The organism is Pedococcus cremeus (genome assembly GCF_900111375.1).
GTDB lineage: Bacteria > Actinomycetota > Actinomycetes > Actinomycetales > Dermatophilaceae > Pedococcus_A > Pedococcus_A cremeus.
The window spans coordinates 57,546-114,777 of sequence record NZ_FOHB01000011.1 but is presented as its reverse complement, the minus strand read 5'-3'; the positions used below and the strand labels follow the sequence as shown (position 1 = coordinate 114,777).

The following is a 57,232-nucleotide window of genomic DNA, read 5'->3' as shown; positions in this document are numbered from 1 at the left end:
GGCTGCTCGCCACCGACCTCAGCGGACCGGAGCTGGCCCGGCACCTGGTCGTGTCCCTGAACACGGTGCGAACTCACACCAGGAACGTGTACGGCAAGCTCGGTGTCAGCGGCCGGCGAGCCGCGGTCAGCCGCGCCCGAGAGCTCAACCTGTTGAGCCGCCAGGACGAATGACCCCGCACAGCACACAGGATGACGGCTGCCCCCGGGTTTGGACCGTTAGCGCAGCGCCTTCACCGGGAGGACAGCGAACGCCCCTGCAGCAGCGCAAGCCGCCGCCACCGCGAACAGGACGCTGTAGCTGCCCGCCCCCAGCGACAGGATTCCCGGCGCCAGCGCGGGGGCGAGCGTGAACGGGACCGCCCCGGCGTAGTTGAAGACCCCCAGGTCCTTGGCGGCGTTGTCCGGGTCGGGCAGCACCTCCGTGACCAAGGCGAGGTCGACGGCGAAATACAGCCCGAACCCAAGACCGCTGACCGCCACGGCCACGAGATACATCGGGAACGTCGTGGCGATGCTGAGCAGCACCATGGCCACGGCGTACACCAGCGCGGCAGCGCACACGAACACCTTCCTGCGCCCGACCCGGTCGGAAATGCGCCCACCCACCAAGGACGCCAGCACGACCGCTGACGACTGCGCCACAGTCCCGAGAAACACCAAGTCCGGAATCTCTGCCTCGGCCGCATGCAGGCGGTCGAGGAGGAAGTACACCTGGTAGGTGGTGAGAAACGCGTACGCCATCACCAGCAGGAACCGGCTGAGGAACGCCCAGGCGAAGTCCGGGTGGCGGCGCGGGTTGACGACGAAGGTTGTCACCACCTCCCGCGGCGTCCACGCCGGCTTCACCTCGGCCGCGAGCCTGCGGTCCTTCAGATTCAGCGCGAACACAACGATGAACACGCCCCCGACGGCGCACGGCAGCAAGAACATGGCCAGTTGATGCCCGGAGAACAGCTTCACGACGAAGGTCGCACCGATCGACGCCACCGGCAGGCACACCCCGAGGACGCCGGAGACCTGGCCGCGCTGCGTGGTCGGGACCTGGTCGGGCAGGACGGCCACGTGCACCGCGAGGACGGCGTTGAAGAACAGCTGGGCCAGACACCACCCGAGGACGACCGTGGCGATGTTCGTCGCCGTGGCCACGCCCAGGATTCCGGCCGTGCCCCCGAGCAGTCCGCCGACCATCCACGGGCGGCGCATGCCCCACCGCGAGGAGGTCCGGTCGCTCAACCGGCCGAACATCGGGTTGCCGACCAGACTCACCGCTGAACCGGCGCCGGCGACCAGGGCCAGGCTCGCGGGGGCGGCGGGCGGGCCGACCAGGTCGTTCACCTTCAGCGCCAGAGTGACCGCGAGCGGTGCGATGAACAGCAGGCACGTGCCCAGATACGACAGCGTGTAGAGGGTCACGAAACCCCACCCGACGTGGGCCTGGGGCGTTGGCGCTCGAACGGTTGCGGTGGACATGTCCTGCATGCGCGGCCTCCCGGGGCGACCGCGGCCCAGCCGAAGCCAAGTCGCCCGTCCACGGTAAGCAGCGGCCGCGTCCCTCACCAGAGGTGTTCACCGTAGAACCGCCGGTCGCAAGCCTTGGTGTGGGCGCATTCGTCCGGGTTCGGGCCCTGAGGGCCAGCGGTGTGACTCCGAGATTCACCGTGCCGTTCACCAAATGCGGTGATGGCTGCTCACCACATGCGCTCCTAGCTTGCGACGCACCGAGCCAGTTCACCTCCAACCGTCCTCCAGGAGAGGCCATGACGCACCAGCCAGCCCCCACCGGGCGCGACCGAGCCTGGTACGAGATCCGCTTCCAAGGACAGCTCGGCGCCCACTGGGCCGCCCGCTTCGACGGCATGACCCTGACCCCGCTCGACGACGGCACCAGCGTCTTGCACGGCTACGTCACCGACCAAGCCGCCCTGCACGGACTCCTCCGCCAGCTCGGCGACCTCGGCATCACCCTGCTCTCCCTTCACCAACAGGAGTCCGAAATCCCAACCCCAACCACCGAACCAGGAGACTGACATGGCCACCATCGCCTCAGCACGCCCCAACTCCACCGCCCGCCCCGCCACCGACTGGACCCGCAACCACGCGCGAGCCTCCGGCATCTTCTACCTGCTCACCTTCGCCTCATCCATCGCCGCGGTCGTGTACTTCCTCAAGCCAGTCCTGGACAACCCGAACTACATCGTCGGCCCTGGGCAGGACACCCGCGTCATCATCGGCTGCCTCCTCGACGTCGTGAACGCCCTCACCTGCATCGGCACCGCCGTCGCCGTCTACCCGGTGGTCAAGCGCCAGAACCGCTCCATGGCGCTGGGGTTCGTCACCTCCCGCATGTACGAGGCCGCCGTCATCATGGTCGGCGTCATCTGCCTCCTCGCCGTCGTCGCGCTGCGCGACGCCACCGCGTCAGGAACCAACGCCAACACCCTGGTGACCATCGGCCACGAACTCGTCGCGATGCGCGACTACACCTTCCTCCTCGGCCCCAACCTCGCCGCGTGCGTCAACGCCCTGCTGTTCGCCACCCTGCTGTTGAAGTCCCGGCTCGTGCCCCGATTCATCCCCGCCATGGGCCTGGCCGCCGCACCGCTGCTGCTCGCCCCGACCATCGCGACCATCCTCGGCGCCACCGAGCACGGGTCCATCTGGTGGGCCCCCGGTGGCGCACTCATCTTCGTCTGGGAGCTCACCGTCGGCCTGTACATGACCTTCAAGGGCTTCAAGCCCACCGCCCTGACCGCCACCCCGCCCCAGTCGTAGCACCGCTGGCTCTGGCTTCGAGAGGACCCGCTCATGCTCACCGTGGAACGACTCACCAAACGCTACGGCTCCGCTGTCGCCGTCGACGACATCACCTTCACCGCCCGGCCGGGACGCGTCACCGGATTCCTCGGCCCCAACGGCGCCGGGAAGTCCACGACCATGCGGATGATGGTCGGCCTCACCTGGCCGACCGCCGGCGCCGCCACCGTCCTCGGACGCCGGTTCACCGACCTGCCCAACCCCGGACGCGAGGTCGGGGTCCTGCTCGACGCCTCCGCCCAGCACGCCGGCCGGACCGGACGCGAAATCCTCACCCTCGCCGCGCAGACCATGGGCCTGCCGGCGAGCCGGGTCCAGGAGATGCTCGCCAAGGTCAGCCTCACCGACATCGAAGCCCAGCGGCGCGTGCGTGACTACTCCCTGGGCATGCGCCAACGCCTCGGCATCGCCACCGCCCTCATCGGCGACCCGCAGGTCCTCATCCTCGACGAACCCGCCAACGGCCTCGACCCCGCCGGCATCCGCTGGATGCGCGACCTCCTGCGCAGCTACGCCGACCGCGGCGGCACCGTCCTGCTGTCCTCGCACCTGCTGCACGAGATCGAGGTCATCGCGGACGACCTCGTCGTCATCGGCCACGGCCGCATCGTCGCCCAAGGCACCAAGGCCGACCTGCTCGCCAGCACCGGCACCCTCGTCCAGACCCGCGACGGCGCCACCCTCACCACCGCCCTAGACAGCGCTGGCACGACCTACACCGGGCACGGCGTCCGTGGCGCCACCGGCATCACCACCCTGCGCGTCGACGCCGACCCCGAGCACGTCGGCCAGCACGCTGCCCGCGCCGGCGTCGCCCTGCTCGAGCTGCGCCCCGCGGAAGGCGCGGGCCTGGAGGAGATGTTCCTCGAGCTCACCGCCCAAACCCAGCGAGAAGGAGCAGTCGCATGAGCACCACCGCCCTGTCCGACGTCACCACGCCGACCACCACACCCACCGCCACGTCGCCCACAGCCGGCGCGCACGCCCGCATCCCGGTGCGGCGCCTCGTCACTGTCGAGCTCCGCAAGTGCTTCGACACTCGCTCCGGGTTCTGGCTGCTGGTCGGCACCGGGCTGGCCGCCGTTGCGGCCACCGTCCTCGTCATCGCGTTCGCACCAGCCGACCAGCTCAGCTACGGCACCTTCACCTTGGCCATCGGGAAACCCATGAGCGTCCTGCTGCCGCTCATTGCACTGCTGTCCGTCACGGCCGAGTGGACCCAACGCAGCGGACTGACCACGTTCTCCCTCGTCCCGCACCGTGGCCGCGTCATCCTCGCCAAAGGCATCGCCATGCTCACGGTCGGCGTCGTCGCCATGGTGTTGGCGTTCCCCCTCGGAGCCCTGGGCAACATCGCCGGCACGACCATCCACGGTCTGGAGCCGGTCTGGGACCAGACCGTCACCGACCTGGCCTACTACGCCCTTGCGAACACGCTCCTGATGGCGGTCGGGTTCATGCTCGGCGTCCTCATCCGCGCGTCGGCCGGCGCCATCGTCACGTACTTCATCTACGCGTTCGTCGCGCCCACCCTCCTGACGTTCCTTGCCATGGGGCAGGAGTGGTTCCGCAATGCCCAGCCCTGGGTCGACCCCAACTACAGCCAGGACGCCCTCTTCCACGGCGGGTTCAGCGCCGAGCAGTGGGCCCAGCTCGGTGTGACGTCCGCGGCGTGGCTGGTCGCGCCGCTGACCATCGGCCTGGTCACCCTGCTGCGCTCGGAGGTGAAGTGACCATGGCCTTCACACCCACCACCGGGGCCTCGGCGACAGCTGCCCCACGCCCACAGCCGACCAACAACTCACCTGAGCCCACTCAGGCGACGCCCACGACGATGCGCGCCCTCGCACAGGACGCGTACGGGCCACCGGACGTGCTGCGCCTGGTGACCGCCCCCGTCCCCGAACCCGGACCCGGCCAGGTCCTGGTGCGCGTGCACGCCAGCTCGGTCAACGCCCGCGACTGGCACATCATGCGCGGCGAACCACGCCTGGCCCGCGTGCTCGACCGCACCGTCTTCGGCCGCCAAGCACCACAGGTGCCGATTCGCGGAACCGACTTCGCCGGCACCATCCAAACCGTCGGCGAGCACGTCACCGGTTGGCGGCCTGGAGACCTCGTCTTCGGAGAAGCCGATGCCGCCTGGGCCGAGTACACCGTCGCCTCCCAAGACGCCATCACACAGGTCCCGGCGTCCGTGACACCGCAGGAGGCGGCCACCCTGCCCCTGGCCGGCACCACCGCGCTCACCTGCCTGGACGCCGCACGCCTGCGGTCCGGCGACTACATCCTCATCAACGGCGCCTCCGGCGGGGTCGGCACGTTCACCATTCAGATGGCTCACGCCCGAGGCATGTACGTCACCGCCGTCTGCAGCGCCCGCAACGCAGCCCAGGCCAAGGCGCTCGGCGCTAACAAAGTCATCGATTACGCGACCACTGACTTCTGCGCCACCGGTGAACGCTACGACGCCGTACTCGACCTCGTCGGAAACCGGTCAGTGCGTGAGCTGCGCAAGCTCGTGCGCAACACCGGCGCGCTGGTGCTGTCCGGAGGCGGCGTACCCGGCACCGGACACCTCGTCGGCCCCCTCGGGTTGCTGGTCCGCGCCCAGTTCCTGTCGCGCACCCCCGGCCCGCGAATCGTCATCCCGCAGGCACTGCCCACCACCACCCAGCTGCGCAAGCTGGGCATACTCGCCGGCACACGAGCCGCGGCCCCGGTCGTGGACCGGGTCTTCGACCTGGCCGACGGTGCGGACGCCGTCCGCTACGTCGAGACCGAACACGCCCGCGGCAAAGTCCTCCTCACCATCACGCCTTGGGACGTCGCCCGCGACCTCAGCCCGGCAGCGAACTCACCGGCTGGACGGTAGCCGGCTAGGGAAGCGCTCCCAGCCGTCGTGAGCCAGCCCACGCAAACGCTGCACCTCCGAGTCCAGTCCAGCGATGAGTTCGCTCGGGGACTCACTGGGTGTGTCCCTATTGACGGCTACACGCCGGGCAGGCGTTTACCGGATCTGCCGATGAGCGGACGTTGTTGGTCCCGAGCAGGACCAAACAGGGCGGGGAGGTTCATCGTCCGCGATGACCGCCATGAGCCGCTCAAATGTGCGAAGTGTTGACGACGGCTGAAGACTGAACGTCCTGCGCTGCAAAAGCAAAGGGCCAACGTTCCCAGCAAACGAACGACGATCCGCCTCGCTCGTAGAGTCTCCAAGTCGCGGACGGTACCTTGTCGTGCGGTCAGCCCTGCGCCGCCTTCGTGCATGCCTCCTGCACGGTTCGGTACTGGCCTGTCAGCCGGTTGTGTTCGTCGACTGTCGCCGACAGGGCATCGCGGGCCGCGTTGTACTGACTTATAGCGGCATTCGTTGCGGGGGTGACGCGTGCTCCAGCCGCGTTCCACGTCGCAACCATCTTCGTTGCGGCCCGAAGCGCTGTCGCGCTCGCCTTCGCCTCACGGGCCTCCTGCTTGAGACTCAGCCTGAAGTGGTCCCACTCGGCGAGGCAACCCTTGGGGAGAGTCCCGGTGTCGCAACGCGCGATCGCAGCTCTGAACAGCGCGCCCTTCTGCTGAGACGCGGTTATCGCGGTGGTTGCCGCCCGCTTGTCCGCCTGCATCTTCTTCATGGTCGCCTGGTACTGAGGGCTCCCGGAGGGGACGCGTCCGCTCGTCACGCCGTTGAACGCGTCGCTGTAGTGGTTGAGTGCATCGATCGTTGCTCGCGTTCCCTCGATTGACTTGTTCTCCATCTCGACGAAGCCGCTTCGGACGGTTTGGCATGCCGAGGAGAGACGATCCGCCTGCTGTGACGTCTGCAAGTTCGAACAGCCCGGCAATGCGATGACGAGCAGGAACCCGGCGAACGTGACGAGCAACAGTCTCGGCTCTCTGCGCATCGCTATGCCCCGCTTCCTCAACTTCCACTCTGCCTAGAGGGCATCTTGAACTCTGCCTGCCGGGGCGTCGCGACGAGCAGGGTCCAACGTCACGACCGGCTGGTTTCCTCGCCGTCTGGCAACTCGGCACCGGGGGTCACAGAGAGACCGGCCAGTCGCCCCCACCGCGTTCTGGTCCGATGTGCGGAGCAATCCCCGCAACTTCCTGTTCGTCTTCATCGGGGGACTGATCGCGATTGGGTGGGGGCTGACATCGGCTACCGACCCCGCGCTCTCGGCAGGCACGTGTAGCCGGTGCGGCGGCTACTGTCGGCGCAGCGCTGATGTGGCTGTCGTATGCCCTGTACTTGCGACCCGGACCGTTGTCCCAGGCGACGTGGCAAGAGCAGCCGGCGCGATGACGACTCGTCTTCCTCATCCGCCACCTGTGGCTCGTCGCCACACCGACAGCACGCAAGACAAGTTCGGCAGCCAACGCTGGGAGTTCAGTCGCTGCGAAACCCCAACCTCTGCTCTGGACGTGAACTGCTTCCGCGGCATGAGCGGACGTTGGCTGGCGCTAGCGGCTCGGAGGGGCCGTGTCTGTCCGGCCACCTGTCTGCCTATTCGGTGTGCGGGCCGCGGTTCGGTGCGGTGGGGTGCGCGAAGGGCGCGAAGCGCCCGGAGCGCGGGTGACGCAGTGCACCGAAGGCTGGCACCTGACGGAGGAGCCCGCTCGCAGCGAAGGACCTGCTCGGCTCACGGCGTCGACCCGGCCGGGGCGACCTCCGGGGCGACCTCCGAGGCAACCCGCTCGTGCGGCGCCACCGGCCTGATGCTGGCAGAGCGCAGGGCTGCTGCCTCGGCGGACCGGCTCTCGGCAGTGTCCACGTCGCCGGCCGCGCGGGCCAGGCGGGCCAGCCCCTCGAGGCCCGTGGCAGTCAACCCCGGCTCCCCGGTCGAGCGCCCGAGGGCCACCGCCTGCTCGTAGCCGTCGAGAGCGAGCGTTGCTGCGCCGACGGCCTCGTCACAACGGGCGAGCTGGGCAAGGGCCAGCCCTCGCATGACGGGCGTTCGCAGCTCGGTGAACCCGGCGACTGCGGCTCCGAAGTGGGTCCGCGCCTGCTGCCAGTCTCCCGAGAGCTGCGCCAACAGCCCCGTTCCGTAGTCGGCGAGGACGGAACCCGCGCCGTCACCGACGTGCCGGGAAGCATCCGCCGCGCGCTGGAACAGGCTGCGGGCCTCCTCGGGGTGCCCCAGATCGAGCTGCGTGACGCCCAGGTCGGCCAGGGCCCACTGCACCGTGTTCCACAGGCTGGCGGAGGCTGCCACGTCGATGGCTTCCTCCAACACCCGTGCCGCGTCCTCGTGGCGGCCGTACTGCCGCAGCCCCCAGCCGAGGTGGTAGAGCGTGGCCGAGAGCCCCCATGGGTCGTTGAGCTGGCGGAACGCCGCTGCCGTCGCGCGCCCCAGACGCACGGCCTCCTCGTCACCCCTCTTGAGGGCGATCTCCATGCGGACGAAGCCGATGACCGCCGCACCCCAGGCGTCCCGGTCGGCGGCGAACTGTGCAGCGGCCTCGTCGAGCAACGCCTCGTGGCGCCCTCCGTCCGCGCCGGCCACGGCTTCGACGGCGAGCAGCACCTTCGACAACGCTGCGCGCGAGGCATCACCGGCCTCTTCGAAGACCGCAAGGCTCTCGGCGGCAGCAGCGGCGCACTCCGGGCTGGGGTGGACAAGGCAGGCTCGGGGCCGCTCCACGAGCGAGAGCGCCTGCAGGGCACGCGCCCTCGCCGCCGGCGAGCCGGTCGGTGTGGCCAGCAGTCGCCGCAGCACCTCACGTCCCTCGAGGTGCCGGCCCAGGTGCCAGAACAGCCCCAGCGAGCCCGCCAGCTCCAGCGCTGCGTCGTGGTCACCGGCCTTCGCACCCCACCACGCCAGCGCGGCGCGGATGTTCGGCTGCTCCTCCCGCAGCACCCGTAGCGCCTCACGCTGCCCACCACGGCGCAGCAACAGCTCGCACTCGGCGGCCACCTGCTGGTAGTACCGGGCGTGCCGGCGCGCAAGCGCGGCGGCGTCGCCAGCAGCGTCCAGCCGCTCGGCGGCATACTCGCGCAGGGTCTCGAGCATCCGGTAGCGCGTGGCCACCCCACGCTCGACCACGATCATCGACCGCTGCACCAGCCGACCGACGACGTCGAGCACCTCACCCACCCGCAGCGCCTCGCCACCCAGCACGGCCTCTGCGGCCTCCAGCGTCCAACCACCGTGGAAGACGGCGAGCCGGTCGAAGACTTGGCGTTCCTGCAGGGTGAGCAGGTCGTAGCTCCAGTCCACGGCAGCCCGCAGCGTCCGTTGCCGCGCCTCCGCGGTCCGGTTGCCCGACGTGAGCAGCGCGAACCGGTGGACGAGCCGGGCGGCGATCTCCGAGGGTGACAGCGTGGTGACGCGTGCGGCGGCCAGCTCCAGTGCCAGGGGCATGCCGTCCAGGGCCCGAGCGATCGTCGCCACGGCGGCGAGGTCACCGTCGGACGACACCGCCGTCGGCGCCAGCGCGCGCGCCCGCTCGGCGAAGAGCTGGGCCGCCGGGTAGGTCAGGACCTCTGCTGGGGACACGTCGACCGGTGGCGTCTCGAGCGGCCCGACGGTGACCTGGACCTCCTCGGGCACTGCGAGGGCCTCGCGGCTCGTCGCGAGCACGGTCACGTGGGGGCAGCGGCCCAGGACCTCATCGACCACGGCGGCGGCAGCGTCGACGACGTGCTCGCAGTTGTCGAGGAGCAGCAGAGACCGCCGCCCAGCGAGGAAGGCGGACAGCCGGCTCCGGACGTCGTGGTCGGCGGCCGCGCCGTCCAACGGCACCCCCACGGCCTCGGCCACCGCCCACGGCACCTGGTCGGCGGAGCCCACCGAGGCCAGCCGCACCCCGTACACCCCGTCGGGGAACCGGTCCGACGCGCGCGCTGCCACGGAGAGCGCGAGAGAGGTCTTCCCCGCTCCACCGGGACCGACCAGCGTCAACAGGCGGGTCTCGCCGACGAGCTCGGTGAGGACATCGAGCTGCTCGTCGCGTCCGACGAGGGGGCGGGCCACCGTGGGCAGGCTGCTCGCCGACAGCCAGGCCTCCTCGGGCGGTCGCAGCCTGGCGGCGGCGACCGAGGGCGCAGCGAGGTCGGCCGGCTCCCCCAGCGACGGGTCCTGGCGCAGGACCCGCTCGTGCAGCGACCGCAGGGTCACGGACGGCTCCAGCCCGAGCGAGTCGTCCAGTACCTTGCGCGTCCGCCGGTAGACCTCGAGGGCGTCGGCCTGTCGATCGGCGCGGTACAGCGCCACCATCAGCAGGCCGGCCAGCGACTCCAGCGTGGGGTCTGTGGCCACGAGCGGCTCGAGGTCGGCGACGGCCTCCAGAGGCCGGCCGAGGCCCAGGGCGACCTGCGCCCGCTCGGTGAGGGCCGCCAGGTGCAGCTCCCTCAGCCGGCCCGCCTCCACGGTCGCCCACGGCTCGTTCGCGAAGTCGCTCAACGGCTGTCCTCGCCACAGCGCCAGTGCCTCGTCGTAGCGCGCCAGGTGCTCTTCGCCGGGATGAAGCACCCCGGCGGCGCCGGCGCGGGCGCTGCCGACCCTGGCCGCGAAGGCGACCGCGTCGACGCTCTCGGGGTCCACGTCTACCCGGTACCCGGTGCCGTGTCGCACGACCAGGTCCCGCAGCCCGCTCACCGCGAGCGCCCGCCGCAGCTTGGACACCCGGATCTGCAGGGCGTTGACGGGGTCCACCGGCAGTGACGAGCCCGACCACAGGCGGTCGACCAGCGCCGTGGCCGGCACGGTGCGCCCGGGCACGAGCAGCAGCTGGGCCAGGAGCGCCCGTTCGGCGGGGCCGGGGAGCCGGGCCGGCTCGCCGTCGACGAGGACCTCCATGGGCCCCAGCAGCAGGTAGCGCACGTCGTCCACCGCGGTACCACCCTTCGACAGGGTCATGGTGCCGGACGGTGCGCGGGCCGGCAACGACCCGCTCGTCGCCTGCAGGCGCACCGAGCCGCCGACGCGGGCAGCACCCTCACCGACCGACGGTGGCGCCGGGTGCGGCACCGGGACGGGGGGTGTATGCCGTGCCGGTGAAGACGTCGAGGACGTCACCCAGGCGCATGGTGCCCGTCAGCCGGACCCGAGAGGTGTGCGCGTCGGCCTCGACAGTCGTCACGCCGGGGACGTCACGCAACCAGCGCGACACCTCTCGCACGCACCTGCGACAGCCCATGCCGTCGACCAGCAGCGTGATCTCGTGGCCCATCGGCCTCCTCCTCCGCTCACCTGTTGCTCGCGCTCGACCCATCCTCCTCTGCCGCCCTGTCGGATCACTGTCCGCCGACATCCAGCTGACGGGAGAGACCGAGCCGGTCGAGCTGGACCCAGTACTCCACGATGCGTCCGGCGGCGACGCGGTAGACCGCCGAGCCCACCTCGACCAGCGGCGCCCCGGTCGGGGCACGGCCGTCGAACTCACCGACGTGGTGGCCCTCCTGGCGCCAGCGCACGTAGACGTGGTCAGCCTCCCCGAGGAGCTCGGTGACGGTGTAGCGGAACGGGCCGAAGGTGCGGAGCATGTCGCGCACGTGCGCGGCATACTCCTCCGGCGTGCGCACCACCTGGTGCGCGCCCTCGGCGACGACCTGGTGCGCCACGACGGTCGGCGCCATCAGCTCGCGCGCTGCGTCCGGGTCGCCGGTCACCCGGACACGGCCCAGGAAGGCCGCCACGACCTGCGCCGCCCCGGTGGGGCCGGTCACGGCCGGCACCTCACCGGGGCGAACCTCGAACGTCCTCACCGGTCCGCCACGCTGGAGCGTAAGCCACGCAGCCGCAGGCTGTTGGAGACCACGAAGACCGACGAGAAGGCCATGGCGGCCCCCGCGATCATGGGGTTCAGCAGCCCGGCCGCCGCCAGGGGCAGCGCGGCCACGTTGTAGGCGAACGCCCAGAACAGGTTGCCGCGGATGGTGCCCAGCGTCCGCCGCGCAAGGCGGATGGCGTCGCCCGCGGCCCTCAGGTCGCCGGTGACCAGGGTGAGGTCGCTGGCCTCGATGGCGACATCGGTACCGGTGCCCATCGACAGGCCGAGGTCGGCCTGGGCGAGGGCAGCGGCGTCGTTGACCCCGTCGCCGACCATGGCCACGACCTTGCCCTGGGCCTGCAGGTCCTTGACGACGGCGACCTTGTCGGCGGGCAGCACCTCGGCGACCACCTGCTCGATGCCGACCTCCCTGGCGACCGCACGGGCCACCGTGTGGTTGTCACCGGTGAGGAGCACGGGAGTGAGGCCGAGCGCCTTCAGCTGGTCGATGGCTGCCTTGGAGGTGGGCTTGACGGCGTCAGCGACGGCGAGCACACCGCGCGCCCTGCCGTCCCAGCCCACCGCGACCGCAGTCTGGCCGGCCGACTCGGCCGCTGCCATGGCGGCCTCGAGGTCCGGTGGCAGGTGCTGGGCCCACTGGTCGAGCAGCCGCGCACGGCCGACCAGCAGGGCGTGCCCGTCGACGATGCCCTGCACCCCGAGGCCCTCGACGTTGGCGAAGTCCTCCGGTGACGGCAGCGTGCCGACCCTCTCCGTGGCGCCCTTGGCGACCGCCTGGGCGATGGGGTGCTCCGAGTGGTCCTCCAGCGCCCCGGCGAGCCGCAGCACCTCGTCGACGTCCTCGCCTTCGGTGACGTGCACGTCGACCAGCGTCATCCGCCCGGTAGTGACGGTGCCGGTCTTGTCGAGAACCACGGTGTCGACGCGGCGGGTCGACTCCAGGACCTCGGGACCCTTGATGAGGATGCCGAGCTGGGCGCCGCGACCCGTGCCGACCATGAGGGCCGTCGGCGTGGCCAGCCCGAGGGCGCACGGGCAGGCGATGATGAGCACTGCCACCGCGGCGGTGAAGGCCGCGGACGGCCCGCTGCCGGCGCCGATCCAGAACCCCAACGTGGCGAGAGACAGGGCGATCACGACCGGGACGAAGACTCCGGAGATGCGGTCAGCGAGCCGCTGGGCGGCGGCCTTGCCGTTCTGGGCGTCCTCCACCATTCGCGCCATCTGGGCCAGCTGGGTGTCGGTGCCGACCCGGGTCGCTGCGACCAGCAGCCGGCCGCCGGCATTGACCGTGGCACCGACCACGGGGTCGCCCGGGCCGACCTCGGCCGGGACGGACTCGCCGGTCAGCATGGAGTTGTCGACCGCGGACGCGCCCTCCACGACCGTGCCGTCGGTGGCGACCTTCTCACCGGGACGGACCACGAAGGTGTCGCCCACCTCCAGCTGGTCGACCGGGATCCGCGTCTCGACCCCGCCGCGGACCACCGCGACGTCCTTGGCACCGAGCTCGAGCAGCGCCCGCAGGGTCGCCCCGGCACGCCGCTTGGAGCGGGCCTCGAAGTACCTCCCGGCCAGGATGAAGCTGGTCACGCCCGCGGCGGCCTCCAGGTAGATGTTGGCCGAGCCGTCGGTGCGGCGGATCGCCAGCTCGAACGGGTGCGTCATCCCGGGGGTTCCGGCGTCGCCGAGGAACAGGGCGTACAGCGACCAGCCGAACGCCGCGAGGGTTCCCACCGAGACGAGGGTGTCCATGGTGGCGGCACCGTGCCGCAGGTTCACCCACGCCGCCCGGTGGAACGGCCACGCGCCCCACACCACGACCGGCCCGGCGAGGGCCAATGAGAGCCACTGCCAGTGGGTGAACTGCAAGGCGGGCACCATCGCCAGCACGACCACCGGCAGCGACAGCAGGACGGACACCACCAAGCGCTGCCGCAGCGGGCGCACCGGGTCGTCGTCCTCTCGCGGCCCCACGGTGCCGTCCTCACGCGGCCGCTCGGGCAGCTGCGCGGTGTAGCCCGCCTGTTCGACCGCACCGATCAGGTCCTCGGTGCTCACGCCCGGACCCGCTATGACGCGCGCCTTCTCGGTGGCGTAGTTGACGGTCGCGCTGACGCCCTCGAGCTTGTTCAGCCGGCGCTCCACCCGCGAGGCGCACGAGGCACAGGTCATACCTCCGATCACCAGCTCGACCGGAGGGCCACCGGTGCTGACGTCGGCCGTTTCCTGGTTGGTGCTCATGGCGTGTTCCTTTCTCGACGAGGCGGTTCAGTGGGTGTGCGGCGCGGCGTCGTGGCCGGTCGCGGCAGAGGGGCTGCTGGGGGCGGGCGACACCCCCGTGCTGGGGGTCCTCGTGGCGCCGGGACGGTCGGTGCCGCCGGCCGTGGCCGACTCGCCGGCCGCGTCGGCGCGCACGGTGAACTCCGCTGTGCGGACGACGCCCTCGTGCTTGAAGTCGAAGTAGAGGCGGTACGCGCCGCCGCTCGGCACGGCGGCGGTGAAGTCGACGCGCGGGCCCGGCATGGTCGCACCGTTGCCGGGGTGGCCGCCGGGGTGCACATGGAGGTAGGCGAGGTCACCGGCCCGCAGCGCCACCAGGTGCCCATAGGCGCCCAGGTAGGGCTCGAGGTCCTTCACCGGCCTGCCACCTTGGAGCACCGCGAGCACCACCGGCGACTCCTGGCCCGGCGTCAGCCGGCCGCTCAGCTGCACGGTGTAGTCGCCCACGGTCGCCGTGTCCGTCACCGGGGGGAGCGCGCTCGGCTGGTAGTCCCCGGGCACTGCGAGGTCGGCTCCCAGCGTCACCGGGTCACCCGCGGCCGGCACGAAGTCGGCGAAGACGCGGTAGGTACCGGGCACTGCAAGGTTCACCGGGCTGGTCCACCGCCCGGCCCGGTCACGCACCGGGTGCAGGTGCTGGTATCCACTCAGGTCACGGCGCACCACGATGAGGTGCAGGTCTTTGCCGTGGGCCGGGGTGTAGTCGCGCAGCGGCGACCCGTCCGGGCGCAGCACCGTGAACGACAGCCTCGCCGTGGGTGAGGCGGTCACCCGGTCGGCGTCCAGCTGCAGGGTGTAGCCGGCCGCGGACACCATGAGGCCCCCCGGCAGGCGGTCCGAGGGGCTGGTCGCACCGGGCTGGGCATGGCCGGTGCCGCCGGATGCAGCGTGGTCGGAGCCACCGTGGCTGGCACCAGGGCCGCCGGAGTGGTCACTGACCGGTTCGCCGATCGGTCCGACGGCCTTGCCGGCGGCGGCTCCGCCGGTGAAGACGGCCGACAGCGCGACCGCGAAGAGGCCGATGGTGGTCACGGGCTTCATGGCTTTCCTCCTGGGTTGGGGGTGGGGGCCGGTGCCCTGTCAGGGGCGGCTCAGGCGACGTTCTCAACCAGATACCCCCGTACCGTATGCCGCCGTTTTGCCGTCAACAAGGCATCGCGAGACCTCCACGGCGCCAAAACACCGCTGTGCAAGGGGATGGACAGCGCTTGGACAGCGGTCGACAACTCTTGGGTTCCAGACTTGGAGACGGCTACCCCGGTGGGGTATCAGAGAACCGCAACCGCTCGAGGAGAACCATGAGCACCCAGGAGACCGCCTCCGAGGCCGCAGGACCGGCCACCCCCGCCGCGACTCGCATCACCGTCGTGGAGAACGGGCCGCTCCAGGTCAAGGGCGACGTCGAGCTCGTCGACCACGACGGCAACGCGTACCAGACCCGGCGGACGGTCTTCCTCTGCCGCTGCGGGCAGTCAGCCAGCAAGCCGTTCTGCGACGGCTCCCACGTCCGCACGCAGTTCAGCGCCTCCGAGCGGGCCGGCTCGACGAGCTGATCCGACCACCACCATCCACCCAGATCCGACACCCGGCACCCATGCCGACAAGGAGAGAGAAATGAGCACCACCATCGCGTCGCGGCGCTGGAAGGGCCTAGCCCTCATCGCCGCGGCTCAGTTCATGGTCATCATGGACACCTCGATCATCGGGGTCGCCCTGCCCAAGATGCAGGCCGACCTCGGCTTCAGCCAGGAAGACCTCTCCTGGGTCTTCAACGTCTACGTCGTGGCCTTCGGCGGGCTGCTGCTCCTCGGCGGCCGCCTGTCCGACCTGTTCGGCGCGCGCAGGATCTTCACCACGGGCTGGCTCGTCCTGCTGGCGGGCTCCGTGGTGGCCGCAGTCGCCAGCACTCCTGCGGTCGAGCTCGCCGGCCGAGCGGTCCAGGGCGCCGGCGCAGCGCTGATCGCGCCCTCCGCGCTGACCCTGCTGATGATGACGTTCGGCGCAAACCCCAAGGAGCTCACCAAGGCGCTCGCGCTCTACGGCGCCGCGGCGCCGGCGGGCGGCACGGCGGGCGTCTTCCTCGGTGGCGTCATCACCGAGTACCTGTCCTGGCCCTGGGTGTTCTACCTCAACGTGCCGATCGCCGTGCTCGTGCTGCTCGCAACGCCCGCCCTGCTGCCGGCCGGTGGTGCCCGCTCCGGGTCGATCGACCTGCTCGGCGCCCTCACCGTGACCGGCGGCCTCGGCACCGCGGTGTATGCCGTGGTCCGGGCTCCCGAGGTCGGCTGGGCCTCGACGTCGACCTGGGTCGCACTGGCGCTCGCCGCGGTGCTGCTGGTCGGCTTCTTCGTCATCCAGCTCTCGCGTCGTGAGCCGCTCGTGCGGCTCGGCATCTTCCGCACCCCGAACCTGGGCGCGGCCAACCTCGCCCAGCTGCTCCTCGGCGGCGCCTGGATCCCGATGTGGTTCTTCCTGAACCTCTACCTGCAGCAGGTGCTCGGCTACAGCGCGTTCCCTTCCGGCGCCGCGCTGCTGCCGATGACGGCCCTCATCATGCTCGGAATGGTCGCGCTGGCCCCGAAGGCCATCGCCGCGTTCGGGCCCAAGGCCATGGTGGTCGCCGGCATGCTGCTGCTGGCCGCCGGCCTCGGCTGGCTGTCCTTCGTCCGACCCGACGGGTCCTTCTGGGTCGATGTGCTGCCCGCATCGCTCGTGGCGGCCCTCGGCATGAGCCTGGCCTTCATCCCCTCGCTCGGCACGGCGATCAGCTCGGCGCGGCCCGAGGAGGGCGGCCTGGCCTCCGGCATCGTGAACGTCAGCTACCAGGTGGGCTCCGCCCTGGGCCTGGCCGCCATGACCGCGATCGCGGCTGGGGCGGGCGCCGGACAGCTCGGCGACGCCCGGGCGCTCACCGACGGCTTCTCCGCGGCGTTCGTCGGCGCGGCCGTCATCGCCCTGGTCGGGGCCCTGGCCGCCGCCGCGACGCTGCGCACCCCTGCCCCTGAGCCGGTCGCCGAGCCGGTCCACGGCTGACGCCGCCAGACCCTCCCCCACCGGCACCACCGGAACCCACGACCGTGCCACGTCCGTGGCCGCGGCGGATCCAACCGGGGCCGCCGACACCCCCCGTCCCGAAGGAGGACACCATGAGCCAGACCACCTACACCGTCGCCGGCATGACCTGCGGCCACTGCGTCGCCTCGGTCACCGAGGAGATCGAGCAGGTCCCAGGCGTCACCGACGTCGACGTCGACCTCGCCAGCGGAGCGGTCACCGTCACGAGCGACACCCCGGTCGACGAGAGCGCCGTGCGAGCCGCCGTCACCGAGGCCGGCTACTCCCTGGCCGACGCCTGAGCCACCCGGGTCCGGCGGCCCATCGCCGCCGGGCCTGCGGCTCGACCCACCCCTTGGAAGGACAACCATGACCGACATCCAGCAGATCCAACACGTCACCGACGCCGACTTCGAGGCTGAGGTGCTGCAGTCCGAGATTCCCGTCCTCGTGGACTTCTGGGCACCGTGGTGCGGCCCGTGCCTGCAGGTCGCACCGGTGCTCGCCGCCATTGCCGCCGACAACCCCGAGACACTGCGCGTCGTCAAGCTCAACGTCGACGAGAACCCCGTCACCGCAGCGCGCTACGGCATCACCGGGATGCCCACGATGAACGTCTACCGCGACGGCCAGGTGGTCATGACCATCACCGGCGCCAAGCCGCGGTACGCGCTCGAGGCCGACCTGGCCGGGTTCCTGGCCAGCCGTTCGGCGAGGGGGTCGGCACGGTGAGTGTCCGCGTGCTCGCCATAGGGGCGAGCGGCTACCTCGGTCGCGCCGTCACCCAGCACCTCCTCGAGGAGGATCACGGGGTCCTCGCCATGGTCCGTCAAGTGGAGGCACCCCCGGGCCCGCACGGGTCTCTGGCTTGATGAGTGCCGCCTGAAACGGCGGCTGATGCTGCGAGAACGTCTTTGGAGGTCTGGCATCGTCAGCCGCCATTTCGGCTGGGCGTTCGTACCGGCATGGGACGAGACCGGGTCCTCTTGGACTCACCTTCCTGGAGTGCGGTCTACCTTGGGGATCGTGACGAAAACCGTTCTGGTCACGGGGGGAGGTCGGGGTCTGGGTCGGGCCACTGCCGAGAAGCTGGCAGTTGTGGGACACCGGGTCATCCTGGTGGGCCGCAACCCAGCAGCCGCCGAGGCCGCCGTCGAGGAGATTCGCGGCAGCCACCCGCACGTCCAGGTCGAGGCGCGTTGGGTCGACCTGTCGTCGCTCGCGCAGGTCCGCGCTTTCACGACCACGGAGGCCGACCGTGGTGAGCCGGTCGACGTGCTGTTCCACATCGCTGGCGTCATGCAGACCAGCAAGACCCGTCGGCTCACGGTCGACGGCTATGAGGAGACGTTGGCAGTCAACGTGCTCGCGCCGTTCCTGCTCACCGCCCTGTTGCTGCCTGCCCTCGAACGGTCCGTGTCGGCGCGTGTCGTGACGGTCAGCTCCCGCTTGCACCTTCCGGGGTCACGTGGCGCCCCGGTCGACTTCGACTTCGACGACCCCCAGCTCGAGCGCGGCTACCACCCGGATCGCGCGTACAAGAACTCCAAGCTCGCCGTGTTGTGGTTCACCTATGAGCTGCAGCGCCGGCTCGGACCCCGGCGCATCACCGCCAACTCGGTCTGTCCCGGCTTCGTACCGACCACCGCGGCGGCGAGCACCACTGGTGTCATGCGGTTGCTGATGTCCTCCGTGATGCCACACATGCCGTTCGCCACCTCCGTTGACGAGGCGACGGACTCCCTCGTCTTCATGGCTGTCGACCCCTCGCTCGAAGGTGTCGGCGGGAAGTTCTTCGGAGAGCGGCATCCCATGGAGTCGAGCCCGCAGTCACGTGACACGGAGCAGAGCCGGCGCTTCTGGGAACTCGCCGAACGTCTCACCGGCTCCGCAAACGAACACTGATCACGCAGATACACCACGTGTGAAGACGGTGCGATCCGCCCCCACGCAGGCGCCCGTCTGCCAGGCAGGACGGCCCGGCCGAGTGGCCGGGCCGCCTGGGTGGGACAGACCGTCTACGGGGTCGGGTCGGCGTAGCTCCCGCCGTAGATGTCACTGTTGCCGAACGTGGCCGGGCATGACGCGAGGACGTCCGGCGCCGGCAACGGCGTCGAGGTGTAGAGCGAGGCGCGGTAGGCGTCGATCGCCGGGCAGTCCGCCGCGTTGCGCGTGTCGTTCCACACTCCGACGACGCCACTGTTGGTGGCGGCGGCATACACGTAGTCGCCGAGGAACTCGGCGGTCAGCGCGTTGGCGCTGCTGCCGCGCGGGTCACCGAGGGCGCCTCGGTGCAAGGCGGTCCAGCCAGTGGGCGCTCCCGCGACGATGTCCGCGTGCAGCACTCCTCCCACCAGCCCCCGAGGATCGGTGGTGTTGGTGCGGTAGGGCGTGGTGAACGAGTTGTGCACGACGTAGAGGTCCGTGCCGTCCGGCGAGACCGCCGGAGCCGTGTAGACGGGCCGGTCACCGGCCACGCCCGTCGGCACCGTCGCCGGCGCGCTCCACGTGGCGCCACCGTCCCGCGACCGCGTCAGCAGGATCTGCTCGTTGTTGAGCCCCGCCCGCGCGTCCGACCACGTCATGAAGATCTCGTTCGTGGCGTTGGTGCCGTTCGGCGCACCGTTCGCGATATCGACGCTGGGTCCGACCGCGAGGTCGACCCGGGCCCCCGCGACCCCGTCCATGACCGGACGACCCTGCACGGGGTCGAACACGCCCGGCGCCACTGCGGTGGACACGATGGTCGGTCCGGTCCAGTGGGCGCCGCCGTCGGTGGAGCGGTACATCATCTGGACGGTCTGGCCGCCTCGGGTGCCGACGCCGAAGACATAGGCGTTGCCGGTGCTGTCGGTCCGCACGGTGCACCCGTCGGCCTGCGCGTTGTTGCGGTTGTCACTGGCCGGGCCGACCTGCTTGGTCGTCCACGTCACGCCCCCGTCGCTCGAGCGGGCGACGGTCAGCGGGGTCGGGAACGCCTGCCCACGCGAGTTGCTGCGGAAGGACGCCCAGCACACGTAGACGTTCCCGAAGAACTTGCTCGACGCGGCGTTGTCGGCCCAGATCTGCTCCTTGTCGGAGAACGTCGTCGACGACTGCTTCGAGATGAGGACCGGTGAGCTCCATGCGTTCTTGTCACCTGACGCTGCGGCGGCCACGTCGTCCACCCGCGACACGGCGATCGCCTCGAACCCCTTGAAGGCAGCCTGCTTGCCGCTGTTGAAGCTCGCGGTCAGGTTGGCGTAGTAGAGGCGTGACCCGTTGGACCAGGAGAAGCTCCCGTCGACGCCGGGACGCGGGCCGAAGGCCAGGGCCGGGTCACCGTCGGACACGAGGCCTGCCTCGTAGTACTTCGGAAGCGTGCCGATCGGTCCCACGCCCGGGGTGCAGGGCGCCGGGCCGAGGCAGTTGCGGGCTGTCCAGCCGGTGTAGGTGGGCTGGGTCCACGACGAGCCGCCAGTGGAGGAGAAGTAGATCCCCGAGACGCCGACGCCCGGGGTGAAGGGGCAGGTGTTCGGCGCGCCGGCCGCGCAGGACTCCATGTCGATCTCGTCGTTGGATCCGGCCGCGACCACGGACGGGTTGTGCGCGTCGATCGCCACAGCCGGTTCGTTCTGCTTGTTCTGCGAGAAGGGTGTTGGCGGACTACCGACCGAGACCAGGGTGTCGCCCGTGGCGGCGGTGGCCACGGCCGTTCCGGTCAGAACTGCCGCGAGGGCGGCGACCACACTGGTGGCGATGCGCTTCGTTCTCATGGTTCCTCCACAACGGAAAGGCGGTGCTTCGGAACGTACGACCGCGCAAGCAGCCATGGCATGACGTATCCGGACTAGTACGGATACGGGAGGGGCTTCGCGACGGCGCTCGACGGAACCGTTGGGTGCGCTGCGGGGTCCAAGGGGCGTGAGGAACTCGACCCGGACCATGTTGACGCTCGCAGTGCTCGGCGCAGGTGCTTCTGCGCTCTTCCAGGGCGCGATCCCCGACGCAGCGCCGGCCAGCGCGGTGACCCCGGCGCCGCCCGGATCCGTCACCGCGGCGCTGGCCAGCCCTGTCACCCCGGTGCCGCCCGGCTCTGTCAGAGCCATCATCACGCTGCCCAGCACGACCGTGCGAGGCGGCTCGTCGCTGCCGGCGACGATCACGGTCGAGAACGACAGCGGCAAGCCGTTCCACATCCTGGGCTGTGGGTCGGTCTTCAGCGTTCTCCTGGTCGGCGAGGGTCACCGCCCGAGCCCGTCCTGGCCCCTCTGCGCCCAGGACATCATCATTCCGGCCGGAGTGAGCACCTACCCCGTCACCGTTGCGGCGGCATACCAGGAGTGCTCGATGGACGGTGGAAACGGGATGCCGGCCTGCGAGCGGGACGGTTCGATGGCGCCTCTACCTGCCGGGCGGTACCAAGCGACCACGGTCAGCGTGAGTCCCGACCTGCCCGTGCCGGCGCGCGTCCCGGTCACCGTGACGCCACGGTGACTAGGTTCGGTGCCATGTCATCCCTCGAGGACGTGGTGGACGAGGCGGCGGGCCGCACCGGCTTCTCCGGGGTGGTCCGCGTCGACCGTTCGGGCGTGACGGAGCTGGCAGCGGCATACGGGCTCGCCGACCGTGGCCACGGCATCCCGAACACGGTCGAGACCCAGTTCGCCACTGCGAGCGCGACGAAGAGCCTGACGGCACTGACGGTGATGGGTCTGGTCGAGCGTGGGGCCCTCGCCCTCGACACGACCGCCCGGTCGCTGCTCGGAGACGACCTGCCCCTGGTCGCCGACGACGTGACGGTCGAGCACCTGCTGGCACACCGGTCCGGGATCGGCGACTACCTCGACGAGGACGTCGTCGATGACATCACCGACTACGTGATGTCGGTGCCCGTGCACGAGCTCGCGACGACGGAGCAGTACCTGCCGGTGCTGGACGGCCACCAGACCGTCTTCCCCGCCGGCAGGCAGTTCGCGTACAACAACGCCGGCTACGTCGTGCTGGCGCTGCTGGCGGAACGGGCGAGCGGCGTGCAGTTCCACGAGCTGGTTCGCACCCTGGTCTGCGAGCCGGCAGGCATGGTGGACACCGCGTTCCTGCGTTCTGACGAGCTTCCCGGACGAGCCGCACGGGGCTACCTCCGTGTCGACGGCCTGGGGACCAACGTGCTCCACCTTCCCGTGGTCGGCAGCGGAGACGGAGGGATCTACTCGACGGCCGCCGACATCAGCTCCTTCTGGGACTCCCTCTTTGCCGGACGGATCGTCCCGCTCGAGCGGGTGGCCGAGATGGTGAGACCGCGCAGTGACTGGCCCGAGGAACACCGGCGCTACGGCCTCGGCTTCCACCTCCACGCGACGAACGACGGAGCCTTCATGGAGGGGTACGACGCGGGCGTGTCCTTCGCCAGCGTGCACCGACCTTCCTTCTCGGTCACCTACACCGTCATGTCGAACTGGTCTGACGGCGCCTGGCCGATCGTCCGGCTGCTCAGCGACCGGCTCGCCACCTGAAGCAGCACACCGGCGTCCGCGTCTCCCACGCGAACCGACGGCCGGCTCACCCGTCGACGAGCAGCCCCCGGACCGGTCCCTGCAAGCGGTCGGTACGGCGAGATGCATTGGGCAGCAGCGCAAGTCGGTGCGTGCGCGGCATACCCTCGCGTTGTCGCCGGCTCTGCTCCTCCGCGATCGGTCGCCACACCTCGTCCACGACGGTGTGCGGCTCCCCCTCGATGGCCTCGGCCGGGCGTTCGGTGTGCTCGGACCACAACCTCAGCCTCGTCTGCCGGGCCAGCGTCGGGTCGCACACCAGCACGTTCAGCTCGGTGTCGTTGAAGAGGGAGTGCTCGTTCAGGTTGGCCGAGCCGATGGTGAGCCAGCGGTCGTCGATGATGCCGACCTTGGCGTGCACGTACACCGGAGCGGACCTGTCACCCTCATGGGCGCTGATCGTGGTGGCGAGGAGCCGTCCCGCGCCCCCGTCTGCCTGCAGCAGCCGCCCGAGCTGACCGCGCGTGGTGTCCGCCCCGTTGTTGGGTTTCGCCGGCAGCAGGAGGACGACCCTGAAGTCGTCGTGCGGGGGTCGCGTGAGCTTCGCGGCGAGGACGTCGACCACTTCGGGGGACCACAGGAACTGGTTCTCGAGGTAGACCAGGCGCTCGGCTGAGCGCAGCGCCCGCAGGTAGGCCTCGAGGATCGTGAACTCGCCCTTCGGCGCGAAGCCGTAGGTGGTCTCCGGGACGGTGCGCAGCACCTGGGCCTCGATGTCCCCCACCGGCTCGGGCTCGACCGGCCATGGCAGCGGTTCACCGGCGACCTCACCCCATCGCTGGGTGAAGTGCCTGGCGACATCGGCAACGACCGGCCCGCGCAGGCGGGTGGCGGCGTCGTGCCACCCGAGGGGTGTGTGGGGCGGGTGCTGGGGGTCGTCGTGCCGGTCGCCCTGCAGGGCCGTGAGATCGATGCCACCCACGAAGGCGACCTCGTCGTCGATGATGATGATCTTCTCGTGGTGGCAGTGCATGGTGCGCTCGCGCTTGTCGAGCACGCACCGGACCCGGCTGTCCCTGACGAACTCGTCTCGAGCCCTCTCCACCATCGTGCGGGTGGGCTGGAACAGTGGCAGTGGCGGTCCCGCCCACAGCAGCAGGCGCACCGGCACACGCTCGGCCACCTCGGCCAGCAGGTCGCGCAGCGGGAGTGCACCGGGCCGACGCGTGAGCCTGAAGTCGGGCGACGCGTGCCACCCGGAGATGTGCACCGTGTGCCGCGCTGCCCGGATGGCGGCCTCCATCTCGGCCAGTGCCGACGTGCCGTCGATGAGCACCTCGACCGTGTTTCCGCCGCGCACCACCGCGCGCGTCGACCACCACCCCTCCTCACGGGAGGGGTTCAGGGCGTCGGACCAGCCCAGCCGCCGCAGCCGCGTCCGGTGGTGGTTGCGCAGGAGCGCCTCGAGAGCGTCGCCGGCCTTCGCGTCCGCCTGACCCAGCCAGGGCGTGTGCACCATGCAGCACATCGTGGCGTAGATCGGCCGTGCCCGCCGCAGGGGCGCAGCTGGTACCGCCGGCCGCCCCCCGCCAGGGGAGGCAGAACCGCCCGTCGAGCCTGACCCTCACCGGATGTAGATGGCGTCCCCGACCGGGCGCTCCCCCGTCGCGTCGGACGGGTGGCTGATGAGCCGGCCGTCGCTGGCCATGGCCGTCGAGCCGCCACCGTCGAGGTTGATCGCGTCCTGCATGCCGAGGGCCTTCGAGACCTGCGCGGTCTCGGGGATCGACAGGCCCAGCTGGTCGGGCTGTCGGCCGTCCACGGTCACGAGGAGCGTGCGGCCCTGGCCGTCGACGCCCGCGAAGGTACGCGGGTTGCGCTGCAGCACCCACCCGTAGGCGAAGGACGGGTCACCCGGGTGCACCATGCCGTCCTGCGCCTGGGTGATGTGCAGCGCGCCGCTGCGCAGCAGCTGCGGTCCCCCGTTGATGACATTGACCCCGGGCCGCACCAGCTGCCCACCCTGCGGCGTGGTGAGCGTGAGTCGGAGCTGCGCCTGCTCCCCTTGCCGCAGGCGTGCGATCGCCTCGGCGAGGGAGCCGGTGCCCTGGACCGACCGCTCACCCCGCCCGAGCACGGTGCCGCGTTCGTCCATGACCCGTACGACCCGGTCCTGACGGTCGAGGACCACCTCGGCGCCCGGCCCGCTCGGCGTGGAGGCACCGAAGACGGGGGTGAAGGCGACCAGCTCATCCGGGTCGGTGCAGGTCACGTCGTGCAGCGGGCGGAAGGTCGGCTGGTCGGAGGGGTCGCCACCGCAGTTGCGGATCAGGCCGGGAACCCGGTTGAGGCCGTCGAGGCGCAGGGTCTTCCCACCCGTGCGCAGGGTGCCGCGCCACTCGGGACGGACGACCGCGGTGTGCCGCGCGGTCTCGTGGAGGACCAGGGCGGGTCGGCCGGCGACCATCTCCGACTCGAGTGCTCCGTCGTAGACGCCCACTCCAGCGGGGTCGCCAGGCGCCCCTGCGTTGGGGTCGAGCACGAAGAAGCCCGCATTGACCGCTGCCTTGGCGTGCGCGTAGGCGCTCAAGGCGGTCGTCGTCTCGCGGTTCTCGAGGTCCGGGCCGAAGGTCCCGCCCAGGTCGCCGCGGAAGGTCCTCGGGTCCACCGTCAGCACGTTGACGGCCCAGTGCCCCTTGTCGAGGCTTCCGCCGTCCCAGCCGGAGTACCACGAGCGACCGGAGAACCCGGCAGCCTTCAGGCGGGCGACGTCCTGGTCGGCCGCGGACTTGCTCGCGAACTGGTCGGTCAGGCGGACGCGGTAGCCGATCACTCCTGCTGGGACGTCCGCGACCGCCGGTTGACGCACAGGCTGTGCCTCCGCGTCGAACCCCGCCTCGTCCAGCCGTCGCACCAGGTCCTGCGCACTCGCCTCGTCCTGCACCGACCGCGGTGGTGCGTCCGGGTCCGGGCTCGATGCAGACGACGGGATGCTGAGCTCGACCACCCAGGGCGTTGCGACGTCGAAGGCGCCCCTCTCGATGCGGGTCAGGGTCACGCCCGGTTGGAGCACGGTGGTGGACCGAGTCTCCGGCAGGCCCGGCAGCCCCAGTGGCAGCCCCTCCCCCTCGGTCACCATGTCACCGGTCGACGGGACCGACCGTGCCGAGCTCGCCGACTGTGCCGAGCTCGCCCCCAGGGCCACCCCTCCCAGTGCGAGGACGGTTGCTGCGGACGTGACCATGACTCGAGACACCATGTGGTCACCGTGCCCACGACGGCCGACGCCAACCGAGGGGCCGGGCAAACATTCGGCAAAGACTTGCCCAGCACCCCGAATCCGTGCGGTTGTGGACACGAACCGTCCGGTTCCCGTCCTACGGTGCCGCCATGGCCATCGCCCGCTTCCCCAGCATCGTCATCGACTGTCCCGACGCCAAGGCTCTCGCGTCCTTCTACGGCGCACTGCTCGACTGGGAGGTCAAGACCTCCGACGGCTGGGCGGAGGTCCGCGCCGACTACGGCCAGTGCATCTGCTTCCAGCAGGTGGCGGACTACTCGCCGCCCCGCTGGCCGGGCCAGGAGCTGCCCCAGCAGATGCACCTCGACGTGATGGTCGAGGACCTCGACCGGGCCGAGGCCGAGGTGCGCGCTCTCAGAGCCACCCGCCACGAGCACCAGCCGGGCACCTCGTTCCGGGTCTTCCTCGACCCAGCGGGACACCCGTTCTGCCTCTGCGTCGACTGAGCGGCAGACGAGAGGTATGCCGCGTGGCCGGGGCCCGCGGCATACCTCCCCTTCCATGGTCGGCGGCCGCCTGACGGCGGCATCCGGTGCACGCTCAGGTCAGGAACGGCTCCGACGGGTCTGGCGGTCGTTGGCCTTCTGGATCGCCTCGACGAGCTCGTCCTTGCTCATCCTCGAACGTCCCTGCACCCCGAGACGCTTGGCGATGTCGTAGAGGTGCGACTTGGAGGCGTTGGCGTCGACGCCACCCGCGGTCTTCCCACCGCTGCGCGCGCTGGCGCCACCCTTGGCCGCCTGGTGGTCCGAGGGACCCTTCTCGCCCTTCTCCTCCCAGTGGTCTCCCACCTTCTCGAAGCTGTGCTTGAGGGAGGCGAAGGCGGTGCGGTGCGCCCGCTCCCCCTCGCCGTACTCCTCGACGGCCGAGTCATGCGTCTTGGACCAGGTCTCCTGAGCCTTGCGTGACGAGCGACGCAGGGTCGAAGGCAGCTCCTCCTTGGCCGGCATGGCGGTCCTCCTCGTTCGGTGCTGAGGTTCTGTCGTGGTGCGCACCGCGCGTCGACCGACAAGCGGTGCCACCGCCATGCTCACGCGTCTCCCGCCGGTCCGCACCTCCACCGCCGTCGAGCGCAGCACCACGCGCTGGCCAGCGAGGAACCTCACATTTCGGTCAGATGGCTCACGAATTCCCAATCGCGCGGCCCGGCTTCGGGCCCGGTGTTACGGTCGGGCAACGGACCGCCGCTGGACGGGAGGGCAGACGGTGCCGACTCCAGCCGTCCCCGGGCCGGAAGCCCTGCATGGCGACGCCAGACGTGCAGAGGCAGCCGAAGAGCGATACCGCAGGCTCTTCGAGACGATGCTCCACGGGGTGGTCTACCAGGACACCACGGGCACGATCATCGCGGTCAATCCAGCTGCCGCCGAGATCCTGGGTGCGCCCTCGGAGGCACTGGTCGGTCTGCGCTCCGACGACCCCTCGTGGGCCGCCACGCACCAGGATGGCTCGCCCTTCCCCGGCTCCGAGCACCCCGCGATGGAGGCGCTGCGCACCGGCGAGGTGGTGCCCGACGTCGTCATGGGTGTGGCCCACGGTCGGACCGGTGAGCGCCGCTGGCTGCTGGTCACCGCCGTCCCCGACGCGTTCGACGAGCGCGGTGTGCCGCAGCGCGTCTACACGATGTTCACCGACATGACCGAGCAGCGCCGCGCCGCAGGGGCGTTGCGCGAGTGGGACCGCTTCCTCCGCCGCCTGCGCGACACCAACGTCCTGGGGTTCGTGTTCGCCGACGAACGGCGGATCATCGAGGCCAACGAGGCGTTCCTCAGCATGGTCGGATACGACCGGTCGGACCTGACCGCGGGCCGGGTCGACTGGCGCACCATGACCCCGCCGGAGTGGGCCCCGATGGATGACGCGGCCATCGCGCAGATGCGGGCCAACGGGTCCTGCCGGCCGTTCGAGAAGGAGTTGCTCGACGCGCAGGGCCGTCGGGTGCCCGTGCTGATCGGTGCCGCCGTCACCGGCCTCGAGCCGCTGGCCTGGGTCACCTTCGTGGTCGACCTCAGCGACCGCAAGCGGGCCGAGGAGGAGCGAGCCTCCCTCATCGCGAGCGCCCTGGAGGCCCGCTCCGAGGCCGAGCGGGCGGACGACCGGCTCCAGTTCCTGCTCCGGGCCGGCGCGCTGGTCGCAGCCGCTCGCGACAGCGACGACCTCCTGCAGCACGCCACCCGCCTGATGGTGCCGACCCTCGCGGACTTCGCGGTGGTCTTCACCCCGGACCGCGAGGGCGCCCTCCAGCTCGCCGTCGGCGAACGGCTCGACGAACCCGATGCGCAGGTGCTGCTGGACGTCCTCCACGGTGCACTCGACTGGGACGACGCGCCGTCGCTGCGGGTCGCGAGAGACCACGGCCAGAGCCGGCTCGTCCGCGACCTCGGACCGCACCTGGTGGCCACCCTCCCCCACCTCACCCCAGCCGCACGGGCAGCGGCACAGAGCCTGCAGGGCGCCAGCCTGCTCACCGCTCCGCTGAGCGTCGGAACGCAGCGCCTGGGGGTGCTGGTCGTGGGCCGCAGCGTGGGGCGCGTCGCCTTCGCCGAGTCCGACGTCCCCGTGGTGGAGGAGCTCGGGCGCCGTCTCGCCGTCGGGCTCACCAACGCGCGGGCGTTCGCCCGCGAGCACGGTGTCGCGGAGACCCTGCAGCGGTCCGTGCTTCCCGACTCCCTGCCGGCCGCGCCCGGGCTCGACCTGGCCGTGCGCTACCTCCCCGCCACGGAAGGTGTGGGGGTCGGGGGTGACTGGTACGACGCCTTCCCGCTCGGCGGGACGCTGTTCGCGCTGGTGATCGGGGACGTCGTCGGCCACGACCTCGGCTCGGCCTCGGCGATGAACCAGATCAGGAACACCCTGCGGGCGTATGCCGTGGAGGAGGCCGACCCGGCCTCCGTCCTCCGGCGCACCAACACGGCCCTGGCCAAGCTCCATCCCGATGCCCTCGCCACCGTCTTCTACGCCGTGCTCGACCGCGCCAGCGGCGAGCTGTCGTTCGCCAACGCGGGGCACCCACCGGCCCTCGTCGCGACGAAGGAGGGCGCGGCATACCTCTTCGAACCCGCCGGCCTGATGCTCGGCGTCGACCCCGACGCCACGTTCACCACCGGCCGGGTACGCCTCGACACGGAGTGCGCGGTGCTCCTGTACAGCGACGGGCTCGTCGAGGACCGGACCCGCCCCATCGACGACGGGCTCGACGCCCTGGCCCGCGCCTTCTCCGGACACCGCGGGTCGAGCGCCGAAGCCGTCTGCCAGGCCGTGGAGGCCGCTCTCCTGACCGGTGCCTCCCGGTCCGACGACGCCTGCCTCCTCGCCGCGGTGTGCGTGCGCGTGACCGGCGACGGGGCCACGGTTCCCGGCTCGGCTCCGGTGGTGGTGCTGGCCTGAGGCGCAGCCGTCGGTCCTTGGTGTCAGGAGCCGGGTGTCATCGGCCGGGTGTCAGCTTCCGGTGGTCAGGTCGTGCTGGGCGGCGCGCATCGGGGAGCTGCTGGCCGCCAGGCTGTCGCCGGCGGCCACCGGCGACCACTCCTCGGCTCCGGCGTTCTCCAGCAGGAGGACCGCCAGGTCGTCGGCGAAACGGGCTGCCGGGACGTGCCGGCGCACCTCGTCCAGCAGCTCGTCGAGGGCGTCCTCGATATCGGCCGAGCGCAGCAGCTCCGCCAACGGCAGCAGCGGCAGGAACTCGTCGTCGCCGTCACGGGCCTCGCTCAGCCCGTCGGTGTAGAGGAGCACCCGGTCACCCAGCGACCACGGTCGCGTGGCCGGCTCGTAGTCGGTGCCGAGCCCGAGCGGGAGACCGACCGGGGCCTCGATGAAGGTCGGCTCACCGTCGCGCGGCACGAGCAGCGGTGGCGGGTGCCCACAGTCGACGAGGGTGACGTGGCCCTGGTCGGTGAGCTGCACGAGCGCAGCGGTGGCGAACTCCTCCTCGTCGAAGAAGGGCATGAGGTACCTGCTCATCTGCGCGGCGATGGCGGCGAGGTCGCCGCCGGCGGCCGCGGACTGCCGAAAGGCCCGGATGACCCGCGCTGCCTGCTCCACCGCTCCCAGCCCCTTGCCCCGGACGTCGCCCACGAGGAAGCAGATCCGCTGGTCGGCGTGGAACCAGTCGAACAGGTCGCCGCCGACGAGAGTGTCCTCGGAGGCCGAGAGGTAGCGTGCTCCGGTCGTCACCGACCCGACCCGGGGCGGGATCACCGGCAGGATGGTCCGCTGGGCCACCTCCGCGATGCGCTCCACCCGGGCGAGCCGCCTCTCGCGCCGCACCCGCACCGCGGCCACCGCCACCGCGGCCACGCTCACCAGGGCGACGTCGATGACGCGGACCCACATCTGGGGGGTTCCCCACTGACCGCCCCAGACGTTGGAGCCGACCGCCAGTACGACGGCGCCGACGGCGTAGCCGGCCGTCGGCACGGTGGGCAGCACCGAGCAGGCGATGAGCGGCGAGATGGCGTACAGCACCGCGAGCACCAGCAAGTCCGAGGTGGTCACCACGTCGACCAGGAGCACGCCCGCCAGCCAGACCGCCGCGAGGACGGCACCCAGCCAACGGCCGCGGTCCCGGCTGCTCACGGCACGTCACCGGCCCAGCTGAGGCGCACGCCGAGGACCGTCGTGGGGTGCCCGAACGACCGCGCACGAGGAACCGGCGTCACACCTGCATCCTCGCGCAAAGTCACGTCAGCCGAAGGACATCTGCCACCATCTCGTGTCCCCTAGCCTCGAAGGCGACATCGCCGACCTGGTGCGCCCAGCACGCCGTACCCACCGCTTCGCGCAGCAGGCTGCGGCGCCAGGCGCCCGGCTCTCGGGGGTCCTCCCCGTAGCCGTGGACGAACGCCGCCTCGAGGTCCGGGCGCCCCCGGAACTGCTGGGCGGCCAGCCGGGCAAAGTAGGTGTGCGCGGGACGCCAGTCAGCCCGGCCGAAGTCGATCACCCGCACGTCGTCGCCGTGCCGCAGCCAGTTGCGGGGCTGCCAGTCGCCGTGGGTCGGCACGAGAACCGTTGCCTGACAAGGGAAGTCGGCCACATGAGCACGCAGCTCCACCTCCGTCGCGCCGTCGATGCGGTGCGGACCGTCGAGCCACTGGAGGGTCCTGGCGTTCTGCTGGCGCTCGTAGTCCTCGTCGATGTGCGACGCCTGGGCGTGCAGCACTGCCAGGAGCTCACCGGCCTGCGCGTAGGTCGACGGGTCACCCTCGGCCCGGGTCCCGAGCACCAGCTCGCCGTCGAGGTGCTCGGTGACGAGCAGGTTGGCCGCCTGGTCGGTCCAGAGCAGCCGCGGCGCCCGGCCCCGACCGGAGAGGGCGGCGACCCACTGGCGGTGGGCGGCGATCTCCCGGCCGATGTGGTGGTTCCCCGGCCCGGCCGCCTTCACCACGACCTCGCGAGCGCCGGTCCGAGCGTGGAGCACGACCGTGTCGGTCAGCCCCCAGCTCCAGTCCGCCAGGACCTGCAGGTCCGGAGCCCACTGGCGCAGCACGGTCGCCTGCTCGTCCGAGACCCCTCGTGGTTCCAGCACGTGCCGGACCCTACCCGCCACGACTCCGACTCCGGCTCCGGCTCCGGCCAAGCCGGGACCATCGGCCCGGGCCCGCACCGCTCCGCCTGCCTAGCGTGGAGACGCCGGATGACAGCGCTGGCCCGCGAGGGCCGAGCCGCTGGACACCGTCGAACGCTGAGCACCATCGAGCTCCCTGGAGGTGAGCGCCGTGTCCCACACCGCCGTCCTTTTCAGCCGAGGCAGTCATGGCGTCGCGTAGGGCGCCCGCGGCGCCGGCTCCCGTCGAGGTCACCCAGCGGGGAGAGGTCCCGGCCGGGGCCGCAGACCATGCCCGCAGCAAGGTCGAGCACGTCGTGCGGCTGGCCCACGAGCCGATCCTGGCGGCCCGGGTGGTGCTGACCATGTCACCCGACCCTGCGGTGGAGCGCAGCGCTCGCGCCGAGGCTTCCTTCGACGTCAACGGCACACCGGTGCGCGCCCACGCGGTCGCTGACGACATGTTCGCCGCCGTCGACCTCCTCGAGGAGAAGCTCGAGCGCAACCTGGTGCAGCACGGCGACCGCCAGCGGAGCCGGCACCGCTGGATCGGTGAGGCCAGCACCCACGAGTGGCGTCACGGCGACCTGCCGACCCAACGGACCGCCACCTTCCCTCGGCCACCCGAGCAGCGCGAGGTGGTGCGCCGCAAGTCCTTCGCCCTCCAGGAGCTGACGCCCGACGAGGCGGCCTTCGACATGGACCTGCTCGGTCACGACTTCTACCTGTTCACCGACCTGCGGTCCGGCAAGGACGCCGTGGTCTACCGCAATGGTGACGGCCGGTTCGCCCTCCAGGGCGACGTCGTGCCCTACGCCGAGCACGAGACCCTCGTGAGCGCCTCCAGCGCGGCACCGTCGCTGTCGGAGGCCGACGCGATCGCCCGGCTCAACCTGTCCGGCGAGGGCTTCCTGTTCTACCTCGACCCCGACAGCGGGCGCGGACGCGTCCTCTACCTGAGGTACGACGGTCACTACGGGCTGATCACCGCTGCCGAGAGCTGACCGGTACCGGCCGCTGCCCGTGGGGCAGAGCCGGCCCGGGGTCCGCGCCGCCCGTGGGCCGGAGGCCGTCAGAGGCCCAGGTCGCTGAGGCCGGGGTGGTCGTCGGGGCGCCGCCCCGGGGCGGGCCAGTGGAACAGGCGGTCCTGCTCCTCGATGGCCAGGTCGTTGATGCTGGCGTGACGGGCCACCATGAGGCCCTGCTGGTCGAACTCCCAGTTCTCGTTGCCGTAGGAGCGGTACCAGAGCCCGTCGGTGCCGCGGGACTCGTAGGCGAACCGCACCGCGATGCGGCTCTCGCCCCACGCCCACATCTCCTTGATGAGCCGGTAGTCGAGCTCACGCTCCCACTTCTGTCGCAGGAAGGCGACGATCTCCTCCCGGCCCCGGAGGAAGGTCGAGCGGTTGCGCCAGCGGCTGTCCGGTGAGTAGGCCAGCGACACCCGCTCGGGGTCACGGGTGTTCCACGCGTCCTCGGCGGCGCGCACCTTGGTGAGGGCGTCCTCGCGGCTGAACGGCGGCACGGGGGGTCGAGCGTTCACCTGTGGCCTCCTCGAGCGTGTCCGGCGGTGGTGGGCACCGGCTGTGCGCACTCCGGCTCTCCACCACCCAGAGTGCCCGGACGAGGGCGCCCGCGCATCCTCCGACGCCACACCCACCGAACGGCGGACTTCCGCTTTCTTTACTTTCCCTTTACTCTTTCTTGAATCGCAGCATACGCAGGCGGCGGGGACCGCCGGCGGGGTCGAGCAGGGGGTCACGATGCGGGCGATCAGCCAACGGGTTTCACGGATCACGTCGCGACGCGCACCGCGCGATGCCGCCCACGACGGCCACGCCGAGGAGCTGCCACCAGCCGACGAGCTGCGGCACGTACCCACGACGAGCCGGATGACGCTGCCGGAGCGTCTCGAGGGTCTGGAGGGCGCCGACGCGGACGGGCTTCTCATCACCCGCCAGCGCGCCGGGCTGTACGTCCTCTCCGACGCCTCGGGGCAGGTCGTGGGGCGCATCTCCGGCGACTACGTCGTCGGCTTCACCGCGACCTACCACGGCACGTCCGGGCTCTTCGCAGACCTCGAGACGGCCAAGGCCACGATCGCCGAGCTCCACATCCGCGAGGCCAGCGACTTCTGACCTACCCGCTGCCAAGCGCCTGAGCTCACCCGGCGCCCGGCGCCCCTGAGCTCACCCGGCGCCCGGCGCCCCTGAGCTCACCCGGCGCCCGGCGCCCCTGAGCTCACCCGGCGCCCGGCGGCGCCACGTCGACCTCGAACCACACCGTCGACCCCGTCGTGCTGCGATGCGCGCCGAAGGCACTGCTGAGGCTGCTCACCAGCTGCAGCCCCCGGCCCCGGGTCGCCGTGGCACCCTGCGACGAGCTCGTCGGCAGCCCGCGGCTTCCCGTGTCGCTGACGCTGCAGGTGAGCCGGAGGCCGTCGAGCTCGAGGCTGACGTGCGCGTCGGTGCTCGCGTGCAGCACGACGTTCGTCACGAGCTCCGAGAGGCCGGTCACGACGGCGAACTGGGCCTCCTCGTCGACGCCCCAGGCGGCCATCTGGGCGCGGGCCCAGTCTCGCGCCGGCCGCACCGCATCCGGCAGCGGAGGCACGACGAGGCTGGCGCGACGGTGCTCCAGGGAGCTGCGGCCGAGGGCCAGGAGCGCGCAGTCGTCCTCGAAGCCACCGGACGCGGCCATGCCCTCCACCACGCGCTGGCACACGCCGCGCGGGCTGTCGGTCGGCACCGAGTCCAGCAGGTCCAGCAGCCGCTCCTCCCCCTCGGCCAGTGTTCCCGACCGTCGCTCGAGCAGGCCGTCGGTGAACGCCAGCAGCACCTCCCCCACGTCGAGCTTGACGGTCTGCACGGGTCGCACACCGCCCAGCCCGAGCGGCGGACCGCTCACGAGGTCGACGATGTGGGCTCGGTCGGGGCGGTCGGGGTCGTCGGAGTGGTCGTCGGCCGCGTCACCCGGCTGGGTGCGACGGGACGGCATCAGCACCGGCGGGCAGTGACCGGCGCTGGCGAGAGTCACCTCGCCGGTGTGCGTGTCGAGCAGGCCGTAGAGCATGGTGACGAACAGCTCTCCGCCGAAACCGCCCCCCTGCCGTTGCGCCCCTCCCGTGCGGACGGCGTCGGGCCACAGGTCGTCCAGCCCGAGGACCAGCTCGTCGAGGGCCGAGAGCACCGACTCGGGCTCGGGGTCGGAGATGGCGGCGCCACGCGTCGCAGCCCGGATCTGGCCCATCACCGTCGCCGCGGCCACGCCACGCCCCATCACGTCACCGATCACGAGCACCAGGCGACCGTCCGAGATCGTGAACGCGTCGTAGAAGTCGCCCCCCGCGACGGCTCCGGTGGCCACCGGCTCGTAGCGCCCGGCCAGCGCGAAGGACCCCGACTGCGGGAGCCCCTGGGGCAGGAGCGCCCGCTGGAGCAGCTCCGCGGTGCTGCGCTCCCGGTCGAACAGGTGCGCCCGGGCGAGCGCCTGTCCCACCAGGGCAGCCGCGGACGCCAGCAGGGTGTGCGCGTCGGCGGGCAGCGGGTGCTGCTCCAGCCGCAGGACGACGGCGCCGGTGTGCCCGTCGGTGGGCAGCGGGATCACGGCCAGGTCGTCGTGCTGGGCGAGTCCACCCTCGCTGAGCGCCTCCTGCACGACCTCGCGCTCCGGGCCGCGCAGCGGCGTCCAGATCAACGGCAGCCGCTCCTCGAGCGGGGAGACCCGCTCGTCGGCTCGGTGCCGGGTGGCGCGCAGCTCTCCCGTGGGCGCCCCGGGTGCCAGCTCGTCGGGCAGGCACACCACCACCTCGACGGCCGGCAGCGTCAGCGCGATGTGGTGCAGCGCCGCCTTGCACACGTCGTCCACCGTGGCCGCGACGGCGAGCGACCCCGCCAGGCTGGCCAGCTCCTGCACCCGTTCGACGCCCTCGGTGGTCTCGAGCACCATGTGCAGCACGCCCACCACCGCGCCGCTGTCGTCGCGCACCGGCGACGCCGCCCGGGTGTAGTAGCCGTCGTCGAGCCGCAGCGGCGCAGGCCGCCCGCGCCGCAGCGACAGCCGCACACCGTTCTCGAGGAACGGCTCCCCCGTCTCGAGCACCCGTCGGAACGCCGCGCCCACGTTGGGCAGGTCCCACACCTCGGCCACGGCCTCGCGGGTCGGGCGTCCGAAGACGGCGGGGTGCTTGGAGCCGAGGAGCTCGGCGAACGCGTCGTTGTAGACCATCTCGAGCGCTGGTCCGTGCTGGTAGCACAGCGGAAGGGGCGACTCGAGGACGGTCGCTACGACGTGCTCGACCGCGGCCGGCCAGGCAGCTCTGGCACCGAGGGAGGTCGTGGACCAGTCACGTGCGCGCAGCAGCTCGGCCGCACTCGCTCCAGGACGCTGTTCCACCACCGAGAAGCCCACCCTCCGGCCATGATGACCACCGACGAGCGTAGACCCGCTTCGTCACGCTGCGGGCGGTATTGGTCAGATCAGCCGCATCCGCCAGTTGCGCCGGATCTGTCACCTCCGTGTCCTGCGCCGGACGTCACGGACCCCCGGTGGGCGTGACGGTCAGGAGGCCGCGGCGCGGGCCGCCTGCGGCGCGACCTGGTCGACGAGGAAGGCCCACTCCCAGGCGACCTGCCGCCAGGCGTCGTAGCGCCCGCTCTTGCCGCCGTGGCCCGCCACCATCTCGGTGCGCAGCAGGATCGGCCGCGTGGCCGGGTCGTTGGTGACCGTGGACCGCAGCCGCGCCACCCACTTCGCGGGCTCGGTGAAGAACACCCGCGTGTCGTTGAGGCTCGTCGTGGCGAGGATGGCGGGGTACTCCACCGGCCGCACGTTCTCGTACGGCGTGTACTCCTTCATGTAGGCGTAGACCTCGGGGTCCTCGAGCGGGTTGCCCCACTCCTCCCACTCCACCACGGTCAGCGGCAGGCTCGGGTCGAGGATCGTGGTGAGGGCGTCGACGAACGGCACCGACGCGTGCACCGCCCGGAAGCGCTCGGGCGCCAGGTTGACGGCGGCGCCGATGAGCAGGCCGCCGGCAGAGCCTCCCTCGGCCGCCAGCCGGTCCGGGGCCACCCACCCGGAGTCGACGAGGTGGGCGGCGCAGTCGACGAAGTCGGTGAAGGTGTTCTTCTTCGTCATCAGCTTGCCCTCGTCGTACCACGCGCGGCCCATCTCCCCACCGCCGCGCACGTGGGCGATCGCGTAGACGAACCCCCGCTGCAGCAGGGACAGCCGGGCGACGGAGAAGTAGGGGTCCGAGGACGCCTCATAGGAGCCGTATGCCGTGAGCAGACCCGGGTGCGTGCCGTCCGGCTGGGTGCCGCGCGGGTAGACCAGCGACACCGGCACCTGCGTCCCGTCCTGCGCGGTGACCCACTCTCGGCGCTGCTCGAAGGCGTCGGGGTCGTAGCCGCCGAGCACCTCCTGCTGCTTGAGCACGGTCAGGCTCCGGCTGGCCACGTCGTAGTCGGAGACGGTCCGCGGGGTCACCATCGACTCGAACACCAGCTGGATGCTCGGCGTCGCGCTCTCGGGGTTGTCGCCCAGGCCGACCTGGTAGACCGGCTGGTCGAACGGCAGCTCGTGACCGGCGCCGAAGCCCGTGTCGGAGGCCTCCTCGCGCGGCAGCACCCGCAGCGCGGTGAGCCCGTCGCGGCGCAGCGAGAGCACGGCGAAGTCGTCGAAGGCGTCGATGCCCTGGAACCGCTCGCCCTTCTCGGCCTTCAGCAACGGCCGCCACTGCTCGTGGCTGGTGCAGTCCAGCGGCGCCCACGCGAGGTCGGAGTCGGGGTTGTCGGCGTTGTGCACGACGAGCAGCCGGTCGCGGGCCGGCTCCACCTCGTACTCGACGCCCTCGCGCCGCGGGGCCACCACCCGGAACTCGCCCGTCGCGTCCGCGGCGTCGAGCAGCCGCACCTCGGAGGTCGTCTTCGAGCCGATGCCGATCATGAGCCAGCGGTCGTCGCGCGAGGTGCCGACGCCCATCCAGAAGCGCGGGTCGGCCTCCTCGTAGACCAGCACGTCCTGCTCCGCGGGCGTGCCGACCTCGTGGCGCCACACCTGGTGCGGGCGCCAGGCCTCGTCGACGCGGGTGTAGAAGACGTGCCGGGCGTCGAGCGAGAAGGCGCAGCCGTAGCCGATCTCGGTGACGGCCTCGTCGACCACGGTGTCGTCGGACAGGTCCTTGATGCGCAGGGCGAAACGTTCGTCGCCCTCGGTGTCCACGGCATACGCGAGCCAGTGGTGGTCGGCGCTGACGGTGAGGGCGCCGAGCGAGAAGAACTCGTGTCCCTCCGCCTCGACGTTGCCGTCGAGCAGGACCTGCTCCCCCGCCACCGCGCTGCCCGCCTCCGGCTCGGGACGGCTCGGGTGCTCACCCACCGGCGCGCGGCAGTGCGCGGCGTACTGGGCACCCTCGAAGGTGCGCCCGTAGTACCACCAGTCGCCGCTGCGCACGGGCACGGTGAGGTCGGTCTCCTTGGTGCGCGACCGGATCTCCTCGAAGATCGCCTGGCGCAGCGGCTCGAGGTGGGCGGTCACCGCCTCCGCGTAGGCGTTCTCCGCCTCGAGGTGCGCGACGACCTGCGGGTCGGACTTGTCGCGCAGCCACTCGTAGTGGTCGACGACGCGGTCACCGTGGTGCTCGCGGACGTGCTCGCGGCGGGGCGCGGAGGGCGGGGTCGGCATGGGAGCACTGTATGCCGCGGGGCCCGACGGGCCGGCGACGCCCGCCGTTGGCGTGACGCGCCGCTGGGCACGCCGCGGCATACCGTGCTGGCGAAGGTCAGCCGGACAGGCAGCGCGACCCGAGGATGACCTTCAGGTCGCCGAAGAGGGCCTCGGTGGCGTTGACGCGGTAGCTGTCGTCGAGCTTCATCAGCACCGAGCGGCCGGCCTGGCTGAGCCGCACGTGCACCTCGGTGGAGCCGGGGTGCGAGCTCAGCACGCTCTTCAGCTGCTCGATCTTGCCGGCGGTGGCCCGGGTGGTCTCCATCGTCACCACGACCGGTCCCCGCGGGCCGTCGGTGATGTCGGGGAGGGTCAGGTCCTGCGCGTAGATCGACACCGAGTCGTCGCGACGGTTGACCCGGCCCTTGACCGCGACCACCTTGTCGTGGCCCAGCATCGTCGAGACGGTCATGTAGGCCGACGGGAAGAACAGGCACTCGATCGCGCCCTCGAGGTCCTCGACGGTGACGATCGCCCAGAGGTCGCCCTTCTTGGTGCGCTTGACCTGCAGGCCGGTGATGAGGCCGGCGATCTGCACCGTCGATCCCTCCGGCTTGCCGTCCTCGCCCGTCAGCGACGCGATGGAGGTGTCGGCGTGCGAGGAGAGCACGTGCTCGATGCCGAACAGCGGGTGGTCGGAGACGTAGAGGCCGAGCATCTCGCGCTCGAAGCCGAGCAGGGTCTGCTTGTCCCACTCGGCGGTCGGGATGGGCGGCAGCACCGAGTCGTCGAAGCCGATGCCCCCCTCGTCGTCGCCGAAGCCGCCGAAGAGCGAGTCCTGCCCGATGGCCTCCTGGCGCTTGATGTCGATGAAGTGGTCGATGTAGTCCTCGTGGACGCGGACCAGGCCCTGCCGGCTCTCCTGCATGCCGTCGAACGCGCCGCCCTTGATGAGCGACTCGATGGTGCGCTTGTTGCAGACCACCGCCGGGCTCTTGGACAGGAAGTCCTTGAAGGAGGTGAAGCGCCCCTTCTCCTCGCGGGCGGCCACGATGGCGTCGACGACGTTGCGGCCGACGTTGCGGATGGCCTCGAGGCCGAAACGGATGTCGGTGCCGACCGCGGCGAAGTTCGCGACCGACTCGTTGACGTCGGGCGGCAGCACCTTGATGCCCATGCGCCGGCACTCGCCGAGGTAGAGCGCCGACTTGTCCTTGTCGTCTCGGACGCTGGTGAGCAGGGCGGCCATGTACTCGGCCGGGTAGTTCGCCTTGAGGTAGCCGGTCCAGTACGACACGAGTCCGTAGGCGGCGGTGTGCGCCTTGTTGAACGCGTAGTCGGAGAACGGCAGGAGGATGCTCCAGAGGGTCTGGATCGACTCCTTGGAGTAGCCGTTGTCGAGCATGCCCTGCTCGAAGTTGGCGAACTCGGCGTCGAGGACCTCCTTCTTCTTCTTGCCCATCGCACGGCGGAGCAGGTCCGCGTTGCCGAGCGTGTAGCCCGCGAGCTTCTGGGCGATCTCCATGACCTGTTCCTGGTAGATGATCAGGCCGTAGGTCATGCCGAGGATCGGCTCGAGCGCCTTCGTGAGGTCGGGGTGGATGTAGTCGAGTTCCTGCTTGCCGTTCTTGCGAAGGGCGAAGTTGGTGTGCGCGTTGGCGCCCATCGGGCCGGGGCGGTAGAGCGCGAGCGCCGCGGAGATGTCCTCGAAGTTGTCCGGCTGCATCAGGCGCAGCAGCGAGCGCATGCCGCCACCGTCGAGCTGGAAGACGCCGAGGGTGTCGCCCCGGCCGAGCAGCTCGTAGGTGGCCTTGTCGGTCATGTCCTTGGACAGCGCGTCGAGGTCGATGTCCTCGCCGCGGTTCATCCGGATGTTCTCGATGGCGTCGTCGAGGATGGTCAGGTTCCGCAGGCCGAGGAAGTCCATCTTGACCAGGCCGAGCGTCTCGCAGCTCGGGTAGTCGAACTGCGTGATGATCTGGCCGTCCTGCTCGCGGCGCATGATCGGGATGACGTCGATCAGCGGCTCGCTCGACATGATGACGCCGGCGGCGTGCACGCCCCACTGCCGCTTCAGGCCCTCGAGGCCCTTGGCGGTCTCGACGACCTCTTTGGCGTGCGGCTCGGACTCGACGAGCGCGCGGAACTCACCGCCCTCGGCATACCGGGGGTGGCTCGGGTCGTAGATGCCCGACAGGGGCACACCCTTGCCCATGACGTCCGGCGGCATCGCCTTGGTGAGCTTCTCGCCCATGGCAAAGGGGTGGCCCATGACGCGCGAGGCGTCCTTGACGGCCTGCTTGGCCTTGATGGTGCCATAGGTGACGATCTGGGCGACGCGCTCCTCGCCGTACTTCTCCGTCACGTACTTGATGACCTCACCACGCCGGCGCTCGTCGAAGTCGACGTCGAAGTCGGGCATCGACTTCCGCTCGGGGTTGAGGAACCGCTCGAAGATCAGGCCGTGCGGCACCGGGTCGAGGTCGGTGATCTTCATGGCGTAGGCGCACATCGAGCCCGCACCGGAGCCACGGCCCGGACCGACCCGGATGCCGTTGCTCTTCGCCCACTTGATGAAGTCGGCGACGACGAGGAAGTAGCCGGCATACCCCTTGGAGACGATGACGTTGATCTCGAACTCCGCCTGCTTGCGGGCGTAGTCGGGCACCCCCTCGGGGAACCGCTCACGCAGGCCGGTCTCGACCTCCTTGACGAACCACGACTCCTCGTTCTCCCCCGGCGGGCAGGGGAAGCGCGGCATGTAGCGGCCCTCTCCCTCGGTGAAGGAGACCTCGCACATCTCGGCGATGCGCAGCGTGTTGTCGCACGCCTCGGGCAGCTCGCGCCACAGGTGGCGCATCTCGGCCGGGCTCTTGAGGTAGAAGCTGTCGGCGTCGAACTTGAACCGGTTGGGGTCCATCAGCGTCGAGCCGGACTGGACGCACAGCAGCGCCGCGTGGGCGGTGGAGTCCTCGGGCTTGGTGTAGTGCAGGTCGTTGGTGGCGACCAGCGGGATGCTCAGCTCGCGGGCCAGGCGCAGCAGGTCCTTCTGCACCTGGCGCTCGATGCCGAGGCCGTGGTCCATCAGCTCGCAGAAGAAGTTCTCGGCACCGAAGATGTCGCGGAAGTCCGAGGCGGCCTGCAGCGCCTCCTTCCACTGGCCGAGGCGCAGCCGGGTCTGGATCTCCCCCGAGGGGCACCCGGTGGTGGCGATGAGGCCCTGGCCGTAGGTCTGGAGCAGCTCCTTGTCCATGCGGGGCTTGAAGTAGTAGCCCTCGAGGCTGGCCAGGGACGACATGCGGAACAGGTTGTGCATGCCGTTGTTGTTCTTCGCCAGCAGCGTCATGTGGGTGTAGGCACCGGAGCCGGAGACGTCGTCGCGGCCGCCGTCGCCGTACTTCACCCGCGTCTTGTCGGTGCGGTGCGTGCCCGGCGTCAGGTAGGCCTCGACGCCGATGATCGGCTTGACGTCGTACTTGCGGGCCTTGGACCAGAACTCGTAGGCGCCGAAGACGTAGCCGTGGTCGGTCGTCGCGACCGCCGGCATGCCCATCTCGGCGGCCGTCCTGAACAGGTCGTCGATCCTCGCCGCCCCGTCGAGCATCGAGTACTCGGTGTGGACGTGCAGGTGGACGAAGCTGTCCTTGGACGAGGGCGAGGCGGGCTGTGCTGACATCGTCGACGATCATAAGCCGCCGCACCGACACCCTTCGGCGTGTCGCCGGACGTGTCGCAGGAGCCCCCGGTTTGGGTATGCCGCGGGGCCGGCCCACGGGGTCGGCGGCTGGCGGCGGGCGCACACCTGACCGCTCAGCCTGACCGCTCATCCTGACCGCTCAGCCGGGAGTCGCGGGCCGCCAGGCGACCGGTCCCGAGCCGCCGCCGATCCGGGTCAGCTTCCCGGCCGGGCCCACCTCGAAGGCGGTCTGGGTCCGCGTGTCGCTGCTCATCACGGCGAGGCGCCCCCGGGGCGACCAGTCGAGGCCCGGTGTGTGCCCCAGGCAGGCGCAGCGACCGACGACGGCGAGGCGGCGGGCGTGTCCGCCGTCCGCGTCCACCACGTTGACGACCAGGTCGGAGACCGACACGCTCGGCAGGTCCGGCTCCGCCTTGGACATCCACGCCACGCGGCGGCCGTCCGGTGACCACCGGGCGTCGAAGCCGAACGTCGCGCGCGGCAACGTGTGCACCACGGCCGGCATCCCACCCGACAGGGGGACGGTCGCCAGGCGGCCGGTGTCCGGACCGCCCACCACCATCAGGACCAGGCCTTCCCTGCTCACGTCCAGGCTGAGGGGGTCCCAGCCGGCCGGCAGCGCCACCGTCCGCTCGACCCCCGTGCTCACCTCGATGCGGCGGAGCAACCCCGGTGAGCTGGTCAGCACCTCCAGGCCGTCCGGCGTCCAGGTCACGGGACAGGCGTCCGTTCGACAGGCGGCGAGCCGCTCCGACCGTCCCGTGTCGGGGTCCGCGACCACGATCGACGTCGGTGTGCCGTAGGCGACGCGGCTGCCGTCCGGCGAGAAGGCGAACGAGCGCACCTCCGCCTCGATGCCGTGCAGCGTCTCGAGCCCCCGCGACGACCAGCTCAGGAGGCCCGTCCCGCTGCGGACCACGAACGCCTCGTCCGGCCGGGGCGGGGCGGTGGTCCGGGCCGAGGCCGCGGTCCTGGTCGGCTCGGCGGGGACGAGGGGCAGAACGGCCCGGCGACCGCCCAGGGCGTCGGAGGCGGCCACGGCGGTGGCGACCACCACGGCGGCGACAGCGGTCAGCCAGGCGGCCTTCCGGCGCCTCCTCGTGCGCCGCAGGCGGCCCAGTGACACGGCGGGATCGAGGTCCCTGTCGGCCGACTCCCTCAGGTCCTCCGCCGCAGCGCGGGCCAGCTCGTCGAGTCTCATGGATCCTCCCCCACGTCGACGCCGAGCTGGCGCGCCAGCGACTGCCGGGCCCGGCTCAGGTGCACCTTGACCGACCCCTCCGACACCTGCAGCGTGCGGGCGACGTCCGCGACGGAGAGGTCGTAGAGGTAGTGGAGCGCGACCGCCTGGGCCTGCCGCCGAGGCAGGGAGCGCACGAGGCGCCAGAAGTCGGCGTGCTCGCCGTGTTCGGGACCAGGGTCGGGCACCCTGCTCCTGCTGAAGGCTCGAGCCTCGGCCAGCCGGCGGCGGAACTGCGAGACGGCCAGGTTGGCGCAGACCCGTCGCACGTACGCCTCCGGGTGTTCGAGGTCCCGGACCTCCGGCCACCGCCGGTAGACCACCAGCATCGCCTCCTGCGCGATGTCCTCGGCGATGCCCGGCGGGCACAGGGCGCGGGCCAGCGCCACGAGCCCGGCGAGCTCCCGGCGGTAGAAGTCGTCGAACGAGCGCTCGCCCACCGTGACGGCGCCCGTCGGCTCCACACCGACGGGCGGCGGTCCCAGTGGCGGCGACGACCCCATGCCCTCAGATCGCACGAGCGACCCGGTGGGGTTGACACCACCCTCACCCCGCCTGCGCCGTGGTGGCCGCACCGCCATGGCTGATGGTCCCACCGCTGGAACCACGTGGGGTCCGGCACGTGGAGGAGGTGAGGTATTCCGCGGGGTCGGCCCCGCGGCATACCTCACCTCACGGTGTGGTCAGAGGCGGTCGAGCGCCCTCTGGAGGTCCTCCGGGTAGGGGCTGGTGAAGCTGACGTACTCCCCCGTGCCCGGGTGCTCGAAGCCGAGGCCCACCGCGTGCAGCCACTGCCGCTCCAGGCCGAGCCGGGCAGCCAGCTTCGGGTCGGCGCCGTAGGTCAGGTCGCCCGCGCACGGGTGGTGCAGCGCGGCGAAGTGCACGCGGATCTGGTGCGTGCGGCCGGTCTCGAGGTGGATGTCGACCAGGGACGCCGCCCGGAAGGCCTCCAGCACCTCGTAGTGCGTCACGCTCGGCTTGCCCGACTCCATCACCGCGAACTTGTAGTCATAGCTCGGGTGCCGTCCGATGGGCGCGTCGATGGTGCCCACGACCGGGTCGGGCAGCCCCTGCACGAGCGCGTGGTAGGTCTTGTCGACCGTGCGGGAGCGGAAGGCCTGCTTGAGGCGGCTGTAGGCGTACTCGCTCTTGGCGACCACCATGAGGCCGCTGGTGCCCACGTCGAGGCGGGAGACGATGCCCTGCCGCTCGCTGGCGCCCGAGGTGGCGATCCGGTAGCCGGCTGCGGCGAGGCCACCGACCACGGTCGGGCCGGTCCAGCCGACGCTCGCGTGGGCAGCGACCCCAACCGGCTTGTCGACGACCACGATGTCGTCGTCGTCGTGGATGATCGACATCCCCGGCACCGGCTCGGCGATGACCTTCAGGGTCGGGCTGGCGTCGACCGTGGGCAGGGTCACCTCGAGGAGGTCACCGGCGGTCACCCGGTCGGACTTGCCGGCCGGCTGGTGGTTCAGCTGGACGTCGCCGGCCTTGGCCAGGTCGGCCGCCCGGGTCCGGGAGACGCCGAAGAGGCGGGCGAGGGCAGCGTCGACGCGCTCGCCCTCGAGGCCGTCGGGCACGAACAGGGTGCGCGTGTCACTCATGGTGGCCCCCCGCCTGCTCGCTCTGCCCGGGCTCGTGTCGGCGCTTCTCATGACCGGCCTCGTGCCGGCCGTGCTCGGCGCGCTTGCCGTCGACGCCGATCCCGACCGTCGCCAGCACGGCGATGACGCAGGCCGCGCCCACGATGGCGACGTCGGCGACGTTGCCGATGAACCAGCCGAAGTAGTCGATGAAGTCCACCACGTGGCCCCGGCCCGGGCCCGGCTCGCGGAACAGCCGGTCGGAGAGGTTGCCCACCGAGCCCCCGAGCAGGAGCCCGAGCGCCCACGCCCAGGTCACACTGCCCAGGCGTCGCGCGGTGACCAGGATGAACACGAGCACGCCGCACGCGATCAGCGTCAGCACCCACGTGGCACCGGTGCCGATCGAGAAGGCTGCACCGGGGTTGCGGATGAGGTTCAGCCGGATCAGCGTCCCCACCACGTCGATGGGCTCGCCCGGCGTCAGGGCGCGCAGAGCCCACAGCTTGGTCAGCTGGTCGAGCACCAGCACCAGGGCGGCGGTGGTGCCGAGGACGGCGAAGAGCCGGCTGCGCTGCGCGGTTTTCTGCTCGGGCGGGATGGTCTCGTCGTGCGCAGCGATCAGCGGCGCTCCTGCTTCGTCTTGCATGGCATGCATAGGGTCGCACGAGGAGCGGCCTGAAGGCGAAGTTTGCCGATCGGGTTGCCGCAGGACTCGCAGATCCCGTACGTGCCGTCGTCGAGCCGTTCGAGGGCGTGCAGGTTCTGGATGAGCATCTCTCGGGCGTTGTTGGCCACCGAGATCTCGTGCTCCCTCTCGAACGTCATGGCTCCCGCGTCGGCCTGGTCGTCGCCCGCGCCGTCGCCACCGTCACGCATCAGGCCCACAAGATCGGCCTCGGCGACCTGGATCTCCTCGCGCAGGTGGGCCACGTCGGCCTCGATGGAGGCGCGCACCTCGGCCAGCTCCTCGGCGGTCCACGGCGTCTCGTCCTCACGGACCCGCAGCGACTGCGGCGTCGCCGGCTGCCTGGTGCGACCACCGGAGGTCGCGCCTGCCTTCTGGGTGGTCTTCTTCGCGGCGGTGGTCTTCTTCACCGCTGCCTTCGTCGCGGTCTTCGTGACCGGTGTTGCCGTGCTCGAGGCGGCCTTCTTCGCGGGCGTGGTGTTCTTCATGGGTGCGGCTGTCCTTCCCGGAGAAGCCTGGCTTGCTGCGGCCTTGGTTGCGGTATTCCTACTGGCCCGGCCCGTGGCCCCGGTAGGGGCCTTGGTACCGGCTTTGCCGGTCGTGGTGGCCTTCCTCGCCGGGGTCGTGGCCGCTGCGGCCTTCGTGGCCACCGCCTTCTTCGCGGGTGCGCTCTTCTTGGCGGGTGCTGCTGCCTTCTTCGCCGGTGCCGCCTTCGTGGCCGACGCCGCCTTCGTGGGTGCCGCCTTCGTGGGTGCCGCCTTCGTGGCCGACGCCGCCTTGGCGGGTGCCGCCTTCGTGGGCGCCTTCTTCGTGGGTGCGGCCGTCTTCGACGTCGCGACCTTCTTGGCCGTCGTTGCCGGTGCGCTCTTCTTCGCCGGTGCCGCCTTCTTCGCCGGTGGTGCCTTCTTCGCCGGTCTCGACGTCACGCCCGAGGCGGCCTTCCTCACACCGGAGGCCGCCTTCTTCACGGCCGAGGCGGCCTTGGTGACGGCGGAGGCGGACTTCGTCTCAGCCTTGGCCGGTGAACCCTTCTTCGACGCGCTCGAACCACTTCTCGTGGCGGCGGTCGCCGTCCGTGCAGCCATGGCAGGCCCCTTGGGTCGCGGTGCGCCCGTCCCCACGGGCGCGGTCAGGTGCGGCGAGGATAAGTCCTGGACCGGCGGTACTCAACGGCAAAACGCAGACTCGCAGCCGCCACTCAGGAAACGCCGAAGGCGCCGGCCACGCACATCCGTGCGGGTCGGCGCCCTCTGGCGACTGCGTGCGGTGAGGGTGCTCAGCCCTGCTGCTGGGCCTGCTCGCCCTCGGGCTCGAGGTCGACCCCGGTGTGGTCGAGCTGCTCGAGCTGGCCCTCGATGTAGGACTTCAGGCGGGCGCGGTAGTCGCGCTCGAAGCCCCGGAGCTCGTCGATCTTCTTCTCCAGCAGGCCGCGCTCGCGGTTGAGCTGCTCGAGGATCTGGTTCTTCTTCTGCTGGGCCTCGTGCACCATGCCGGTCGAGCGCTCGCGAGCCTCGGTGATCATCTGCTCGTGACGCGTGGTGGCGTCCTTGATCAGCTCGTCGTGGCGCGTCTGCCCCGTCTGGATCAGCTCGTCGTGACGGGCCTGGCCGGTCTGGATCAGCTCGTCGTGACGGGCCTGACCGGTCTGGACCAGGTCGTCGTGGCGCGCCTGGCCCTCGGAGATGAGGCGGTCACGGGTGGTCTCGCCCTCACCGACGTGCTCGTCGTGCAGGCGCTGGGCCAGCGCGATGAGGCTCGCGGCGCTGGCGCCCCCACCGGCAGCCGCGGCCATCTCGGAGCCACCCTCGGCCCGGGCGGGCACCGGCTGGGCGGCCTGCTGCTGGGCCTGCTGGGCCTGCTGCTGAGCGGCCTGCTGCTGAGCGGACTGCTGCTGGGCGGCGTGCTGCTGCGCCGCCTGCTGCGCCTGCTGGGCGGCCTGCTGCGCCTGCTGCTCGGCGGCCGACTGCTGCTCTGCGGCGGCGCGGATCCGCTCCTGCGCGGCCTTCTCGGCCTCCTCCGCGCGACGGGTCGCCTCGGCGATGCGCTCACGCGCCGCCTTGTCGGCCTCCTCCGCACGGGCCTGCATGGTGGCGATGCGCTCCTGCGACTGGGCGGTGACCTTCTCCTCGGCGGCCTGGGCCTCCTTGGCGGCCGCGGCCTTGCGGGCCTCGGCCTGGGCGTCGGGCTTGGCGACGGGCGCCATGCCCTTGCTCTCACGGCACTCGTTCAGCTGCTCGCGGAGCTCGTCGCTCTCCTTGATGAGACGACGCATCTCGGCCACGACCTCGTCCAGGAAGTCGTCGACCTCGCGTTCGTCGTACCCCCGACGGAACTGGGTCGGCGTGAAGTTCTTGTTGAGGACATCCTCGGGCGTGAGCGCCATCTAGCCACCTCGTTAGCAGTCATGTGCAGTCAAGAGCAGTGCAGTCGCAAGCATCCCAGAGACTGGGGCAGCCTTCACCCTATTGGATGCCCGCTCAGCTCTGGATGACACCCATGAGGATGGAGACGCCGAGCATCAGGATGAGGAAGGCCAGGTCGATCCGCACCGAGCCCAGGCTCAGCGGCGGCACCACCTTGCGGATCGCCTTCAGTGGCGGGTCGGTCACCGTGTAGACGGCCTCGGCGATCACCAGCACGACGCCGCGCGGGCGCCACTCCCGTGCGAACACCTGCACCCAGTCCAGGACCAGTCGTCCGATGAGCAGGATGAAGAAGATGTACAGCAGGAAGTCGAGGATGCTGCCGACGACGCCGAGTCTCATGGCGGTCAGCGTGCCATGTCAGGTCGTGCGGCGACCGAGCGGGTCAGGAGCGGCTCAGCTCTGGTTGAACAGGCCGCGCGCCGGGGCGGCCGCGCTCTCCTCGGCCGAGACCTCGACGTGCGCCGGCGAGAGCAGGAACACCTTGGAGGTCACCCGCTCGATGGAGCCGTGCAGGCCGAAGACCAGGCCGGCCGCGAAGTCGACCAGGCGCTTGGCGTCGGAGTCGTCCATGTCGGACAGGTTCATGATCACCGGCGTGCCGTCGCGGAAGCTCTCGCCGATGTTCTTCGCCTCGTTGTAGGTCCGCGGGTGGATCGTGGTGATCCGGTTCAGGCCACCCACCTCGACATCGCGCACCACGGCCGCGACCGGCGTGCGCTGCGGCAGGGGCATGACGGCGGCCGAGCGCTCCTGCTGCTGCGGCTCGCGGTGCGCATCGCGCTGCGGCTCGTCGTAGTCGTAGTCGTCGTAGCCCTCGTAGCGCTCGTCGTCCTCAGCGAGCCCGAGGTACACCATCGTCTTGCGCAGCGCCCCTGCCATGAGAGCTCCCTTTTGGTCTGTCGTGCGGGTCTGTTGTCCGGGTCAGCGTGCGGTGACGCCGCACGGTTGCGGTTCGCGGCTGAAGTTACCGAAGTGACGGACGAGATCCGAGGATTGCGCTGCCGACACGCAGGTGTGTCGCCCCGTGGGCGATGGCGGCCTCGAGGTCGGCGCTCATGCCGGCCGACACCCAGGTCGCGTCGGGGTGGTCCTCCTGTATGCCGCGGGCCACCTCCCGCAGGCGGGCGAAGGCAGGTGCCGGGTCGGCCCCGAGGGGTGCGACCGCCATGACGCCCAGCAGCTCGAGGTCGGGCGCCTGGGCGACGGCGTCGGCCAGGAGGGGCACCTCCTCGGGAGCGGCCCCCGCCCGGCCCTCGTGGTCGGCCTCGTCGAGGGAGACCTGCACCAGCACCCCGAGCCGTCGCCCGGCCCGGTGGGCACCCCTCTGGAGGGCGTCGACGAGGCGCAGCCGGTCGACGGACTGGACGACGTCGGCATACATCGCCACCGCGGCGGCCTTGTTGGTCTGGAGCTGGCCGATGAAGTGGACGGTGAGCTGGTCACGGTGCCGCAGCGCCGCGACCTTCTCCGCCGCCTCCTGGTGGCGGTTCTCCCCGATGTGCCGGACGCCGAGCTCGGCGAGCAGGTCGGCGTCGGAGGCGGGGAAGAACTTCGTCACGGCGATGAGCTCGAGCTCGTCGGGGCGGCGCCCGGAGGCGGCGCAGGCCTGCTCGACCCGCGCCCGGACGGCGGCCAGGCCGGCCGCCAGCTCGTCGCGGCGGCTCATGAGGACACCAGCTGCACCACGCCGGCGAACCGGCCGGTGCGGCCGTCCCGGCGGTACGAGTAGAGCTCGTCGGACTCACGCGTGCAGCCCGGGACCCACTGCACCGCAACGTCGTTCGCACGCAGCTGTGCCACCACTCCGGCCGCGACGTCGATGGCGGGCGTGCCCGCCCAGGAGACCGCGCAGGACTCCGGTGACACCGCAGCCGCGGCGTCACGCATGTCGGCGGGCACCTCGTAGCAGCGGCCGCAGACCGATGGCCCCACCGCCGCGCGGATCGTGCGGGCGCCGGCCTCGCGCATCACCAGCACGGCGCGGTCGATGATCCCACTCGTCATGCCGGGTCGGCCGGCGTGCACGGCACCCACGACGCCGGCCTCGGGGTCGGCCAGCAGAACCGGGGTGCAGTCGGCGACCAGCACGGCGACGGCCAGGCCGGGGGTGGTGGTGACGACGCCGTCGGCCGTCGGGGCCTGCCCGTCGGGCCACGGACCGTCGGCCACGACGACCTCGGTGCCGTGGCACTGGTCGAGGAAGAGCAGCTCCTGGGGTGCCCGGCCCAGCGACGCGGCGAGCGCCTCGCGGTTGCCGGTGACCGCGGCAGGGTCGTCGCCGACGTGACCACCGAGGTTGAGGGCGTCGTAGGGCGCCCCGCTCGTGCCGCCCTGCCGGTCGGTGAAGGCCCACTCCAGACGTCCGGACCGCTCGCGCCAGAAGAACACAGGCGACACCGTATGCCACCGGTGACGGCGAAGGGCCGCCCGGTGCTCCGGGCGGCCCTTCGGCTGTGGTGTGCGGCGCAGACGTGGCACCGCGGTCCTGCTCGAGGCGGTGCTACTTCAGGAAGTCCGGCACGTCGAGGTCGTCGGCGTCGTCGAAGGTGACGGTGCGCGGCGGACGGGCGGCGGGCTCCTGCTGCTGGTGGTGCTGCGCCGGCTGGCCGGCAGGCGCCGGGGCACCCTGGCCGTTGCTGTGCTGCGGTGCCGGCTGCTGGCCGTTGTCGTGCTGGGGAGCCTGCTGCGCGGTCGGCTGCGGGGCCACCGGGCGGGGCTGCTGCGGGCTCTGCTGCGCCGGCGGGAACATCGGCACCTGCTGCTGCGGGCGCTGGGCTGCCTGCGGCGCCTGCTGCTGGGCCGGCGGCTGCTGACGCTGCGTCGAGCCCTGGATCTGACCGATCGCGCGCTCGTCGCTGCGCTTGATCGGCGCGCCACCGTCGAAACCGGCGGCGATGACGGTCACGCGCACCTCGTCGCCGAGGGCGTCGTCGATGACGGCACCGAAGATGATGTTGGCCTCGGGGTGCGCGGCCTCCTGGACGAGCCGGGCCGCCTCGTTGATCTCGAAGAGGCCGAGGTCGCTGCCGCCCTGGATCGACAGCAGGACGCCGTGGGCGCCGTCGATGCTGGCCTCGAGCAGCGGCGAGGAGATCGCCAGCTCGGCCGCCTGCACCGCGCGGTCGTCGCCCCGCGAGGAGCCGATGCCCATGAGGGCCGAGCCGGCGCCCTGCATGACGGACTTGACGTCGGCGAAGTCGAGGTTGATCAGGCCGGGGGTGGTGATGAGATCGGTGATGCCCTGGACACCCGAGAGCAGCACCTGGTCGGCGCTGCGGAAGGCGTCGAGCATCGACACGGCCCGGTCGCTGATCGACAGCAGCCGGTCGTTCGGGATGACGATGAGCGTGTCGACCTCCTCGCGGAGGTTGAGGATGCCGGACTCGGCCTGGTTGGCCCGGCGGCGGCCCTCGAAGGTGAACGGCCGGGTGACCACACCGATGGTGAGGGCGCCGAGGCCCCGGGCGATCTTGGCGACGACCGGCGCACCACCGGTGCCGGTCCCACCACCCTCGCCGGCGGTGACGAAGACCATGTCGGCCCCCTTGAGGACCTCCTCGATCTCCTCCGCGTGGTCCTCGGCAGCCTTCTTGCCGACCTCCGGGTCGGCCCCGGCGCCGAGGCCGCGGGTGAGCTCACGGCCGACGTCGAGCTTGACGTCGGCGTCACTCATGAGGAGCGCCTGCGCGTCGGTGTTGATGGCGATGAACTCGACGCCCTTGAGGCCAACCTCGATCATCCGGTTGATGGCGTTGACGCCACCACCGCCGATGCCGACGACCTTGATGACGGCCAAGTAGTTCTGTGGTGCTGCCACGTCGGTGGGCCTCTCCTGAAAGCGTTTCTGGGTGGTTCGAGCCGGCACGTTCACACTTGCAGCCCCGTCGCGGTTACCCGAGTCCAAGTCAAAAGCCTCAGTGTCCACTAGAGGGTTAGAATTATGTCAACCCTGCCGTCGCAGACGCTATGCGGGTAGGTGGGCGCAATCAACCGCCGCCCCCGCGTGTCGCGAGACTGCTTGAGCGACTTTTTGCCCGGCGACGACCAGGGCTGGACGAGGCCTGTCACAGGCGCCACAGAAGCCTCAACGGTCACTCTACGTCGAGGTCCTCCACCATGCCGGACGCAGTACCGGACGCATGCCGGATGCAGTCCCCAACGCAGGGCCCGGGAGGTCCTGCTCGAGCCCGCGCGAGGTTCGGCTCACCGCGTGACGGGGGTGTCCGGCGCGCTCACGTCGATGAGCTTCGGCCTGCCCTTCAGCAGCGCCGTCATGACGCCGAGCTTCTTCTCCGGCTGGCCCACTCCGCCCCAGACGACGGTAGTGCCGCGCACCCGCATCGTCACCAGGTTGGCGCCGCTGACGGTGACGTTGGTCGTCTCCTTCTGCAGGGCCGGCGGCAGCACCTCAACGACGTCGACGGCCGCCATGAGGGCATCGCGGGAGAGGGCTGCCTTCGAGGCGGTGTGCACCATCGGAACCCCCTTGGGAGCGGTCCTGACCTGCGCATATGCCACCCCCCGAGAATCCACAACGTGAAGTTGACCTTGAGGGTTCTTGGCCACCAGGACGGGCACCCGGGGGCTGGCGTGGATGACCAGCGTGGACGGCCAGGACCGCTCGATCGAGACGTCGGCCAGGGTGGCCCGCTGGCGCACCCGGTCGGCCACCGCGGTGTCGTCGACCCGGGCCAACGGGGTGCCCAGGGGCACCGCGGCCAGCGACCTGATCGGCCTCACCTCGTCGGCCGGCACGCCCACCACCTCCACCGTGCGGACCGCGAGCACGGGGCTGAAGGCGACGAGCCAGACGAGCCCGGCGACGAGGGCCAGGACCGCCACCACCCAGGCGGTCAGCCGCCACGGGCGGCGCCGGACCCGGTCCGCCCGGACCTGGAACCGCTCGCGCGAGGAGGCGAGGCCCCGCGGCGGGAGTGTGCTCGTGCGCCGGCTCATGCGTCCCGCAGCGCCCGCAGGATCTCCGGGCCGACCATGGTGACGTCGCCGGCCCCCACCGTCATGACGAGGTCCCCGGCACGGGCGCGCCGGGCCGCCTCACCGGCCACGGCCGACCACGAGGAGACGACCTCGACGTCGGCGTCGGGCCGCAGGGCCAGCAGGGCGTCGGCGATGAGCTCGGAGGAGACTCCCGGGATGGGGTCCTCGCGGGCACCGTAGACCTCCATGAGCAGCACGATGTCGGCCGGCGCCAGGGCTGCGGCGAACTCGGTCGCGAAGTCGCGGGTCCGCGAGTAGAGGTGCGGCTGGAAGACGACGACGAGGCGCCCGTCACCGACCAGCTCGGCTGCCGTGCCGACGACGGCGGCCACCTTGCCGGGGTTGTGGGCGTAGTCGTCGACGACGCTCACGCCGGCGGCCGTGCCCTTGGGCTCGAAGCGCCTGCGGGTGCCGGTGAAGGAGAACAGGCCCTGCAGCACCTGCGCGGGGTCCTGCCCCAGGCCCTGCGTGGCTGCCGCGAAGGCGGCCGCCGCGTTGAGCAGGTTGTGGCGGCCGGGGATGTTGACCCGGAGGTCCCAGGACCGTCCGTCGGGGTCCCTCAGCTCGGTGCGCGCCATGAGGCCGTGGCCCAGCGGCTCCCCGAGGACCAGGTCGGACTCCGGCGAGAACCCGTAGGTGAGCACCCGTCGCCCCTGCGCCCGGACGGCCTCCGCGAGGGCGAGGGAGCCCGCGTCGTCGTGGCACGCCACGACGAGGCCGCCGTCGACCACGGAGGCGGCGAACTCGGCATACGCCGTCCTGACGTTGTCGAAGGTGCCGTAGAAGTCGAGGTGGTCCGGCTGGACGTTGGTCACCACCGCGACCTCGGGCCGGTAGACGAGGAACGAGCCGTCGCTCTCGTCGGCCTCGGCGACGAAGATGACGCCGGTGCCCCAGTGGGCGTTGGTGCCGTGCTTGGCCAGCTCTCCCCCGGCGGCGAACGACGGGTCCGCCCCGCAGTGCTGCAGGGCCACGGTGAGCATCGACGTCGTGGTGGTCTTGCCGTTGGCGCCGGCGATGGCGACGCGTCGCGACGACGCCATGGTGCTCGCCAGGGCCTGCGAACGGTGGAGCACCCGCAGGCCCCGCTCGCGCGCGGTGGCCAGCTCGACGTTGGTCTCGCGGATCGCCGACGAGATGACCACCGTGTCGACGCCGTCGAGGTGGGCGGGGTCGTGACCGACGTGCACCTCGGCCCCCTCGGCCGCCAGGGCGGCCATGACCGGTGAGTCCTTGGCGTCCGAGCCGCTCACCGTGCAGCCGCGGGCCAGCATGACCCGGGCGACCCCGGACATGCCCGCGCCGCCGATGGCGATGAAGTGCACACGGCCCAGGTCGTCGAGGGCCGGGACCGGCGCGCGGAAGTCGAAGCGCGCGTTCGTGCCGTTCACCGCCGGCTCCCCGCGGACTCGGCGTACGCGTCGGCCACCATGTCGGCGAGCAGCTCGTCGGCGCCGCGCTCCCCCACGCCCGCGGCCGCCTCTCCCATGGCCGACAGCCGCTCGGCGTCGCCCATCAGCGGGATGAGGTGGCTGTCGATCCACGCGGGCGTGAAGTCGGCGTCGGCGACGAGGATGCCGCCCCCTGCGGAGACGACGTCAGCCGCGTTGAACCGCTGCTCGCCGTTGCCGATCGGCAGCGGGACGTAGACCGCGGGCAGGCCGACGGCGGTCAGCTCACAGACCGTGTTGGCGCCGGCGCGGGCGACGACGAGGTCGGCCGCGGCATACGCCAGCTCCATGTGGTCGGCGTAGGCGGCCACGACGTACGGCGGCCCGCTGACCTCCGACACCGGCTCGAACTCCTTGCCGATGCCGGTCAGGTGAAGCACCTGGATGCCGGAGGAGCGCAGCGCGTCGACCCGCTCCTGGAAGGCCTGGTTGAGCCGCTGGGCACCGAGGGAGCCACCGGTGACCAGCAGGGTGGGCCACTGCGGGTCGAGGCCGAACTGCTCGAGTCCCTCGCCGCGGCGCGCGTCGCGGTCGAGCAGCGCGACCTCCTGGCGCAGCGGCATGCCGATGACGGTGGCGCCGCGCAGGGCGGTGGACGCGAACGTCGTCGCGACGTGACGGGTGAAGCGCGCCCCGAGGCGGTTCGCGAGCCCGGCCCGCGCGTTCTGCTCGTGGATGACGATGGGCACACCGCGCTTGCGCGCCGCGAGGTATGCCGGCGTGGAGACGTAGCCGCCGAAGCCCACCACCACCTCGGCACCGGTCTCGTCGATCGCGCGGCCGGCGGCCGCGACGGCGGCCCGCAGGTTGCCCGGGAGTCGGGCCAGGTCGCCGGAGGGGCGGCGCGGCAGCGGCACCTTCGGGATGGTGCGCAGGTCGTAGCCGCGGGCCGGGACGAGCCTGGCCTCGAGGCCCTGCTCGGTGCCGAGGGCGGTCACGCGCAGGTCGGGCCTGCGCCGGCGCAGGCAGTCGGCGAGGGCGAGCAGCGGCGAGACGTGGCCGGCCGACCCCCCACCAGCGAGCAGCACCGAGGAGGGCAGAGCGGTCACCGGTCCCCCTTCCGGGCACGGCCGACGGACAGGGTGGGCAGCACGGCGAGCGAGCGGCGAACCACCGAGGGGCGCGCGGCGAGCGCCTCCGCGCAGCCGGGTTCGCTGCGCGCGAAGGAGAGCAGCATGCCGAGGGCGATCATCGTCGTCACGAGCGACGAGCCGCCGGAGGAGACCAGCGGCAGGGGGACGCCGATGACGGGCAGCAGGCCGATGACCGCGCCGATGTTGACCATGGCCTGCACGACGATCCACGCCATCACGCCGCCGGTCGCCAGGCGCACGAAGAGGTCGTCGGTGCGCAGGACGATGCGGTAGCAGACCAGCGCCAGCGCAACGAAGAGCCCGAGCACCACGAGGGTGCCGGGCAGGCCGAGCTCCTCGCCGATGATGGCGTAGATGAAGTCGTTGTGCGGCTCGGAGAGCCACTGCCACTTCTCGCGGCTGGCACCGAGCCCGACGCCCCACCAGCCGCCGTCGGCGAGGGCATAGCGGCCGTGCAGCGGCTGGCGGGCGGCGCCGAAGGGGTCGGTGTCGCGACCGAGCCACACGTCGAAGCGTGAGAGCCGGTTGGCGCTGGTGAAGACCATCGTCACGGCCATGGCGGCGAACCCGGCGACACCGACGGCGAACAGCTTCCACGAGACGCCCGCGGTGAAGAGCACCGCGCCGACGATGGCGCACATGACGATGACGGTGCCGAGGTCGTGCCCGAGCAGGACCAGGCCGATGGCAGCGAGGGCGAACGGGAAGAGGTAGGGGACGACCACGTGCTTGACGCTGCCGAGCAGCTTGCGCTTGCGGGTCAGCACGGCCGCGCCGAACAGCACCAGGCCGAGCTTGCCGATCTCCGACGGCTGCAGGGTCATCCCGCCGACGCCGATCCAGTTCGTGTTGCCGTTCACGCTCTTGCCGAGCGGCGTGAAGACGAGCAGCTGGAGGACCATCGCCGCGAGCAGGGCCGGCACGGCGAGGAGCTTCCACCGGGACACGGAGATCCGTGACGCGATGGCCATGAACACGGCACCGACGGCGGCGAACTGGGCCTGTCGCATCGCGATCGTGTAGGACGAGTCGCTCGCCTTGTAGGACACGATGGACGACGCGGAGAGCACCATGATCAGCCCGATGACGACGAGCACGCCGGTGACGCTGAGCAATACGTAGTAGGTCGTCACCGGGGACTCGAGGCGCTGGAGCCACGTGGCCACGCGCCCGGAGTCGGCCTGGCGCGAGTCGGTGTGGCGCGCCTTCCCCGGGGTGGCTGCGGCACTGCTCACGGCTACTCCCCCTCGGCGCGAGCCGCCCGACGGGCGACGGCCTCGGCGAAGGCGTCACCGCGCGCGCCGTAGTTCTCGAACATGTCCATGGAGGCAGCCGCGGGCGCGAGCAGCACGACGTCGCCCGGCTGGGCGAGGTCGGCCGCGTGCGCGACGACGAGGTCCATGACCCCAGTGTCCGTGGTGGGGACGTCGACCACCGGCACATCCGGCGCGTGTCGGGCCAGCGCCTCGGCGATCTGGGCCCGGTCCCTGCCGATCAGCACCACACCGCGCAGCCGGGACGCGGACTCGCGGACCAGGTCGTCGACGTCGGCGCCCTTGAGCAGACCCCCGGCCACCCACACCACGTGCTCGAACGCGCTGAGCGAGGAGGCGGCGGCGTGTGGGTTGGTCGCCTTGGAGTCGTCGACGTAGCGCACACCGTCGACCGTGCCGGCGTCGGCGATGCGGTGCGGGTCGGGCGTGAAGGCGCGCAGGCCGTCACGGACCGCGACCGGCGGCACGCCGTAGGCGCGGGCGAGCGCAGCGGCCGCGAGGGCGTTGGCGAGGTAGTGCGGCGCCAGGGTCGCCTGGCTGCCCCGCACGTCCTCGAGGGTGGCGAGCTCGGCGGCCGAGGTCCTGCGCTGCTCGACGAAGGCCCGGTCGGCGAGGACGTCCTCGACGACGCCGACCATCGACAGGCCGGGCACGCCGAGGGTGAACCCGATCGCGCGGCATCCCTCCTGCACGTCGGCGTCCATGACCAGCTGCTCGGTCACCGGGTCCTGCACGTTGTAGACGCAGGCCACCTTGGTGTTGGCGTAGACCTTGCCCTTGGCCCGGGTGTACTCCTCGAACGAGCCGTGCCAGTCGACGTGGTCGGGGGCCACGTTCAGGCAGGCCGAGGCGTGCGGGGCGAGCGAGTCCGACCAGTGCAGCTGGAAGCTCGACAGCTCCACCGCG

Annotated in this window: 50 protein-coding genes (2 of these 50 only partly in view); 17 read left to right on the top strand and 33 right to left on the bottom strand. The window is 71.3% G+C overall.

The genetic code is table 11. From position 1 onward, the window contains the following. On the top strand, positions 1–173 hold the 3' end of the coding sequence (locus BMW78_RS18615; protein ID WP_091762797.1) for a winged helix-turn-helix domain-containing protein. Its footprint begins 2,578 nt before the window's first position; the window shows 173 of its 2,751 coding nt (coding positions 2,579–2,751); its start codon lies beyond the left edge, outside the window; the stop codon is at positions 171–173. A gap of 45 nt (positions 174–218) precedes the next feature. On the opposite strand, the gene BMW78_RS18610 is transcribed toward BMW78_RS18615, so the two are convergent. Continuing rightward, positions 219–1,415: an MFS transporter gene (locus BMW78_RS18610; RefSeq protein WP_218144425.1), complete on the bottom strand. Its 1,197-nt coding sequence runs from the start codon at positions 1,413–1,415 to the stop codon at positions 219–221. A 344-nt stretch (positions 1,416–1,759) separates the two neighbouring features. On the opposite strand from BMW78_RS18610, the gene BMW78_RS18605 reads away from it, so the two are divergent. The 5 genes from BMW78_RS18605 to BMW78_RS18585 are packed head-to-tail and all read left to right on the top strand — an operon-like array spanning position 1,760 to position 5,691. Beyond that, positions 1,760–2,029 carry a hypothetical protein gene (locus BMW78_RS18605; protein ID WP_091762793.1) on the top strand — a complete coding sequence of 90 codons (270 nt, stop codon included), beginning with the start codon at positions 1,760–1,762 and terminating at the stop codon, positions 2,027–2,029. Position 2,030: 1 nt separating this feature from the next. Further along, positions 2,031–2,774: a DUF4386 domain-containing protein gene (locus tag BMW78_RS18600; protein ID WP_091762791.1), complete on the top strand. Its 744-nt coding sequence runs from the start codon at positions 2,031–2,033 to the stop codon at positions 2,772–2,774. Positions 2,775–2,807: 33 nt separating this feature from the next. Then, entirely contained in the window at positions 2,808–3,725 is a 918-nt protein-coding gene (locus BMW78_RS18595) for an ABC transporter ATP-binding protein (protein ID WP_091762789.1), read from the top strand. Then, positions 3,722–4,549 carry an ABC transporter permease subunit gene (locus tag BMW78_RS18590; protein WP_245735980.1) on the top strand — a complete coding sequence of 276 codons (828 nt, stop codon included), beginning with the start codon at positions 3,722–3,724 and terminating at the stop codon, positions 4,547–4,549. Before BMW78_RS18595 ends, BMW78_RS18590 begins: the two co-directional genes overlap by 4 nt. A 2-nt stretch (positions 4,550–4,551) precedes the next feature. After that, the gene (locus BMW78_RS18585) at positions 4,552–5,691 is read left to right on the top strand and encodes an NAD(P)-dependent alcohol dehydrogenase (protein ID WP_218144424.1); all 1,140 of its coding nucleotides are present in this window, start codon (positions 4,552–4,554) and stop codon (positions 5,689–5,691) included. 370 nt (positions 5,692–6,061) lie between these two features. On the opposite strand, the gene BMW78_RS18580 is transcribed toward BMW78_RS18585, so the two are convergent. From BMW78_RS18580 to BMW78_RS18555, 6 genes are all read right to left on the bottom strand, one after another. After that, positions 6,062–6,739, bottom strand: coding sequence for a hypothetical protein (locus BMW78_RS18580; protein WP_143056337.1), 678 nt, complete (start codon positions 6,737–6,739; stop codon positions 6,062–6,064). A 717-nt stretch (positions 6,740–7,456) separates the two neighbouring features. Beyond that, positions 7,457–10,675: an AfsR/SARP family transcriptional regulator gene (locus BMW78_RS18575; RefSeq protein ID WP_143056336.1), complete on the bottom strand. Its 3,219-nt coding sequence runs from the start codon at positions 10,673–10,675 to the stop codon at positions 7,457–7,459. A 79-nt stretch (positions 10,676–10,754) separates the two neighbouring features. Further along, positions 10,755–10,988 (bottom strand): heavy-metal-associated domain-containing protein, encoded by a 234-nt coding sequence (locus tag BMW78_RS18570; protein ID WP_177180469.1) that lies wholly within the window; start codon positions 10,986–10,988, stop codon positions 10,755–10,757. A gap of 64 nt (positions 10,989–11,052) precedes the next feature. Continuing rightward, positions 11,053–11,484 carry an ester cyclase gene (locus BMW78_RS18565; protein ID WP_218144423.1) on the bottom strand — a complete coding sequence of 144 codons (432 nt, stop codon included), beginning with the start codon at positions 11,482–11,484 and terminating at the stop codon, positions 11,053–11,055. Positions 11,485–11,519: 35 nt separating this feature from the next. Further along, the gene (locus BMW78_RS18560) at positions 11,520–13,793 is read right to left on the bottom strand and encodes a heavy metal translocating P-type ATPase (RefSeq protein ID WP_091762781.1); all 2,274 of its coding nucleotides are present in this window, start codon (positions 13,791–13,793) and stop codon (positions 11,520–11,522) included. A gap of 27 nt (positions 13,794–13,820) precedes the next feature. Next, a complete protein-coding gene (locus BMW78_RS18555) occupies positions 13,821–14,873 on the bottom strand; it encodes a hypothetical protein (protein ID WP_091762779.1) in 1,053 nt (350 codons plus the stop codon). Positions 14,874–15,130: 257 nt separating this feature from the next. Between BMW78_RS18555 and BMW78_RS18550 the strand changes: the two genes are divergently transcribed. The 5 genes from BMW78_RS18550 (at position 15,131) to BMW78_RS18530 (ending at position 18,791) form a co-directional block, all read left to right on the top strand. After that, entirely contained in the window at positions 15,131–15,385 is a 255-nt protein-coding gene (locus tag BMW78_RS18550; RefSeq protein ID WP_091762777.1) for a CDGSH iron-sulfur domain-containing protein, read from the top strand. A gap of 61 nt (positions 15,386–15,446) precedes the next feature. After that, positions 15,447–16,865 (top strand): MFS transporter, encoded by a 1,419-nt coding sequence (locus tag BMW78_RS18545; protein WP_091762774.1) that lies wholly within the window; start codon positions 15,447–15,449, stop codon positions 16,863–16,865. Positions 16,866–16,978: 113 nt separating this feature from the next. Beyond that, positions 16,979–17,188, top strand: a complete 210-nt coding sequence (locus BMW78_RS18540; protein WP_091762772.1) for a heavy-metal-associated domain-containing protein — start codon at positions 16,979–16,981, stop codon at positions 17,186–17,188. A gap of 76 nt (positions 17,189–17,264) precedes the next feature. Then, entirely contained in the window at positions 17,265–17,618 is a 354-nt protein-coding gene (gene trxA / locus BMW78_RS18535; RefSeq protein ID WP_281247103.1) for a thioredoxin, read from the top strand. A 165-nt stretch (positions 17,619–17,783) separates the two neighbouring features. Next, positions 17,784–18,791 carry an SDR family NAD(P)-dependent oxidoreductase gene (locus tag BMW78_RS18530; RefSeq protein ID WP_218144422.1) on the top strand — a complete coding sequence of 336 codons (1,008 nt, stop codon included), beginning with the start codon at positions 17,784–17,786 and terminating at the stop codon, positions 18,789–18,791. Positions 18,792–18,904: 113 nt separating this feature from the next. Here BMW78_RS18530 and BMW78_RS18525 read toward each other — a convergent pair whose 3' ends face one another. Then, positions 18,905–20,641 (bottom strand): sialidase family protein, encoded by a 1,737-nt coding sequence (locus BMW78_RS18525; protein ID WP_091762767.1) that lies wholly within the window; start codon positions 20,639–20,641, stop codon positions 18,905–18,907. A 169-nt stretch (positions 20,642–20,810) separates the two neighbouring features. Between BMW78_RS18525 and BMW78_RS18520 the strand changes: the two genes are divergently transcribed. After that, positions 20,811–21,362: a hypothetical protein gene (locus tag BMW78_RS18520; RefSeq protein WP_091762765.1), complete on the top strand. Its 552-nt coding sequence runs from the start codon at positions 20,811–20,813 to the stop codon at positions 21,360–21,362. A 14-nt stretch (positions 21,363–21,376) separates the two neighbouring features. Next, the gene (locus tag BMW78_RS18515; protein ID WP_091762763.1) at positions 21,377–22,381 is read left to right on the top strand and encodes a serine hydrolase domain-containing protein; all 1,005 of its coding nucleotides are present in this window, start codon (positions 21,377–21,379) and stop codon (positions 22,379–22,381) included. Between the two features lie 46 nt (positions 22,382–22,427). On the opposite strand, the gene BMW78_RS18510 is transcribed toward BMW78_RS18515, so the two are convergent. Next, positions 22,428–23,879, bottom strand: coding sequence for a phospholipase D-like domain-containing protein (locus BMW78_RS18510; protein ID WP_091762761.1), 1,452 nt, complete (start codon positions 23,877–23,879; stop codon positions 22,428–22,430). Positions 23,880–23,984: 105 nt separating this feature from the next. Continuing rightward, positions 23,985–25,619, bottom strand: coding sequence for a phosphodiester glycosidase family protein (locus BMW78_RS18505; RefSeq protein ID WP_091762759.1), 1,635 nt, complete (start codon positions 25,617–25,619; stop codon positions 23,985–23,987). Between the two features lie 131 nt (positions 25,620–25,750). Here BMW78_RS18505 and BMW78_RS18500 point away from each other — a divergent pair, with 131 nt between their 5' ends. After that, positions 25,751–26,107: a VOC family protein gene (locus BMW78_RS18500; RefSeq protein ID WP_091762756.1), complete on the top strand. Its 357-nt coding sequence runs from the start codon at positions 25,751–25,753 to the stop codon at positions 26,105–26,107. A 99-nt stretch (positions 26,108–26,206) separates the two neighbouring features. Here BMW78_RS18500 and BMW78_RS18495 read toward each other — a convergent pair whose 3' ends face one another. After that, on the bottom strand, positions 26,207–26,611 hold the full coding sequence (locus BMW78_RS18495; RefSeq protein ID WP_091762754.1) for a ChaB family protein: 405 nt from the start codon (positions 26,609–26,611) through the stop codon (positions 26,207–26,209). Positions 26,612–26,687: 76 nt separating this feature from the next. On the opposite strand from BMW78_RS18495, the gene BMW78_RS18490 reads away from it, so the two are divergent. Next, positions 26,688–29,048 (top strand): SpoIIE family protein phosphatase, encoded by a 2,361-nt coding sequence (locus BMW78_RS18490; protein ID WP_143056335.1) that lies wholly within the window; start codon positions 26,688–26,690, stop codon positions 29,046–29,048. 51 nt (positions 29,049–29,099) lie between these two features. On the opposite strand, the gene BMW78_RS18485 is transcribed toward BMW78_RS18490, so the two are convergent. Both BMW78_RS18485 and BMW78_RS18480 read right to left on the bottom strand, forming a co-directional pair. Next, complete coding sequence (locus tag BMW78_RS18485; protein ID WP_091762750.1) at positions 29,100–30,236, bottom strand: PP2C family protein-serine/threonine phosphatase; 1,137 nt, start codon at positions 30,234–30,236, stop codon at positions 29,100–29,102. Between the two features lie 103 nt (positions 30,237–30,339). Beyond that, positions 30,340–31,185: a phosphotransferase family protein gene (locus tag BMW78_RS18480; protein ID WP_245735978.1), complete on the bottom strand. Its 846-nt coding sequence runs from the start codon at positions 31,183–31,185 to the stop codon at positions 30,340–30,342. Between the two features lie 227 nt (positions 31,186–31,412). On the opposite strand from BMW78_RS18480, the gene hpf reads away from it, so the two are divergent. Beyond that, positions 31,413–32,207, top strand: coding sequence for a ribosome hibernation-promoting factor, HPF/YfiA family (gene hpf, locus BMW78_RS18475; RefSeq protein WP_091762748.1), 795 nt, complete (start codon positions 31,413–31,415; stop codon positions 32,205–32,207). A gap of 68 nt (positions 32,208–32,275) precedes the next feature. Here hpf and BMW78_RS21275 read toward each other — a convergent pair whose 3' ends face one another. Further along, on the bottom strand, positions 32,276–32,746 hold the full coding sequence (locus BMW78_RS21275; RefSeq protein ID WP_245735976.1) for a nuclear transport factor 2 family protein: 471 nt from the start codon (positions 32,744–32,746) through the stop codon (positions 32,276–32,278). A gap of 220 nt (positions 32,747–32,966) precedes the next feature. On the opposite strand from BMW78_RS21275, the gene BMW78_RS18465 reads away from it, so the two are divergent. Beyond that, a complete protein-coding gene (locus tag BMW78_RS18465) occupies positions 32,967–33,341 on the top strand; it encodes a hypothetical protein (protein WP_245735974.1) in 375 nt (124 codons plus the stop codon). Between the two features lie 103 nt (positions 33,342–33,444). On the opposite strand, the gene BMW78_RS18460 is transcribed toward BMW78_RS18465, so the two are convergent. The 19 genes from BMW78_RS18460 to murD form a co-directional block, all read right to left on the bottom strand. After that, positions 33,445–35,598, bottom strand: a complete 2,154-nt coding sequence (locus BMW78_RS18460; RefSeq protein ID WP_143056334.1) for a SpoIIE family protein phosphatase — start codon at positions 35,596–35,598, stop codon at positions 33,445–33,447. Positions 35,599–35,763: 165 nt separating this feature from the next. Continuing rightward, positions 35,764–37,890, bottom strand: coding sequence for a S9 family peptidase (locus BMW78_RS18455; RefSeq protein WP_091762741.1), 2,127 nt, complete (start codon positions 37,888–37,890; stop codon positions 35,764–35,766). Between the two features lie 97 nt (positions 37,891–37,987). Continuing rightward, positions 37,988–41,548: a DNA polymerase III subunit alpha gene (dnaE, locus tag BMW78_RS18450; protein WP_091762739.1), complete on the bottom strand. Its 3,561-nt coding sequence runs from the start codon at positions 41,546–41,548 to the stop codon at positions 37,988–37,990. A gap of 160 nt (positions 41,549–41,708) precedes the next feature. Then, positions 41,709–42,770, bottom strand: a complete 1,062-nt coding sequence (locus tag BMW78_RS18445; RefSeq protein WP_091762737.1) for a TolB family protein — start codon at positions 42,768–42,770, stop codon at positions 41,709–41,711. After that, positions 42,767–43,327, bottom strand: coding sequence for a SigE family RNA polymerase sigma factor (locus BMW78_RS18440; protein WP_177180467.1), 561 nt, complete (start codon positions 43,325–43,327; stop codon positions 42,767–42,769). Before BMW78_RS18440 ends, BMW78_RS18445 begins: the two co-directional genes overlap by 4 nt. 165 nt (positions 43,328–43,492) lie before the next feature. Then, entirely contained in the window at positions 43,493–44,416 is a 924-nt protein-coding gene (locus BMW78_RS18435; RefSeq protein ID WP_091762733.1) for an RluA family pseudouridine synthase, read from the bottom strand. Next, on the bottom strand, positions 44,409–45,044 hold the full coding sequence (lspA, locus tag BMW78_RS18430; protein ID WP_091762731.1) for a signal peptidase II: 636 nt from the start codon (positions 45,042–45,044) through the stop codon (positions 44,409–44,411). The genes BMW78_RS18435 and lspA overlap by 8 nt, the downstream gene beginning before the upstream one ends. After that, the gene (locus tag BMW78_RS18425; protein ID WP_091762729.1) at positions 45,017–46,168 is read right to left on the bottom strand and encodes a TraR/DksA family transcriptional regulator; all 1,152 of its coding nucleotides are present in this window, start codon (positions 46,166–46,168) and stop codon (positions 45,017–45,019) included. Before BMW78_RS18425 ends, lspA begins: the two co-directional genes overlap by 28 nt. 191 nt (positions 46,169–46,359) lie before the next feature. Further along, a complete protein-coding gene (locus BMW78_RS18420; RefSeq protein ID WP_091762727.1) occupies positions 46,360–47,466 on the bottom strand; it encodes a DivIVA domain-containing protein in 1,107 nt (368 codons plus the stop codon). Between the two features lie 94 nt (positions 47,467–47,560). Then, positions 47,561–47,848, bottom strand: coding sequence for a YggT family protein (locus tag BMW78_RS18415; RefSeq protein ID WP_091762725.1), 288 nt, complete (start codon positions 47,846–47,848; stop codon positions 47,561–47,563). Positions 47,849–47,902: 54 nt separating this feature from the next. Then, positions 47,903–48,388 (bottom strand): cell division protein SepF, encoded by a 486-nt coding sequence (locus BMW78_RS18410; protein WP_091762723.1) that lies wholly within the window; start codon positions 48,386–48,388, stop codon positions 47,903–47,905. 85 nt (positions 48,389–48,473) lie between these two features. Beyond that, on the bottom strand, positions 48,474–49,175 hold the full coding sequence (locus BMW78_RS18405) for a YggS family pyridoxal phosphate-dependent enzyme (protein WP_091762721.1): 702 nt from the start codon (positions 49,173–49,175) through the stop codon (positions 48,474–48,476). Further along, positions 49,172–49,897 carry a peptidoglycan editing factor PgeF gene (gene pgeF, locus BMW78_RS18400; RefSeq protein ID WP_091762718.1) on the bottom strand — a complete coding sequence of 242 codons (726 nt, stop codon included), beginning with the start codon at positions 49,895–49,897 and terminating at the stop codon, positions 49,172–49,174. Before pgeF ends, BMW78_RS18405 begins: the two co-directional genes overlap by 4 nt. 112 nt (positions 49,898–50,009) lie before the next feature. Beyond that, positions 50,010–51,326, bottom strand: a complete 1,317-nt coding sequence (gene ftsZ / locus BMW78_RS18395) for a cell division protein FtsZ (RefSeq protein WP_091762716.1) — start codon at positions 51,324–51,326, stop codon at positions 50,010–50,012. A gap of 386 nt (positions 51,327–51,712) precedes the next feature. Next, positions 51,713–52,465 (bottom strand): cell division protein FtsQ/DivIB, encoded by a 753-nt coding sequence (locus BMW78_RS18390; protein ID WP_091762715.1) that lies wholly within the window; start codon positions 52,463–52,465, stop codon positions 51,713–51,715. After that, complete coding sequence (gene murC / locus BMW78_RS18385; protein WP_091762713.1) at positions 52,462–53,898, bottom strand: UDP-N-acetylmuramate--L-alanine ligase; 1,437 nt, start codon at positions 53,896–53,898, stop codon at positions 52,462–52,464. The genes BMW78_RS18390 and murC overlap by 4 nt, the downstream gene beginning before the upstream one ends. Next, a complete protein-coding gene (gene murG / locus BMW78_RS18380; RefSeq protein ID WP_091762711.1) occupies positions 53,895–55,007 on the bottom strand; it encodes an undecaprenyldiphospho-muramoylpentapeptide beta-N-acetylglucosaminyltransferase in 1,113 nt (370 codons plus the stop codon). Before murG ends, murC begins: the two co-directional genes overlap by 4 nt. After that, positions 55,004–56,287 carry a putative lipid II flippase FtsW gene (gene ftsW, locus BMW78_RS18375; RefSeq protein WP_091762710.1) on the bottom strand — a complete coding sequence of 428 codons (1,284 nt, stop codon included), beginning with the start codon at positions 56,285–56,287 and terminating at the stop codon, positions 55,004–55,006. Before ftsW ends, murG begins: the two co-directional genes overlap by 4 nt. 2 nt (positions 56,288–56,289) lie before the next feature. Beyond that, positions 56,290–57,232, bottom strand: the 3' portion of a protein-coding gene (gene murD, locus BMW78_RS18370) for a UDP-N-acetylmuramoyl-L-alanine--D-glutamate ligase (RefSeq protein WP_245735972.1). 560 nt of this gene lie beyond the right edge of the window; only the last 943 of its 1,503 coding nucleotides appear in the window; its start codon lies off the right edge, out of view — the gene reads right to left on this strand; its stop codon occupies positions 56,290–56,292.

Excerpts from the sequence above, each read along its gene's own strand:
- BMW78_RS18595 (WP_091762789.1), top strand. The coding sequence starts at position 2,808 with ATGCTCACCGTGGAACGACTCACCAAACGCTACGGCTCCGCTGTCGCC.
- BMW78_RS18435 (WP_091762733.1), bottom strand. The coding sequence starts at position 44,416 with ATGAGTGACACGCGCACCCTGTTCGTGCCCGACGGCCTCGAGGGCGAG.
- BMW78_RS18520 (WP_091762765.1), top strand. The coding sequence starts at position 20,811 with ATGTTGACGCTCGCAGTGCTCGGCGCAGGTGCTTCTGCGCTCTTCCAG.
- BMW78_RS18540 (WP_091762772.1), top strand. The coding sequence starts at position 16,979 with ATGAGCCAGACCACCTACACCGTCGCCGGCATGACCTGCGGCCACTGC.
- BMW78_RS18515 (WP_091762763.1), top strand. The coding sequence starts at position 21,377 with ATGTCATCCCTCGAGGACGTGGTGGACGAGGCGGCGGGCCGCACCGGC.
- lspA (WP_091762731.1), bottom strand. The coding sequence starts at position 45,044 with ATGCAAGACGAAGCAGGAGCGCCGCTGATCGCTGCGCACGACGAGACC.
- BMW78_RS18550 (WP_091762777.1), top strand. The coding sequence starts at position 15,131 with ATGAGCACCCAGGAGACCGCCTCCGAGGCCGCAGGACCGGCCACCCCC.
- dnaE (WP_091762739.1), bottom strand. The coding sequence starts at position 41,548 with ATGTCAGCACAGCCCGCCTCGCCCTCGTCCAAGGACAGCTTCGTCCAC.
- BMW78_RS18605 (WP_091762793.1), top strand. The coding sequence starts at position 1,760 with ATGACGCACCAGCCAGCCCCCACCGGGCGCGACCGAGCCTGGTACGAG.
- BMW78_RS18420 (WP_091762727.1), bottom strand. The coding sequence starts at position 47,466 with ATGGCGCTCACGCCCGAGGATGTCCTCAACAAGAACTTCACGCCGACC.
- BMW78_RS18575 (WP_143056336.1), bottom strand. The coding sequence starts at position 10,675 with ATGACCCTGTCGAAGGGTGGTACCGCGGTGGACGACGTGCGCTACCTG.
- BMW78_RS18405 (WP_091762721.1), bottom strand. The coding sequence starts at position 49,175 with ATGAGCCGCCGCGACGAGCTGGCGGCCGGCCTGGCCGCCGTCCGGGCG.
- BMW78_RS18525 (WP_091762767.1), bottom strand. The coding sequence starts at position 20,641 with ATGAGAACGAAGCGCATCGCCACCAGTGTGGTCGCCGCCCTCGCGGCA.
- BMW78_RS18530 (WP_218144422.1), top strand. The coding sequence starts at position 17,784 with ATGCTGCGAGAACGTCTTTGGAGGTCTGGCATCGTCAGCCGCCATTTC.
- BMW78_RS18465 (WP_245735974.1), top strand. The coding sequence starts at position 32,967 with ATGCGGGCGATCAGCCAACGGGTTTCACGGATCACGTCGCGACGCGCA.
- BMW78_RS18495 (WP_091762754.1), bottom strand. The coding sequence starts at position 26,611 with ATGCCGGCCAAGGAGGAGCTGCCTTCGACCCTGCGTCGCTCGTCACGC.
- BMW78_RS18505 (WP_091762759.1), bottom strand. The coding sequence starts at position 25,619 with ATGGTGTCTCGAGTCATGGTCACGTCCGCAGCAACCGTCCTCGCACTG.
- BMW78_RS18585 (WP_218144424.1), top strand. The coding sequence starts at position 4,552 with ATGGCCTTCACACCCACCACCGGGGCCTCGGCGACAGCTGCCCCACGC.
- BMW78_RS18500 (WP_091762756.1), top strand. The coding sequence starts at position 25,751 with ATGGCCATCGCCCGCTTCCCCAGCATCGTCATCGACTGTCCCGACGCC.
- BMW78_RS18510 (WP_091762761.1), bottom strand. The coding sequence starts at position 23,879 with ATGGTGCACACGCCCTGGCTGGGTCAGGCGGACGCGAAGGCCGGCGAC.
- BMW78_RS18415 (WP_091762725.1), bottom strand. The coding sequence starts at position 47,848 with ATGAGACTCGGCGTCGTCGGCAGCATCCTCGACTTCCTGCTGTACATC.
- BMW78_RS18455 (WP_091762741.1), bottom strand. The coding sequence starts at position 37,890 with ATGCCGACCCCGCCCTCCGCGCCCCGCCGCGAGCACGTCCGCGAGCAC.
- BMW78_RS18445 (WP_091762737.1), bottom strand. The coding sequence starts at position 42,770 with ATGAGACTCGACGAGCTGGCCCGCGCTGCGGCGGAGGACCTGAGGGAG.
- BMW78_RS18390 (WP_091762715.1), bottom strand. The coding sequence starts at position 52,465 with ATGAGCCGGCGCACGAGCACACTCCCGCCGCGGGGCCTCGCCTCCTCG.
- BMW78_RS18425 (WP_091762729.1), bottom strand. The coding sequence starts at position 46,168 with ATGGCTGCACGGACGGCGACCGCCGCCACGAGAAGTGGTTCGAGCGCG.
- hpf (WP_091762748.1), top strand. The coding sequence starts at position 31,413 with ATGGCGTCGCGTAGGGCGCCCGCGGCGCCGGCTCCCGTCGAGGTCACC.
- BMW78_RS18555 (WP_091762779.1), bottom strand. The coding sequence starts at position 14,873 with ATGAAGCCCGTGACCACCATCGGCCTCTTCGCGGTCGCGCTGTCGGCC.
- BMW78_RS18560 (WP_091762781.1), bottom strand. The coding sequence starts at position 13,793 with ATGAGCACCAACCAGGAAACGGCCGACGTCAGCACCGGTGGCCCTCCG.
- BMW78_RS18410 (WP_091762723.1), bottom strand. The coding sequence starts at position 48,388 with ATGGCAGGGGCGCTGCGCAAGACGATGGTGTACCTCGGGCTCGCTGAG.
- BMW78_RS18545 (WP_091762774.1), top strand. The coding sequence starts at position 15,447 with ATGAGCACCACCATCGCGTCGCGGCGCTGGAAGGGCCTAGCCCTCATC.
- BMW78_RS18490 (WP_143056335.1), top strand. The coding sequence starts at position 26,688 with ATGCTCACGCGTCTCCCGCCGGTCCGCACCTCCACCGCCGTCGAGCGC.
- BMW78_RS18570 (WP_177180469.1), bottom strand. The coding sequence starts at position 10,988 with ATGGGCCACGAGATCACGCTGCTGGTCGACGGCATGGGCTGTCGCAGG.
- BMW78_RS18600 (WP_091762791.1), top strand. The coding sequence starts at position 2,031 with ATGGCCACCATCGCCTCAGCACGCCCCAACTCCACCGCCCGCCCCGCC.
- BMW78_RS18590 (WP_245735980.1), top strand. The coding sequence starts at position 3,722 with ATGAGCACCACCGCCCTGTCCGACGTCACCACGCCGACCACCACACCC.